Here is a 57,671-nt window from a genome sequence, read left to right as displayed (position 1 = left end):
GAGCGTGACCTTGCCGCCCAGCAGGCGGTAGTGGTCAAAGAAATCAGGATAGGACTTGTTGACGGCCTCGGCGCCGTGGATCACGACTTCGCCAGTGGCGCGGCTCGCAGCGATGGCGGCCATCATGGCGATGCGGTGGTCGTTGTGCGAATCGACCTCGCCGCCGGTAAGGGCATCGACGCCCTTGATGATGAGGTCGTCGCCGGCGATGCGCACCTGCGCGCCCAGCGCGGTGAGCTCGCGGGTGGTGGTGGCCAGACGGTCGGATTCCTTGATGCGCAGGCGTGCACAGTCACGGATGAACGTGCGGCCCTGAGCCAGCGATGCCACGGCCGAGATGACGGGCACCAGGTCCGGAATGTCGTGCGCGCTCATCTCAAAGCCGGCGAGCTTGTCGGACTGGACGGTGGCGGCGTTCGTGGAGCGTACGATGCGGGCGCCAAAGCGCGAAAGCGCAGCGAGCACGTTGCGATCACCCTGGGCCGAGCTGAGCGACACACCCTCGACAGTGATGGGGTCGGAGCCGATGGCGCCGGCGCACAGCCAAAAGGCGGCGTTGGACCAGTCGCCCTCAACAGCCACGTTGCCAGGCGTGCGGTACGAGCCGCTGCTCACGCGGAAGTTCGTGATCTCGGGCTGGCCGTCCTTGGCGGGGATGCGCTCGACGTTGACCTCGACGCCGAAGGCCTTCATAGCCTGGATGGTCAGGTTGATATAGGGGCGGCTCTCGATAAGGCCGGTCACCTGAACGCAGGAGGGCTGGGCCAGCAGCGGGGCTGCCAGCAGCAGGCCGGATATGTACTGCGAGCTCACGTTGCCCGGCAGGATAAAGGTGCCCGGGCGCATGCGGCCGCTTGTCTTGAGCGGAAAGCCGCCCAGACCCTGCAGGTCGCAGCCGGCGGCAATGATCTCGTCGGAGAGCGGGGAGAGGGGGCGTGCGCCCAGACGGCCCTGGCCCACAAAGGTTGCCTCTGCCCCCAGCGCGCAGGCGACGGGCAGCATAAAGCGGAGCGTGGAGCCGCTCTCGCCGCAGTCGAGCGTGCCGCCGGCAAGTGCCTTGAGCAGGCCAAACTCAATACTCTTCATAGTGGGATGGACCTGGAAGCCATCCTCGACGGTCTCGATGCGGGCGCCCAGCGCTGTGAGGCAGCGCATCGTGGCCTCGATATCGGCACAGGTCGTGTTGCAGGTCACGTGCGTCTCGCCGTTGGCAAGTGCGGCGCAGATGATGAGGCGGTGCGCCATCGACTTGGACGCAATGGCGGGAACGGTGCCCTTGAGCGGGGAGGGGGTGATGCGGGCTAGCATGCGGATGCGTCTCCCTTCTGGCCGAGGCCCTCGGCAATTAAATCATGGAAAGTGGAAAGCGGCGTGCGGTCGATGCTGCAGCGGCCGATGCCGTGCGGAATCACCAGGTCGATGGTGTCGCCCGCGCGCTTCTTGTCGTGGAGCGCCTCGGCAAAAACGGCATCGGCATCTAGGTCGCAGCGCGTCTTGAGGCCATGGCGGGCGCAGAGCTCCTCGATACGACCGGGCAGTGCAGCATCGCAAATGCCGTGCAGAGCCGCGGCGCGCGTGATGATGCCCATGCCGATCGACACACAGTTGCCGTGTCCGAGCTCAAAGTGCTCGCAGGCCTCGACGGCGTGTCCGGCGCTGTGTCCAAAGTTGAGGAGCTTGCGCTGGTTGATCTCGCGCTCGTCGGCAACGACCACGGCGCGCTTGATGTCGATATTGCGGGCGATGATGAGCGCTACGCGCGCCACATCGCGGTTGAGCAGCTCCAGCGTGAGCGGGGTCTTCTCCAGCTCGGCGAAAAGCTCCGGGTCGGCGATCACGGCGTGCTTGACGACCTCGCCGCAGCCGTCGGCGAACTGCTCGGGCGTGAGGGTGGCCAGGCACCCCACGTCGGCGATAACCACGCTCGGCTGCCAAAAGGCGCCGGCCAAGTTCTTGCCGGCAGCCAGGTCGATGGCGGTCTTGCCACCCACCGACGAATCCACCATGGCGAGCAGGCTCGTCGGGATCTGCACAAACTTGCAGCCGCGCATGTAGGTGGCGGCCACAAAGCCCGCCACGTCGCCCACGACGCCGCCACCGAGTGCCACGATCACGTCGGAGCGCGAAAGCTCGTGCTCTGCCACAAACTCCATAATGGCAACATAGGTTTCGGCGCGCTTATGGGCCTCTCCGGCCTCGAAGGTGCAGATGCTCACCTCGTAGCCTGACGCCTCCAGGCTCTGCTTAACGGGCATCTGGTAGAGCGGGCCCACGTTGGTGTCCGTCACGATGACGGCCTTGGTACCGCCGGCAGTGGCGCGCACGAGTGGTCCCGCCTGCTCCAGCAAAAACGTGCCAACATGCACCTGGTAGGGGCGTGCAGTGTCGATATCGATGGTAATCGCCATAAGCTTCGGTCCTTTCGACCTGGCGTGATAGGTGGTCTAGTGGGAGGTCTCGTCGTCGAGCGCGCGCTTAATGCGGTCGCCCTCGGCAAGGAGATTCTCCAGATAGCGCTGGTCGCGGTCCTTGAGCGCACGGCTGTAGGCGCCGAGCGATTCGATCAGATGGTCGATCTCGTAGGCGAGCGCGTCGGCGTCGTCGATCATGAGCTCGGACCACATTTGCGGGTTGAGGTGCGCCACGCGGGTGAGATCGCGGTAGCTACCGGCCGAAAAGCCGTGGTGGACCTGGGCGGTGGGGCTTTTGACGTAGGCGTTGGACACCACGTGCGCAAGCTGGCTCGTGAAGGCGATGACGCGGTCGTGCTCGGCGGCGCTGGTCACGCTGAACTTGCCAAAGCCCAAGGGGCGCACCATCTCGCGCACCTGGCCCAAAAGCTCCAGTTTGAGCGCATCGTCCACCGCGGGCGGCACGAGCACGAGTGGCGCGCCCTGGAACAGGTCGGCGCGGGAGTGTGCGTAGCCCGAGTACTGCGTGCCCGCCATGGGGTGTGCGCCCACAAAGTAAAAGCCGTGCTCACGGGCAAGCTCAAAGGCACGTTCGCACACGATGCCCTTGACGCCCACCGTATCGATCACCACGGGCCCCATGATGGCCTCGGTGTCGGTGGCGTCGGCGAGCGCCTGGGCATGCGCCTCGAGCCACTCGATGCAGGCCTCGGGGTAGCAAGCCAGGACGATGATGTCGCATTCGCCGAGTGTCTCGTCGTTGAGCTCTCCGGCGACAGTGCCCATGCTGGCGGCCGTCATGACATCGTCATCGGGGTCCCAGGCCAGCACGCGGACGCCCGCCTGGGCATAGCCGCGGGCAAAGCTACCGCCGATGAGGCCAAGGCCGACGATACCGGCGCACTTGGGGCCGCCCTGGTTAACGCGCGCGTTTCTCACCGTACCCATGGGCTACTCCATGGTCTCTTGGCAGACGACCTCGCGGATGGCGCGAATGCGGCGCATGGTGTCGTCGAACTGGTCGGGGGTGAGGGCCTGAGCGCCGTCGGACCATGCGCGGCTGGGCTCGTCGTGGACCTCGATCTCCAGGCCGTTGGCGCCGCAGGCGGTCGCGGCGAGCGCCATGGGCTCAACGTAGCGGGTGTAGCCGGTGGCGTGGCTGGGGTCGGCGACGACGGGCAGGTGCGACAGGTGGTGCAGAACCGGCACGGCGTTGAGGTCGAAGGTATTGCGGGTGCGGGTCTCGAAGGTGCGGATACCGCGCTCGCACAGGATGACGTTGTCGTTGCCCTCGCTCATGATGTACTCGGCTGCCATAAGCAGCTCGTCGATCGTGCCGGACATGCCGCGCTTGAGCAGAATCGGGGTTTGGGTCTTGCCGACCTCCTTGAGCAGGGGGAAGTTCTGGGCGTTGCGGGCGCCGATCTGCATGACGTCAATCTTCTTGTCCAAGAAGACCTGCACGTCGCGTGGATCCATGATCTCGGTGACGATCGGCATGTCGAGCTCGGCAGACGCCTCGCACAGCAGGTCGAGGCCGGCGGGGCCCATGCCCTGGTAGGCGTAGGGGGAGGTGCGGGGCTTGTAGGCACCGCCGCGCAGCATCGTGGCACCGGCGGCCTTCACGCGGCGGGCGATGCGGATGAGGTTCTCGCCCTCGACGGAGCACGGGCCGGCGATGACCTGGAACTGGTCGCCGCCGATCTTGACGCCGTGGCCGCAGTCGATGACGGAGTCCTCGGGGTGGAATTTACGGTTGGCGCGCTTGAACGGCTCGGAGACGCGCTGCACGCGCTCGACGACATCCATGGACTCGAGCAGGAACGGGTCGATCTTGGTCGTATCGCCCACCAGGCCGATGATCGTCTCGTTCTCGCCGCGCGAGACATCGGTCTTCAGACCCTTTTTCTCAATCCAGCTGACGATATGGCTTACGGCCTCGTCGCTGGCGCTCTGCTTTAAAATTGCAATCATGGTGTGCCTCTCACCTCGATGGATAACTTTTGCAAAAACGGCCCGCATCGCGAGCCGTGTATATATGGTGCATGAGAGTTTATACTATCTGACTCGCTTTTGCCTTCTAAAGTGGGCCGTTGCGGCTCGTCTTCCTCGGAATTGCAAAGCTTTTTCTTTTATTTTGATAGCCCGTGGTGCACTTGGGTATAATGCCAACCGTTGGCCCTATTAGCTCAGGGGATTAGAGCGTCTGCCTCCGGAGCAGAAGGCCGTTGGTTCGAATCCAACATGGGGCACCATCGAACGTAAGACCGTCCGAACCTCGCATGGTCCGGGCGGTTTTCTTATACCGACGCGACGTGATGGGACGTGGTATGGCAGCAACGGATATCGAGCGCGGACTCTCAACCGCCGAGGTCGAGGAGCGTATCGCCGCCGGTAAAATCAACCGCAACATGGAACTCAAGACCAAGTCGGTCAAAGAGCTCATCATCGAGAACCTCTGCACGCTGTTCAATTTGATCAACGTGATCTTGGCTTTCCTGGTCATTTTGACCGGTTCGTTTAAGAATCTGACGTTCCTGTTCGTGGTGTTCTTGAACACCGCTATTGGCGTCATTCAGTCCATGCGTTCCAAGAAGATGGTCGATAAGCTCACGCTGCTGACCTCCAAGAAGGCCATCGCGGTGCGCGATGGCGCCGAGGTGGAGCTCGACCTGGACCAGATCGTGCTCGACGACATCATCCGCCTGGGGCGCGGCGACCAGATTCCCGCTGACGCCGTGGTGGTTTCGGGCGAGGCGCTCGTGAACGAGAGCCTGCTGACGGGCGAGAGCGACCTTATTAAGAAACAGCCCGGTTCCGAGCTCATGAGCGGCAGCTTTATCGACTCGGGCCTGCTGCGCGCCCGCGTGATCCATGTCGGCGCCGACAACTACGTGGCCAAAATTAATAACGAGGCCAAGTACGTCAAAAAGGTCAATTCCGAGATCATGAACGCGCTTAACGCCATCGTGCGCTTTGCGAGCATCATCATGATTCCGCTTGGCCTGGCTCTGTTCGCCTCGAGTGTAAGTGGGCTGTGGGATGCCGCGGGAACCCCGGGCGATAGCGCGCTTTCGTGGTGCTTCTCCGAGCTGTTGGCTGGTCATGTGCCTTCGTCGGCGCTGCTGTCCACGGTGGGCGCCCTGCTGGGCATGATCCCGCAAGGCCTGGTGCTGCTGACCTCGTCGGTGCTCGCCATCGCCACGGTGCGCCTGGCCCGCCGCAAGGTGCTGGCGCAGCAGCTCTACTGCATCGAGACGCTCGCGCGCGTCGACGTGCTGTGCCTGGACAAGACGGGCACCATCACGTCGGGTCGTATGGAGGTCGAGGGCACCTACCCGCTGCCTGTTGAGGGTGTTGGCTTTGGCGTGGACTCGGAGGAGGCGGCTGTTCCCGTCGATACCACAGTGCTCGATTTTGCGCTGGCTAACGTCGCGCGTGCGACTTTGGCCGATGCCAACGAGACCTGCCAGGCGCTGCTCAACTATTACGCCGATCGCCCGGTCGAGGTGTCTGAGCCGCTGTCGGTCATTCCGTTCTCGTCGTCTAAAAAATGGAGTGGCGCTTCTTTTGCGCAGGGCTCCTATGTGATGGGTGCCGCGCAGTTTGTGCTCTCTGATCGTGTGTTTTCGCAGGTCGAGAACCGTGTCGCCGAGCTTGCCGATACCTGCCGCGTGCTCGTGGTGGCGCGCGTGGACGGCTTTACGCCCGATGGGGATATGGTGGGCGAGGCCGAGCCCGTGGGCTTTGTGACCATCCGCGATGAGATTCGTACCTCGGCGGCCGAGACCATCGGCTACTTTAACGAGCAGGGCGTGACCCTCAACGTGATCAGTGGCGACGACCCGCGTACGGTGTCGTCGATCGCGCGCGTGGTGGGCGTGCCGGGGGCGGACGCTTATGTGGACGCCACGACGCTCGATACGCCGGCCAAGCTCGATGCCGCAGTGGACCGCTACCATGTCTTTGGTCGTGTGACCCCGCAGCAGAAGCGCGAGCTCGTGCAGGCGCTCAAGCGCCGCGAGCACACCGTGGCCATGACGGGCGACGGCGTCAACGACGTGCTGGCGCTCAAGGAGGCCGACTGCTCCGTCGCCATGGCGGCCGGCTCCGATGCCGCGCGTAATGTGGCCGAAATCGTACTCGTCGACAACGATTTTGCCTCGATGCCCGCCGTGGTGGCCGAGGGCCGTCGCTCCATCAACAACCTGCAGCGTTCGGCCTCACTGTTCCTGACCAAGACGCTGTTCTCGATGGGCCTGGCGGCGCTGTGTATCGCGCTGCCGCCGTACCCCTTCGAGCCCATCCAGATGACGCTCATTAACTTCTTCTGCATCGGCGCGCCGGGCTTTGTGTTGGGCCTGGAGCCCAACAATGCTCGTGTGAAGGGTGCGTTTTTGAGCAACGTACTCAAGCGTGCACTGCCGGCGTCGATTGCGGTCATTTTGGCTGCGGCGCTCGACATCTTTGTGGCGCGCGTGTTTGGCTTTAGCCAGCTCACGCTGTCTACGATGTGCCTGCTTACGTCGTGCGCGGCGAGCGTCAGCCTAATCTGGCGCATCTCGCAGCCTCTCACGCCCTTACGTGTGGTGCTCTTTGTGTTTGTAGTCGCCGGCATCCTGGTGGGCGTTATCGGATTCCCGGAGCTGCTGTCTATTGCCAACCTGTCGATGGGCCAGATGGTTATCTTGGCTGTTATCGTGGTCTTTACCTGCTCGGTGTTCTTTAAGCTCGCCACGATGATGGATTCGCTCAAGCCGCGTCGTCGTCATGCCGCAACTGGTTTTGGCCGCGGTGTGCGCGTTCGCCTGGGTCGCGGTGGCGGCAAGGTGAGCTCGACGGGCTCGACGGCCGAACGTTTTGCCAAGCGCGTCGCCGCCGACATGGCGCAGCGCCGCGAAGATCGCACCGCTCGCGAGGCCGAGGCCCGCGCACTCGAGGGCGTGGCCCAGGCCCAGCCCAAGAAAAAGAAGAGTACCGGAGCTAAGCGCTCTCGTGTGACCAAGTCCGCCCAAGGCATCAAAGTCTCGATGCCAAGCAAAAAGAAGAAGTAACTACGCGCCCTGGCGATGTTGAATTGGTGCCTTGTTCCTGTGGGGCCGTGGCGATGTTATGCTCTAACCTCGATTGTTTGAATTGCTTCGAAAAGAGGATGCCGTGATCTGCCCGCATTGCCTTAAGACTATCGAGGACGGCGCCTCGTTCTGCCCCTACTGCAACGCCTATGTGGGTCCGGGCGATGGTCCCGAGCACACCGAGTTCGTGTTCTGTGAGGGCTGCGGTGCCCGTCTTTCTCCGCATGATCGCACGTGCCCAAAATGCGGACGCCCTGCTCCGGGTATCCTCTCCGAGGACGCGGCCGCATCCGACCTGGCAGCGGGCCGCACGGCGGGCTTTCCGCGCCTAACGCAAGAGCAGATCGATACCGAGGTGCCTCATGCGCCCGCCTCGGCTGCCGCGGTTCTTTCGGACGCCGCCGATCCTAACGAGACCTGCGTGCTGCCGGCTTTCGATAAGGATTTCGGTATCCCCAAGGTCGATATTCCCACGCCCGTTTCCCTGCATGACGATGCTCAAAAACCCAAGCGCAAGGTGCATCCCGACGAGGACGCCTATCACAAGCACAAGCGTCATATCCCCAAGCCGCTCATCGTCATCGCGGTCCTTGCCGTCGTTTGCGGCGGTGCCTATTGGTTCGTGACGGCCGATCCCATGGGTGTCATGCCTGCCTTCTACGACCAGTTTGGCCAGGCTGCGCAGACGACCTTCCCCACGCGCCAAAAGGGCGAGGCGACTGAGGACGATACCAAGCAGGACGATTCTGCCGAGGTGGTCCAGGAAGAAACCGTGCTCACCGATGATCAGCTCTATACCAGACTCGACGGTCTGTATCAGACCATCGTGTCCTACGGTGATGAGGACCAGATCGGCGAGGTCATCGATTCCTTTAACAACGGCTATCTCCGAACGCCGCTGTCCACCCGCCAGGAGCTGTCGCAGAGTGCCTACGCCCTGCGCGACCAGATCAAAAAGACGCAAGATGAGCTTAACAACCTTAAGTATCAGGACGATACGGTCTATGCGGACGACATCGCCCACTTAAAGCAGCTTGCCGAGTGGATGTACGAGCGTGTCGACGTGATCTGTCAGAGCTGGGACATCTCGCTGGCCATTCCCGATGGTGAGTCGATGAGTTCCCACCAAAGCGATATCCTGGCGCCCATCGCGCAGGGCGGCAACAGCGCACTGAACCAGTACGACGCCAATGTGGGTTCCTGGAAGCCGCAGCAGCGTTCCTAAAATTAGTTCGCCATAGTCGGCATAACCTACGTGCGCAATTGATGTAAGCGCATGCTTATTGCTACAATTCGTACAAATATGCTTTAAACGCACGAGGAAGGAACCACATGTTTGGTTTTAAGAAAGAGCTCTACACGCCCGAGTATCAGCTTGCCGGCGACGAGTGCGCCGTTATCGAGACGTCGAAGGGTACCATCAAGGTCAAGTTTGACGGCGAGGGCGCTCCCATTCATGTCGCGAACTTCTGCGAGCTTTCCACGATGGGCTTCTATGATGGCCTTAAGTTCCATCGCTATGTGCCCGGTTTTGTCATCCAGGGCGGCGACCCCAATACCCGCGATATGTCCGGCGCCGACGTCGCCGCTGGTCTTGAGGGCCCCGACGGCATGCCCGGTACCGGTGGCCCCGGCTACTGCATCAAGGGCGAGTTTGCCACCAATCCGCGCAACAGCCATGTCGATGGTGCCCTTGCCATGGCACGCTCCATGGACCCCGATTCCGCGGGTTCGCAGTTCTACTTCTGCCTGGGCGCCCAGCATAACCTCGATTCCGGTTACACCGTCTTTGGTACCACGGTCGAGGGTCTCGATGTGATTTCGCAGCTGCGTGCCGGCGACGAGATCGTCCATGTCGAGATCGTTCACGAGTAAAGGGGACTTCCTTGAATAGCCAGCTGATCCAACAGGGCCGCGCCGCTTACCGCGCGGGTGATTTTTCCGCTGCAGCCCAGATGCTTGGGGCGGCAAAGACTCCCGATGAGATTATGGGCGAGGCCGATCACCTTCGTGGCAACGCCTTGATGCACCTGGGCATGTATGCTGAGGCCGCCGAGGCTTATGCTGCCGCCCTCAACGACGGCACCTACGGCAAGCGCGGCGCGCTGCTCACCAACCGCGGCAAGGCGCTCGCCGCCGTGGGCGACTACACGACGGCCGCCCAGGCGTTCTCTGCTGCTACGCAGGATGCTTCCTATGCCACGCCGTTCAAGGCCTATCTGGGCCTGGGCAATGCGCTGTTCCAGTCGGGCGATTATGCCAACGCAGGTACTGCCTTCCGTCAGGCTGCCATCGACGGCGCCAATCCGGCTCCTGCCGCCGCACTCGGCGAGCTCGGTCGTTGCTTCATTAAGCTCGGCCGTCCGGCGGATGCCGTGGAGACCTACCGTACGGCTATCGACTTTGCCGGTCCCCGTGACGACACGCGCGCGCTCAACGCCGGCATGGGTCAGGCGCTTTCTGCCGCCGGCCGTCCCTCCGACGCACTCGACGCCTTTAACGCCGCTACTGCCGATGGCATCTACCAGCTTACCTCCGAGCAGGCCGATGAGCTTGCCCGCGTGCACGATTCGCTTGCCGCGCTGTCTGCCCAGACGGCTATGGCCACGGCTCCGGCGCCTGCGATGGACGCTCCTGCCGTCGATCCGCTCGATCCTACGGGCGCGACCGGTCAGTTTATGCCCGATCCCTCGGACACCGGCTTCTTTACACTGTCAGAGTCCGAGATGGTCCAGCAGGACCGTCAGGATCGTAAGCAGGCCAAGGTCCGTCGTCGCCATCGCCACACGGGTCTCAAAGTCTTCATCGTGCTGCTTCTGCTCATTTTGATTGCTGCGGGCGGTCTGGGCTTTGCCTACACGCGCGGCTTTGGCTTCCCCTCGCAGGAGTCGGTTATCACCGATCTGTTCCAGGCTGCCGGCGACGGTGACACCGCAAAGGCCGAGTCTTGCCTGGCCTCGAGCCTGTCCGAGGACGCCAAGTCGATGATCATCTCCTCGATTCCGCAGGGCGCCACCGTGTCCGTCGAGGGCATGGATCAGTCCATGACCGAGACGACTGCCAAGGTCAAGGCTTCGCTGTCCAAGGGCGGCGAGCAGGAGTACACCGTCAAATTCGTGCGCTCCGACAATCATATCGGCTGGGCCGTTTCCTCGCTCGATATGGATTTCTCGGCTGCTGACAACCAGTAGTGACCTTATGGGATTTAGCTTTGCCCGGCGCTTCACCGCAAGTGAGGTGCCGGGCTTGCGCTAGTATCATGAGCTAGTAGTTTTCCAGCAATCATCCAACACATCAGGAGTTGCGTTGTTTTCTTTGATGGATATGTTCTTCGGTAGCTATGCGGGCGATCTTGCCATCGACCTCGGCACCGCAAATACGCTTGTCTCCGTGCGCGGCAAGGGCATTGTCATTCGCGAGCCCTCTGTTGTCGCCATCGACAAGAACGACGAGCGCATCCTGGCGGTCGGTATCGAGGCAAAGCGCATGCTCGGCCGTACGCCCGGCAACATCGTGGCCGTTCGTCCCCTGAAGGACGGCGTCATCGCCGACTTCGATGTTACCGAGGCCATGCTTCGCTACTTTATCGACAAGGCTTCCGAGAAGCGCTATCCGTGGACCCCGCGTCCGCGCGTTGTCGTTTGCGTTCCCTCCGGCGTCACGTCGGTCGAGAAGCGTGCCGTCTTTGAGGCTACGATCCAGGCCGGCGCTCGCCAGGCCTACCTGATCGAGGAGCCCATGGCCGCCGCTATCGGCGCCGACCTGCCTGTCGAGGAGCCCACCGGCTCCATGGTCATCGACATCGGTGGCGGTACCACCGAGGTTGCCGTTATCGCTATGGGCGGCATCGTCGTCTCGCAGTCCATCCGTATTGCCGGCGACGAGTTCGATCAGGCCATCCTCACGCACGTTCGCGATGCCTACAACCTTGCCATCGGCGAGCGTACGGCAGAGGACATCAAGATCAAGGTCGGTTCCGCCGTGCCGCTCAAGGACGAGCTCGACGTCGAGGTCAACGGCCGCGACGTGATCACCGGTCTGCCCAAGACCGTGCGCATCGAGAGCGAGGAGATTCGTCGCGCGCTCAACAAGCCGCTCGACGAGATGGCCAAGGCCGTCAAGGACGCACTCGACGCTACGCCTCCCGATCTTGCCTCGGACCTTATGTACTACGGCATTTTGCTGACTGGTGGCGGCGCGCTGCTGCGCGGTCTCGACGTGCGCCTGCGCGATGAGACCGGTGTTTCGGTCAACGTCAGCCCCACGGCGCTCGATAACGTCGTTAACGGCTGTGCCCGCGTGCTCGAGGCCAATGCGTTTGATGGCGGCTTCGTCCAGACCAATGCTTAATTTCCAAAAGGTGGATTCCATTTGGCACGATCTTCGGGTTTCTCCACAAATCTGAATACCAAGCGACAATCAACGGGTATGCGCCCGTTGATTGTTTTCAGCCTGATTTCGGTGTTGCTGCTCACGTTTTACATCCGCGAGGGCGAGGCAGGGCCGATTCATGCCGTGCGTTCGGGCGTAACGACGATTACCTCTCCGGTGCGCTTTGTGGGCTCGGCTGTGGCGGCTCCCTTCAATGCGATTGGCAACGTGTTCTCTAACCTAACGGCGTCGCAGGACACGCTCGACGAGCTCAAGAAGCAAAATGAGGAGCTGACCTCTAAGGTCGCCGAGCTTTCTGAGGCTCAAAAGACTGCCGAGCGCCTGGAGGGCCTGGTCGGGCTGCAATCGACCTACAACCTCAAATCGACCGCAGCTCGTATCGTTGGTGCCTCCGGCGATGCCTGGACCTCGACCGTTACCATCGACAAGGGCTCTGCCGACGGCCTTACCATCAACATGCCCGTGACGAGTTCTGCCGGTGTTATCGGCCAGATTATCGAGGTATCGGCCAAGACCTCTACCGTGCGCCTGATTGGCGACGAGAACTCGGGCGTGTCCGCCATGGTACAGGACACGCGCGCCCAGGGTATGCTGCAGGGTCAGGCTGACGGCACGCTGCGTCTTGAGTACGTGAGCGTCGACTCCGATGTTAAGGTTGGCGATATCATCGTGACCTCTGGCATCGGTGGCGTGTTCCCCAAGGGCCTTCCGCTTGGCACCGTCTCGTCGGTTGAGAAATCGGCAAACGACGTGTACTACACCATTGTGGTGCGCGCTCAGACCACGGCCGAGAACAACGAGGAAGTGCTGGTCATCACCTCGCTGACCGACGAACAGTCGGCCTCGGATGAGGACGTGAGCACGGCCAACAGCACGCCGCAGGGAACGTCGCGCGATGCTGCAACCAAGATGAAGGACGAGAGCTCGGATGACAGTTCCGACACGTCCGAGACGACCGATTCCGGCTCGAGCGAATAGGGGGCATGTCCATGGATCTACACGAGCAGGGGATGAGCTCCCGCACGTTTGTGATCGCTGCCATTGTGTGCGTGCTGCTGCAGGCAGGCCTGGCACCGCAGATCTCCATTGCGGGCGGTCGCGTCAACTTCATGATTATCCTGGTGTGCCTAAGCGTGTTCTCGGGCGACCCGACCCGTGCCGTCGTGTGCGGTTTTTGCAGCGGCTTGTTCTATGACCTGTCCGCTGCCGTGCCGGTGGGCGTTATGTCGCTCCTGCTGACCGTGGGTTCTTTTGCCCTGGTGCACAGCGCCGTCGGTCAGACGGGCGGTACCCCGAGTGCGCGCGGCGTCACTGTGGGCGCCTTTGCGCTCGTCATTAATGTGATCTACAGCATCATCTTGCTGTTTATGGGTTTGGAGACGAGCTTTGTCGTGGCGATCTTCGGCCATGCGCTGCCGTCCTCGATCCTGACGGGTCTGGTTGCCATTCCGTTTTTGATGTCCGGCGTCGTGCCGCAGTCCGGCTATGGATTCTCCGCACGTGGCGGACGCCAGACGGGTATGCGCTTTAAGCCCAAGACCCGCAAGCTCAAATAGGGGAGGCCCGTAGATGTCTTCCCAGATGACGGTTATTATCGCCGGTATCGTGCTGGTTGTGGCCATCGTGGTCGCGCTGGTCATCATGCGTCGTGGCGATTCCCGTTTTACCTACGATACACAGCATGGAACGGCCCCGCGCGCCACCGAGGGCGAGGGCAATACCGCGGCGACCGCCTTTAAGGGCCGTTTTTCCATCCTCACCACGGGTGTGGGCGCGATGTTTGCGGCACTTGCCGTCAAGCTGTGGGGCATGCAGATGGTCTCGTCGGACTATTACGAGAAGCAGGCTAATAGTAATCAGACTCGCACCGTTACCACACCCGCTGTGCGCGGTCGCATTCTCGACCGCAATGGCGTGGCGCTTGTCCAGAACCGTCCCTCACTTGCTGTCGTGGCCTACCGCGACCTTGCCGAGGATGAGGTTCTGGTTCGCCATCTTGCCAACGTGCTTGGAATGCCTTACGTGGCGGTCCTTCGCAATATTCAGGACAATACAGAGGGCGCCCAGAGCCTGCATACCATCGCGACGGACGTCCGTCGCTCCACGGTTGCCTATATTCAGGAGCACACCGGCGAGTTCCCGGGCGTCAAGATTGCCGAGCGTACCGAGCGCCAGTATCCATATGGCGAGACGGCATGCCATATCTTGGGCTATACCGGCACCATTACCTCCGAGCAGCTCGAGGCTCAGAATAAGAAAACCTCTGGCGATGATGATGCTTCTGCTGGCAAGATTACGTACCAGTCGGGCGATATCGTGGGCCAGGCGGGCGTTGAGAGCTACTACGAAAACCTGCTGCAGGGTATTCGTGGCGAGCAGACCGTCAAGGTCGATGCCTCGGGCAATGTGACCGGTCAGGCCGGCGCCGTGCCCGCGAAGGCCGGCTCTGACATTAAGCTCACGCTCGACCTTAAGATCCAACAGGCCTGTGAGACGGCACTGGCGAGCGCTATCGAGCTTGCCAAGACCACTGGCTACAGCAATGCCGGCAACGGCGCTGTGGTGTGTCTCGATCCCAACAATGGCGAGATCCTGGGCATGGCGAGCGAGCCCAAGTTCGATCCGTCCGTCTTTATCGGCGGCGTATCAAATGACGTGTGGACCGAGCTCAATGATGACAAGGGTTCGCACCCGCTGCTCAACCGCGCCATTAGCGGACAGTACATGTCGGCCTCGACCATCAAACCGCTCTCGGCACTGGCCGGTCTTGAGTTTGGAACCTACACTTCAACGCAGACAACCAACTGCACGGGCTATTGGACGGGCCTGGGCAAGTCGTGGGGCAAGTACTGTTGGCTGCATTCCGGCCACGGCACCATGACGCTGCAGTCGGGTATCGCCAACTCATGCGACCCCGTCTTCTACGACATGGGCAAGGCGTTCTTTTATGACGAGCAACATCCCGAGGGCCTGCAGGAGGTCTTTCGTCGCTGGGGTCTAGGCAAGACCTGCGGTATCGATCTGCCGAGTGAGGGCGCGGGCCGTATTCCCGATGCCGAGTGGAAAGAGTCGTACTTCACCGACGCCTCTGCCGAGGACCGCAAGTGGAATGCCGGCGATATGACCAACATTGCCATCGGCCAGGGCGACATCCTGGTGACGCCCCTGCAGATGGCGTGCGCCTATATGGGTCTTGCCAACGGCGGAAAACAGTACGTGCCTCACGTGTTTTTGTCTGCCGTGTCGCGCGATGGCGACGGCGATGCCTATAAGTACAACGGCAAGGGCAAAAAGAAGCGCCTGGAGGCCCATATCAATAGCGATGCCGACCTGGCGCTGGTCCGTAACGGCATGCACGATGTGATTTACTCGGCGTCGACTTCGACCGCCGCGCACTTTAACTCCTTGACCCCCACGGTCTACGGCAAGTCCGGCACGGGCGAGAAGAGCGGCGAGGACGATTACGCGTGGTTTTGCGCCTACGCGCCGGCCGATGAGCCCAAGTACGTGATTGTCACTGTCTTGGAACAGGGCGGTGGTGGCTCCGATACCGCGCTGCACGTCGTGCGCGATGTCCTCGGTGCCATTTATGACGAGCCCGACACATCTTCTGCCACGGGCGATTCTTCGGTTCGATAGGAGGTTGCGATGGATTTTTCGCCGGCGGACCTGTTCCGCTCAACTAAAACCGGTTCCCGCAGCAGCCTGGACCGTGTCAACAAGCAGCTTTCGGCCTCGCGCGGCACGTTTCGCCAGAAGGTGCACATCGGCGTGCTGCTGGCAACCTTGGCACTCGTTGCCTATGGTGCCATCATCATTTGGTCGGCATCGCAGTTTAAGGCCGACGCCTCATTTTCGCGCCACCTGTTGGGCATCGGCATCGGTGCGGTGCTTGCGGTGCTCGTCTGGCGTACCGATCTGCGCGGCATCTCTAACTTCTCGACGGCGCTGCTCGTCATCGACCTCATTGTGATTTTCTCGCCCAAGATTCCGGGTCTGTCCTATACGGGCGGTCTGGGCATGACGGGCTGGATCAAGATTCCCGGTATCGGCCTTACCTTCCAACCGGTCGAGCTTGCCAAGCTCATCACGATCTTCTTTATCGCCACGCTTGGTTCGCAGTACAACGGCCGCATCGATACCGCCCGCGACTACATTAAGCTCTGCGGCATGCTCTCCGTTCCGTTTTTGGCCGTCGTCGCCATGGGCGACCTGGGTTCGGGCCTGGTCGTGTTGGTGTCGGGTGCCGTTGTGATCTGCATGAGCGGTGCGCGTCGCGAATGGGTGCTGTCGACCTTGGCGCTGCTTGTGGGCCTGGTGGCGCTCATCCTGGCGCTCGATTCGGTGCTCGATTCTCTTTTGGGCCATGACGTTTTGATCAAGCAGTACCAGATGAACCGACTGACCGTCTTTATCGACCCCGATAATGCCGATTCGGATGATGCCTACAACCTGCAGCAGTCGCTCATTGCCGTCGGCTCGGGTGGCTTTTTCGGTAAAGGGCTGGGCCATGCGACGCAGTCTGCCGGTGGCTTTCTGCCCGAGTTCCACACCGACTTCGTCTTCGCCTTCCTGTCCGAGACGTTCGGCTTCTGCGGCTCCTTTTTGCTCCTGTGCCTCTACGTGCTGCTGATTTTCTCGACGATCCGCGTTGCCTTTAAGTGCGAGTCGCTGTTCTTGCGCCTATCGTGCGTGGGCATCGTCGGCATGTGGGCGTTCCAGACCTTCGAGAACATCGGCATGTGCATTGGCATGATGCCGATTACCGGTATTCCGCTGCCATTTATTAGTTTTGGTTCGTCCTCGATGATGATTCAGTTGCTGACGGTGGGTATCGTACAATCCATATGGCGGCATCGTTCGGGCGCCGCGTAACCGCTGGAGGGGTTTGCTATGAAGATTCCCGTGGACAAGCTGACCCGCGTCTTTAAGATGGGCGCGACCACCAAGAAGGATTCCGACACGCCGGTTCGCGTGTCCGTCTACCTCGATTCGTCTGCCTCGCGTTTTTTGGTCGAGACGGTGCGCGATGCCTTCGTGCCGCAGACGACGTCGGGCATTGTGCGCGTTGAGCGCCTGGGTGAGGACCGTATCGTCCCCAAGACCGATACCGATGTGGTGCTGGTGCTTTCGTGCGGGTCTGACCGCCTTGAGAGCGCCGTGCAGGAACTCGTGATTGCCGGCGCCCCCGTGTGCGTGCTGGCCGAGTCCGCTGTCGAGGTGCCTTTTATCCAGGAGTCCACGCCCATGCTCGGCGCGGTGGCGGCTACCGATAAGACGTATCTGCTCGAGACGCTCGCTCGCTGGATTCTCGACCGCACGGACAAGGAGACAGCCTTTGCGGCGAACTTTGCCTTTATGCGTATCGCCGCCGCCAACCGCATCATCACCTCGTGCGCGCTTACCAATATGGCGACGGGTGCGCTGGTGTTTTTGCCGGGGGCCGATTATCCCGTTATGGCGCTGGCGCAGGTGGGCATGCTCTTTGAGCTCGCGGCCATCTTTGGACGCGGTATTAAGCCCGAGCGCGGCTACGAGGTCGCGGGCGTGCTTGCCGGCGGCTTGGTGCTCCGCGCCGTCACCCGCGCCCTGGTAAAGCAGACGCCGCATATTGGGTTTGTCGTCAAGGCGCTGACCGCCGCCGCGGGCACCTATGGTATGGGCCGTGCGCTCGTTTCGCTGTATGAGCGCGACATCGATTACAGCCGTGCCAACGAGGTGGCTGCCGCCACGTTCTCGCGCGTTCGCGACCTGGTGACCACGGTTGCCGGCGCTACTCGTCCCATGGGTCCCTTTGAGGACGCATCCGATCTCGCTGCTTAGGGGTTTCTTTTGCGCGCTGTGTACCAAGACTGTTTTCATTTGATTGAGCCCCTGCTCGCAAAGGTCGAGAAGCCGAGTCGCTATATCGACCATGAGTGGGGCACGCTCTCCAAGGCCGATGCCGACTATCGTTGCTGCATGATTTACCCGGATGTGTACGAGGTTGGCCTGCCCAACCAGGGTATTGCCATCCTGTACAACATCCTCAATCAGGCCGAGGGCATTTCCTGCGAGCGCGGCTATGTGCCGTGGCCCGATATGGGCGATGCCATGCGCGAGGCTGGTATCCCGCTGCTGTCGCTCGAGGGCGCAGCACCCGTGGCCTCGTTCGATATCGTCGGCATGCACGTGCCGCATGAGATGGCCGTGACAAACTTTCTCGAGGCCCTCGATCTAGCCGGCATTCCGCTGCTGGCGGCCGACCGCACCGAGGACGACCCCATCATCATTGCCGGTGGTCCCTCGGTCTATAACCCCGAGCCGTATGCAGCCTTCTTCGATGCCATCCTCATTGGCGAGGGCGAGGAGTCGCTGCTCGAGGTTTGCCAGCTGCATCGCCGCTTGCGCGACGAGGGCGTCTCGCGCGCTCAGATTGTCGAGCAGCTCGCGACGGTCGGTGGCACCTATGTGCCGTCGCTCTACGAGGTGCGCCATGACGAGCCCTGCTCGCCGCATGGCTACACCGTGCCGCGCGAAGGCAAGGACGTCCCACCGGTGGTCTACAAGCGCGTCGTTGAGGACTTTGGCGCTACCAATCCGTTGTCGCAGTCGTGCGTGCCCTACGCGCAGCTCGTTCACGATCGCCTGTCGATCGAGATTCTGCGCGGTTGTGCCCGCGGCTGCCGTTTTTGCCAGGCCGGCATGACCTATCGCCCGGTGCGCGAGCGCTCGGCCGACCAGATTGTGTCCTCGGTGATCCAGGGCCTGGAAAAGACCGGCTATGACGAGGTGTCGCTCACCTCGCTCTCGACCACCGACCACTCATGCATCCGCGATGTGCTCGGCAGGCTCAACCGCCGTCTGGAAGATACGGGTATTCGCGTGTCCATTCCCTCACAGCGCCTGGATTCGTTTGGCGTGGATATGGCCGAGTCGGTCGCTGGCGAAAAGAAGGGCGGCCTGACGTTTGCCCCCGAAGCCGGCAGTCAGCGCATGCGCGACATCATCAACAAGAATGTGACCGAGGAGGACTTGGACCGTGCGGCCAAGGCGGCCTTCGAGGCTGGTTGGAACCGCATGAAGCTCTACTTCATGATGGGCCTTCCCGGCGAGCGCGATGAGGATATCGTGGCCATCGCCAACCTGGCCGACCATGTGCTCGAGCTCGGCCGCTCCGTGGTTCCCAAGGCGCGCCGCGGCTCCATCTCGGTGTCCATCTCGGTGTCGGTGTTTATCCCCAAGGCCGCTACACCCTTCCAATGGTGCCCACAGCTCGATTACGACGATGTCAAGCGCCGCCAAAAGCTGCTCATCACGAGCGTGCGCAACCGCGCCGTACGCGTGCACTACCACGATGCCGAGACCTCGCTCGTTGAGGCCGCGCTGTCTCGCGCCGGCCGTGACATGACGCCGGTCATCATCGACGCCTGGCGTGCGGGCTCGCGTTTTGACGCCTGGGTGGAGCATTTTTCGCTCGATAACTGGAAAGAGGCGGCGGCCAAAAACGGCATCGACCTCAACGAGCTCGTGCACCTGCCCTACGAACTGGACTGGCGCCTGCCCTGGGAGCACGTGAGCCCCGGCTGCTCGCGCGGCTTTCTCGAGCGCGAGTACCGCCGCTCGCTGGAGGGTGTCACGACGCCCGACTGCACCCGCACGTCGTGCACCGGCTGTGGAATCTGCCCCACGCTCCATGCCAAGAACGTATTGGTGGGTGATCGCGCATGAGTGAGCGCTTGACCGACAACTCCACGCTCTTTAGGCTTCGCGTTCGCTATGGCAAGCGCGACCGTCTTAAGTACCTGGGCCATCTCGAAGTGATTCATACCATTGAGCGCATCGTGCGTCGCGCGGGGCTGCCCTACGCCGTGACGCAGGGTTTCTCCCCGCACATGCGCGTGGGCTTTTCGTCGGCGTTGCCGGTGGGAACGTCGTCGACCTGCGAGTGGTATGACCTGTTTATGACCGAGTTCGTTGCACTCGACGAGGCGTTTGGGCGCCTGGCTGCTGCCTCTCCGGCCGATCTGGCCCCCATCGAGGCCGCCTACATCGACGTGCGCACGCCGGCGCTGACGGCGCAACTCACGCGTCTGTCCTATCGTATCGATCTGCATCTCGATTCTGAGGCACCGGTGGATGCCGACGAGGTGCGTCGCGCTATCGATACGCTGCGCGCGGGGCACGGCATCGACTACGCACGCGGTAAGAAGAGCAAGCGCCAAGATCTTGACCACACTCTGGTGGGCTACGAGCTTACGGCAGGGGAGCGCCCGGACCATCTGGTGCTCATGCTCGACACCCATGCCGATAACGAGGGCTCCATGCGTCCGGAAATTTTGCTTTCCGCAGCTGATGTTTTGTTGCAGGGCTTGACCCCGGGCGTCGATGCACCTATTGTTTCCACCGGTATGCAAGACCTCGTGACCATCTGCTCCTACGATGTCGAGCGTCAGAATCAAGCATGCGAGGACGACGAGGGCCGACTCGTCAGCCCCATACCTGTGCGAACTTGTGGATTTGCTCCACATACTCGTTGACGGGGGTATTATCGCCTGCTACTATATTCGGCTGTTGCACTAACTGATGCATGAAGGGCAAGTAAACATGTACGCAATCGTTAACACGGGCGGCAAGCAGTACAAGGTCGCCACCGACGATGTCATCACCGTCGAGAAGATCGAGGGCAATGAGGGCGATAAGATCACCCTGCCGGTTATCTTCCTCAACGATGGTAAGAAGATCGTCACCGATCCCGACAAGCTGGCCAAGGCCAAGGTTACCGCTCAGATCGTTGAGCAGTTCAAGGGCGAGAAGCAGCTGGTCTTCAAGTTCCACAAGCGTAAGCGCTATCGTCGTCTGAAGGGTCACCGTCAGCAGCTCACCAAGCTGAAGATCGTGAAGGTTCAGGCTACCTCCCGCGCCAAGAAGGCTGTCAAGGCAGAGGCTGAGGCTGTTGCCGAGGCTCCCGTCGCCGAGTAGATTACACTCGTAACGAAAGAGTAGGTATACACAATGGCACACAAAAAAGGACTCGGTTCCTCCCGTAATGGCCGTGACTCCCGCGGTCAGCGCCTTGGCACGAAGCGCTATGCCGGCCAGACGGTAACCACGGGCACGATTCTCGTCCGTCAGCACGGCACGCACATCCACCCGGGTGAGAACGTTGGCCGTGGCAAGGACGACACGCTGTTCGCGCTGGTCGACGGTACCGTTGAGTTCCACAAGGGTATCAAGCACAGGGTCAGCGTACGCCCGCTCGCGAACGCGTAATTCACCCTTCATAGAGCACATATGTGGGAGGCACTTGAGTTTTAGGATTCAAGGGTCTCCCTCTTTTTTGTAGGAGGCGATTCTGTTGTCACAGTTCACCGATATCAGCCGAATTAACGTTTGCGGCGGCGACGGCGGAGCCGGATGCATGTCGTTTAGGCGCGAGGCATTTGTTCCCAAGGGCGGCCCCGATGGCGGCGACGGCGGTCGTGGCGGCAACGTCGTCATTCAGGCCGACGCTCAGCTGTCCTCGCTGATCGATTACCGCTTTAAGCATCACTTTCGTGCTGAGCGCGGAACGCATGGCCAGGGTGCCCGCCGCAACGGCAAAAGCGGTGAGGACCTGATTTTGAAAGTCCCCATGGGCACCGTAGTCCGCGAGCTCGATCCCGAGACGCAGACCCCGATGTTCGAGATTGCCGACCTGGTGCACGACGGCGAGCGCGTTGTCGTGGCGCCCGGTGGTGCTGGCGGTCTGGGTAACACTCATTTTGTGACGTCGGTGCGCCGCGCGCCCGCGTTTGCCCAGCTCGGCGAGCCGGCTGAGGAACACTGGATCGAGCTCGAGATGAAGCTTATGGCCGATGCCGCGCTCGTGGGCTTTCCCTCGGTGGGTAAGTCTTCGCTCATTGCACGCATGAGTGCCGCCCGCCCCAAGATCGCCGACTACCCGTTTACCACGCTCGTGCCCAATCTGGGCATGGTGCGTGCCGGCGAATATTCTTACGTCGTTGCCGACGTTCCCGGTCTCATCGAGGGCGCGAGCGAGGGTCGTGGCCTGGGCCATCAGTTCCTGCGCCACATTGAGCGCACGGCCTTGATCATGCATGTCGTTGACATGACGGGCGGGTTTGAGGATCGCGATCCGGTTGAGGACTATCGCATTATTAACCGTGAGCTTGAGCAGTATGGCGCTGAGCTTTCGGAGCGTCCGCAGATCGTCGTCGCCAACAAGTGCGATGCGCCGGGCACGGCCGACAAGATTGCCGACCTTAAGCGTGCGGCGCTCGACGACGGGCATATGTTCTTTGCCGTGTCCGCTGTGACGGGTGCCGGTCTCAACACGTTGATGCTTGCCGTGGGCGAGCAGGTGGCCAAGCTCCGCGCTGAGCTGGCGGTCTCTGATGAGCCGGTCGATTTGCGCGACGAGGAGTGGGAGCGTCGCCGCCTGCAGCGCGAGAAGCGGTTCCGTATTGTCCAAGAAGAGCCTCATGCCTTCCGCGTGGTCGGTCGCGCCATCGAGCGCTTGGTTATCCAGACCGACTGGGAAAATGAGGAGGCCGTCATCTATCTGCAGCATAAGTTTTCCCGCATGGGTGTTGACGATGCGCTCGAAAAGGCCGGTTGCCGCGCCGGCGACGAGGTTCGCATTTGTCAGCGCGCCTTTGACTTTGAGGGCGCCGAGGACTTCTCGGAGTTCGAGGACGAGCTTGAGGACGGTAGCGAGGACGTCGCCGTCGAGGTCGTTGATGTCGAGGATGTCGCGGACGATAGCTTGGAGGCTGTCGACGCGGTGGATGCCATTGACGGTACCGATGACGCTGTTGCTGCGGAAGACGTCGAGACCCCGGAGGGCGAGTAAGCCATGTCGCTGCGCGGTGGAATCGGTCTGCCCGAGCTTCCCATAGAGGACGGACAGGAGTTTAGGCTCGGCATTATGGGCGGCACCTTTGACCCGATTCATTACGGGCACTTGGTTACTGCCGAGCAGGCTCGCGAGTCACTCGACTTGGACGCTGTGCTTTTTATGCCGGCCGGCTCTCCTGCCTTTAAGCTCGACAAACCGGTGACGCCTGCTGAGGACCGTTATGCCATGACGGTCCTCGCGACCGCCGCGAACCCGGCCTTTTTGGCAAGCCGCTTCGAGATCGATCGTGCCGGTGTCACCTACACAGCCGATACGCTGCGTGCCCTTCGCGAGTTTTACCCGCCACAGGTGAAGCTTTACTTTATTACGGGTGCCGATGCGATTATCGATATTGTGACCTGGCACAATGCAGATGAGATTGCCGAACTGGCAACCTTTATTGCTGCGACGCGTCCCGGCTTTGACATCGATACGGCCCGGGCGCGGATTAAGGAATCGGGGCTGCCGTTCGACGTTCGCTATATTCAGATTCCGGCGCTGGCGATTAGCTCGACCAACATTCGCAAGCGGGTTGCTCGCGGCATGAGCGTGCGCTATCTTACGAGCGAGTCCGTGCTCGGCTATATCCGTAAACGCGGTCTGTATGCCGATCTTGGGCAAGACGATTTTGATTGATGGGGGAGAACGTTGTCGGTAGAAGATCAGTTTGAGGGCGACGAGCGCGCGCTCTTGACGCGTATCCACGAGTTGCTCGATGTGCGCATGAAGGATAAACGTAAGCGCTACGTGCATTCGCTCGGGGTTGCCGAGACTGCGTTGCACCTAGCCGAGGTATACGGTGTCGACCGCTTTGATGCTGCAGCCGCCGGCCTGATCCATGACTGGGACAAAGTGCTCTCCAACGACGAGCTGGTCACGCGCGCTCTGCATTATGGCATTAAGATTGCCGGCTCTCCGTCTGCCGCGACGCCGCTTTTGCATGGCCCGGTTGCTGCCTATGAGCTTCCGCAGCTTTTTCCCGAGCTGTCGCCGGCGGTCTTTCAGGCTGTCGACCGTCACACCGTGGGTGCTTGCGACATGACGCCGCTCGATATGGTGGTCTTTGTGGCCGATGCCATCGAACCTAACCGCCACGGCGATTATGCCCATGCGCTGCGCAAGATGGTGGGGAAGTCCTCACTCGATGAGTTGTTCTTCTCCTGTTTTGCGCAGGGTCTGGTCTATGTGATCCAGACCGGGCGTTATCTTTATCCCACGGCTATTACGATTTACAACCATTACGCCCAGCTGCGCTAGCTCGGGCTGTCTAGAAAGAGGTATTCCATGGCCGACGAGACCATGACCGACGAGCAGATTCTTGAACGTGTGGAGCACAAGAGCTTCGTTGCCACGTCCGACCGCACCGCTGCCTCGCTGTCCGCGAGCGGTGTTGCCGCCGAGGATGTCGCCCGCGCCGCCGCGCAGGCCGCCTACGACAAGAAGGGCGAGGACGTTCAGGTGCTCGACCTGACTGAGCTTTCCGATGTGTGCGACTACTTTGTCATCGCTACCGGCACCAACAACCGCCAGGTCGATTCCATCGTCGACGAGATCGAGGAGAAGGTCGCCGAGGCTTGCGGCGAGCATCCGTTCTCCATCGAGGGCCGCGAGCAGAAGACCTGGATGCTCATGGACTACGGTTCGGTTGTCGTCCACGTCTTCACTCCCGAGGCGCGCGAGTTCTACCGCCTCGAAAAGCTCTGGGGTGACGCCCCCCAGCTTCCACTCGACCTCCTCTAGGGCCTTATTTGGGCTGGGGCTTTTTTAGCCACCCTCTACCGTTCGCCGGTCAGTTGCGCCATTCGCAGCTGCCCGGCTTTCTTTTTGCCTAAGGGACTAATCGTTGAAGCGGGATTGACGGCCGAAGGAGAGAGCGGTGTCGCCGAACTTGTCTCGGACGGCGTCGATGGCGACCGAGAGGTCGCGACGGTCGCTGGATTGGGCTCCGCGGTCGTCGATTTCGCAGAACAGGTCGGTCTGGATACCGCCCTGATGGTTGAAGTCGCTCATGCCGATGCCCGCCAGGCGCACATGCATGCCTTCCTGCCAGATGTTGTCGAGCAGTTCGAGCGCCACTGCCACGAAGATGTTCTCATCGTCGGTCGGATGTGGCAGCCGGCGCTGTGCCGAGCGACCGCTTCCATACGAATACTTGAGCTTGAGCGTCACCGTGGCGCCCGTTAGTCCTTGGCGGCGTAGGCGGCGTCCCACTGACTCTCCCAATAGCGCAATCGCCGCTTCGATGTCCCCGCGCTCAGTTAAATCGTTCGCAAAGGTGCGTTCATTGCTGACCGACTTGACCTCGCGCTCTTCATCGAGACTCGTGACTTCGGAGATTTCAAGCCCCAGTGCACGTTGGCGCATGCGTTCGCCGTTGACGCCAAAAATAGAGGCCAAGGTGGATTCCGATGCGCGTGACAGCTCGCCGAGCGTGTAGATGCGCATGCGGCGCAGTCGTTCCTCGGCCGAGCGCCCGATGCCACTCATGGCAGATACCGGCAGCGCGGCCAAAAAGCGCTGTTCGGTTCCGGGGCGCACGATGGTCAGCCCAAACGGCTTGTCCCGCTCGCTTGCGATCTTTGCAACCGTCTTGTTGCAGCCCACGCCAATGGAGCAGGTCACTCCCAGCGCCGCCACGCGATCACTGATGCGCCGCGCAACCAGCAGCGGGTCTTCGGGCGCAAAACGACCCGGTGTGATATCGATAAAGGCTTCGTCGATGGATACGCGCTCAACGCGCGGGGTCTCGTCGGCGAGAATCGTCATGACCTGCGCGCTGACCTCGTGGTAGCGATCGAAATGCCCATGCGTCCAAATGGCCTGCGGACAGAGGCGCCGTGCCTCGGCCGAGGGCATGGCGGAGTGCACGCCAAAGCGACGCGCCTCGTATGAGCAGGTGGACACAACGCCGCGGGAATCGGCATCGCCACCCACGATGAGCGGCTTGCCGCGCCACTCGGGATGGTCGAGCATCTCCACGCTCGCAAAAAACGCATCGAGATCCATGAGGCCCACCGCCGGTCCCGTCCAGGGCGGCGGCGTGACGCCCGCAGCATCCTCATAACCGTATGTATGTTCGCGTCTTTTCATGGCATGAGTATACCGCGCAGCTCATGTGGGGTGCGTGGATGTGCTTGCAAATCGCGAATTCTTGTCTAAGATATGGATTTGCCTTCGACTACACCGAAGAAGTTGGTCTCACGGACTTCACCTGCCCGCGTCGATGGCGTATTATGTTCAACTGTTTGTTTGTAGTTGCAGCCTAAAGCTGCTTGGTTGGAGGAGTTTCCTTTGGCAGTCAAGATTCGCCTTGCTCGTCACGGCGCTAAGAAGCGTCCGTACTACCGTGTCGTCGTCGCCGATTCCCGCGCCCCGCGTGACGGTCGTATCATCGAGGAGGTTGGCCGCTACAACCCGATGACCGCCCCCAAGACCATCAACCTCGATCTTGAGAAGATCGCCGACTGGCAGTCCAAGGGCGCTCAGCTCACCGACGCTGTCGCTGCTCTGGTCAAGGCCGCCAACGAGGGTGAGAAGACCGAGACCGTCGTCAAGAAGTCCAAGAAGCAGCTCGCCAAAGAGGCCGAGGCCGCTAAGGCTGCCGCTGAGGCCGCTGAGGGCGCCGAGGAGTAAATCGTGCCTGAGGTTGACGCTGCACAGCTCGAGGGTGAGGCAATGCTCTCAGATCGCATCGCCGATCTCGTCGAATATCTCGTTGTTCAGATCGTCGACGACCCGGATTCCGTGAGCCTCGAGGTCATCGATGGTGACGACGCCTCCACGATTGAGGTTTCTGTTGCCGAGGATGACGTCGCTAAGGTCATCGGCCGTCGTGGCCGTACCATCAAGGCCATTCGCACGCTCGCCCGTGCACTGGCCGCTCGCCTCGACACTGCAGTCGAGGTAGAGGTTCTGGGCTAGGACCTTGAGGTCCCAGTACAAAAACATCGCCCGTGTGGTCAAGCCGCACGGAAGGAAGGGGGAGGTCCTCGCGCAGCCGCTGCGGGGGCTTCCTTCTGTATTGACGCCGGGTATGCGCGTCGCCTTGACGCCGCCGGCGCTCAAGCGCGACCGTTTTTGCACGGTCGTATCCGTCACCGATACGGGCGATGGCGATCTGGTCTCGTTTGAGGGCATTGACGACTTGACGGCCGCCGAGGGCATCACGGGATGCTACGTGCTGGCAAATCGTGACGATTTTGAGCTCGATTCGCTCGACGCTGCCTATACCGACCTGATGGGTCGCGAGGTGGTCGACGAGCGCTTCGGTTTGCTCGGTACGATCGTCGAGATCATGTCGACGCCCGCCAACGATGTTTGGGTTGTCGAGGGCAATCGGTACGGCGAGGTGCTGATTCCCGTGATCGAGCAGGTTGTGCTCGATCTTCCCGATCAGGGGACAATTTCCGTCCGCGTTATGGACGGTTTGATCGATATGGACAAGTAGGGAGGATAACATGCTGATCGAGACCCTTTCGGTCTTTCCCGAGATGTTTGAGCCCGTCATGTCCACATCGATCTTGGGCCGCGCCCGCAAGGCCGGCCTTTTTGATTTTAAGGCCTATAACCTGCGTGACTGGACGCACGACCGCCATCGTACCGTCGATGACGAGCCGTACGGCGGCGGGCAGGGCATGCTCATGAAGGTCGAGCCTATCGCAGAGGCCATCGAGGCTATTAGCTCCGAGGGTCCCAAGCCCACTGTGGTGTTCTTTACCCCCTGTGGCGAGCCTTTTACGCAGCATGTGGCCGAGCGCCTGCTCAAAAGTGAGCGCCTGCTGTTTGTGTGTAGTCGCTACGAGGGCGTCGACGAACGTGCATATGCGTATGCCGACGAGCGTCTGTCGATCGGCGACTATGTGCTTACGGGTGGCGAACTTCCCGCTATGGTCGTTGCCGATGCTGTCGTACGCCTGATTCCCGGCGCCCTGGGCGACGAGATGAGCAATGTGGACGAGTCGTTCTCGACCGCCGAGGACGGAGGCCTGCTCGAGTACGCGCAGTACACCCGCCCCGCCGAGTTCAACGGCGAGGGCGTGCCGCCGGTGCTCGTGAGCGGCGACCACGCCAAGGTTGACGCCTGGCGCCGTAAGAATGCCATCGAGCGCACCTGCCGCTGGCGTCCCGACCTGATCGAGACGGCGCGGCTTACGCCCGAGGAGCGCGCATACGCGCAAGAGATCCTGGACGCATCGTATTCGAAGAGCGAGGAGTGAGAATGGTTCCTTCGCAGCATTCCGTGCTAAAGGGTGCGTTTGAGTGGATCGCGGTCGTCGCCATCGCACTGGTCGCCACCTTCTTGATTCGCTCGTTTGTGGTCGAACCCTTTGTGGTGCCCACCGGCTCCATGGAGTCCACGATCGAGATCGGCGACCAGATCCTGGCGCAAAAGGTGAGCCTTGAGCTCGGCCGCCCCGTCAGCCAAGGCGATATTGTGGTGTTCCACAACCCAGATGGCACCTCCGAGCATGATGTTCTCGTCAAGCGTGTTATTGCCACGGCCGGCCAGACGGTCGACCTTCAGGACGGCAAGGTGGTCGTTGACGGCCAAGCGCTCGACGAGGGCTATACGACCGGCATGAGCTGGCCGCTTTCGGTCCAAGCTCCCGGCGCTCAGGTAAGCTATCCCTACACCGTTCCCGACGGGTGCGTGTGGGTGATGGGCGACAACCGCGAAAACTCTGCCGACTCGCGCTACTTTGGTCCCGTTGATCGCTCTGATTTGATCGCCGTGGCGCTTGTGCGCTACTGGCCGCTCAACCGCATCGGCACTATCGACTAAAAACCGCTATAGTACAGAACCTAACCGTGTAATCGTTTCGACGAGGGGATATTAGAGGCATGAACGCTTCATCGCTTTCCTTCCAAGACATCATCCTGCGCCTCCAGCAGTACTGGGGCGAGCAGGGCTGCGTCATTATGCAGCCCTATGACTCCGAGGTCGGTGCCGGTACCTTCCACACCGCGACCACGTTGCGCTCGCTCGGTCCTGCCGAGTGGCGCACCTGCTACGCTCAGCCCTGCCGCCGTCCCGCCGACGGCCGCTACGGCGAGAATCCCAACCGCATGCAGCACTACTATCAGTTCCAGGTGCTCATCAAGCCGTCGCCGGTCAACGCCCAGGAGCTCTACCTGGGGTCTCTTGCCGCTATCGGTCTGGACCCCAACGACCATGACGTTCGTTTTGTCGAGGACGACTGGGAGAGCCCGACGCTGGGCGCCTGGGGCCTTGGCTGGGAGGTCTGGCTCAACGGCATGGAGGTCACGCAGTTTACGTACTTCCAGCAGGTGGGCGGCATCGAGGTCGACCCTGTGCCCGTCGAGATTACCTATGGTCTGGAGCGCATCGCCATGTACGCTCAGGGCGTCAACTCCGTCTACGACCTGGTGTGGAGCTATCTGCCCGATGGCACGCCGATGACCTATGGCGACGTGTTCCTGGAGAACGAGCGCGAGTTTAGCGCCTACAACTTTGAGGTCGCCAACGTCGAGATGATGCGTCAGAAGTTTGACGACTACGAGGCCGAGTGCCACTCCTGCCTTGAGCGCAAGCTGCCGCTGCCCGCTTACGACTGCGTCATGAAGTGCAGCCATGCCTTCAACCTGCTCGATGCTCGCGGTGCGCTGTCCGCGGTCGAGCGTGCTAACTACATCCTGCGCGTCCGCGCCGTCGCCAAGGCGTGCTGCGAGGCCTATATGGCCGAGGTCGCTGGAGTCAACGAGAATGCCGACCAGGAAGGCGAGGTGGCGTAAGCCATGGCAGACGCTAAGGATTTCCTGTTTGAGATCGGTACGGAGGAAATGCCCTCTGCACCGCTGAACAATGCCGTCAAGCAGCTTGGCACCATGATTGCCAAGGGTCTCGACGAGGCCGGCCTGGCCCACGGCGAGGTCCGCGTGATCTCGAGCCCGCGTCGTCTGGCTGCGCTCGTGGCCGACGTCGCCACCGCGACCGATGAGGTTCACGAGGTCAAGCGTGGTCCCGCGGCAAACATTGCCTTTGATGCCGACGGCAACGCCACCAAGGCCGCCCAGGGCTTCGCTCGCAAGTGCGGTGTGGCTGCCGAGGACCTGGTCCGTCGCGAGGACACTGACGGTCGCGAGTATGTGTTCGCCGAGAAGAACATTCCCTCCGCACCGGCTACGCCGATTCTGACCGCTCTGTGCGAGAAGACCATCGCCGGCCTGCAGTGGCCCAACTACCGCAGCCAGCGTTGGGGTCACGAGCATGCGACCTTTGTTCGTCCGGTCCGCTGGATCTGCTGCCTTTTGGGCGAGGATGTTGTGCCCGTGTCGTTTGCCGACGTGACGAGTGGCAACACCACGCGTGGTCATCGCGTACTTGGCCCTGGTGACCATGTGGTCGCCAGCCCCGCCGTCTACGAGCAGGTGCTCGAGGACGCCGGCGTGCTTTCTGCCGAGCGTCGTCGTGAAGCCATCCTTGCCGGTATCGCCGAGGTCGAGGCTGCGCGCCCCGGTTGCCATGTCGACACGCCCAAGAAGGTCTTCGAGGAGGTCATCAACCTCTGCGAGTGGCCGACGGTGCTTGTCGGTACCTTCGATGAGGAGTTCCTCAAGGTCCCGCACGAGATCATCTGCGAGTCCATGCTCACCAACCAGCGCTACTTCCCGATCTATGACGGCGAGGGCAAGCTCACGCGTGAGTTCGTGGTCGTCTCCAACAGCAAGCCCGAGAACGCCGAGCGCGTGATCGACGGCAACGAGCGCGTCGTGCGTGCCCGTCTGGACGATGCCAAGTTCTTCTACGAGGAGGACCTGAAGATTTCCCTCGACGAGTTCCGTGAGCGTCTGGCCAAGGTCGCCTTCCAGGAGAAGCTCGGTAGCGTGCTCGCCAAGTCCGAGCGTATTGAGCAGCTCGCGCTCGCCATCGCCCGCGAGGCCCATCTGGGCGCCCACCTTGCCGCCGATGCCGCTCGCGCCGCTCACCTGTGCAAGGCCGACCTTGTATCCAACGCCGTCGTTGAGTTCACGAGCCAGCAGGGCGTTATGGGCGGTTATTACGCTTCCGCGATGGGGGAGAACGACGAGGTCGCCCACGCCATTCGCGATCACTATCGTCCCCGCTTTGCCGGCGATGAGCTGCCCGAGGGCACCGCTGGCTGCATCGTGGCCTGTGCCGACAAGCTCGATACCATTGCGGGTATCTTTGCCATCGGCGAGCCCCCGACCGGCTCGTCCGACCCGTACGCGCTGCGTCGCGCCGCCATCGGCATCATCAACATCCTGCGCGACCGTCTGCCGATCGACCCCACGTCGCTCATCGACTTTGCGCTCGAGCTCTATAGCGAGCAGGGCATTGAGTTCGACGCCGCCGAGGTCGCCCAGCAGGTTCGTGACTTCTTCCACGGCCGTCTGGTGAGCATGGCCCGCGACGAGAAGATTCCGGCCGACACCGTTGCCGCCGTCTCCGCGGTGCACATCATTGCCCCGTCGCTCTTCTTCGCCCGCTGCGCCGCCCTCGATGAGGCCCGCAAGAACGACGCCGAGACCTTCGACAACCTGGCAACCGCCTACGCCCGCGCGGCGCACATCTCCAAGCCCGAGCTGGGCGCGGAGTACGATCGCGCCCTGATGGGCGAGGTCGAGCTTGCGCTTGCCGATGCCTCCGAGGCCGCTCAGACCGCCGTCGACGCCGCTCTCGCTGCCGAGGATTATCCTGCCGCGTTTGCCGCTCTGGCCGCCCTGCGCGCGCCCATCGACCGTTTCTTCGATGAGGTCATGGTCATGGACAAGGACGAGCAGCTCCGCGATAATCGCCTTAAGCTGCTCAACCGCTTCGAGGCCGTTTTCTCCGGCATCGCCAACATCGGTGAGCTTGCCCGCAAAAAGTAAGCCAGCCTGCGCATAAGCGCAAAAGGAGCCCCGCATGGATTGCCCGGTCACCGCTCGTCCCACCGTTATCGTTATCTCCGACTCGCTCGGTGATACCGCTTGTGAGGTGGTGCTTGCGGCGTCCGGGCAATTTGATGAAGGGGCTTTTCGTCTCTTGCGCCTGCCCAAGGTGAACTCGGTGGAGCAGGTCAAGTCGTTTGTGGGTCCGCGCGTCGATGCGGACCATCGTGATATTGCCGTGTTCCACACTATCGTCGACCCAGCGCTTCGCGCCCGCGTGCTCGATTATCTGGGCATGCTGCACATTCGCTCGGTCGACCTGATCGGCCCGACGCTTGCCGTGCTGTCGTCGCTTATTGGCGTGCCTCTCAAGGGCGTTGCGGGTGTGATTCACAAGACCGACGATCGCTATTTCCATCGTATCGAGGCTATGGAGTATTTCGTTGAGCACGATGACGGGCGCGGCTGCGATGATCTGTCGGATGCCGATATCGTGCTGCTGGGTGTATCCCGCACGTCCAAGACGCCGCTGTCGATGTATTTGGCCTATCAGGGCTACAAGGTCGCCAACGTTCCGTTGGCCCAGGGCATAGAGCCGCCCAAGTCGATTTACGAGGTCGATCCGATGCGGTTGTTCGGTCTGATTTCGACCGTCGATGTGATTGCCGAGATTCGCGATAGCCGCCTGGGCGACGACTATGCCCGCGCCGTCGCCGGCTCTTATGCCGAGCCCGAGAGCGTGCGCGGCGAGCTCGAGGAGGCTCGTGCCCTCATGAAACGTCTGGGTTGCTTTGTGGTGCGCACCGACGGCAAGGCGATCGAGGAGAGTGCCTCCGAGATCATTGCCCACCTCGAAGAAATTCAAGAGGCAAGAGCCCGCCGTGCCGCCCGCCGCACCCAACAAAGCTAGCTTATTGGATTAGCTTAAAAAACCTGATACTGATAAAGCGATTTAGCAAATAACTTGCATTTGACCTGCGAGTTTCTTGTAGTGGTATCTCCATAAGGTAACCACCTTTACCTACCGTTTACCGCCGCATTTACCACGTTTACCAAACGGCGCATCCTCTTCTCATGTCGGCATAAAGCCCGCCGTATAGTTCCCTCACGGCCCGTAACCGGCGGGTCGATTCGTCACCACGGTCGTGCGCGAGAGCGTATGGAAGGGGAAGTATCGTGAGCGATTGCAAGAGGGTTTACCGTTTTGGGACCGACGCCCAGGGCGCCTGTGTCACTGAGGGCGACAAGTCCATGAACTTCGTGCTTGGCGGCAAGGGCGCAAACCTTGCCGAGATGAGCCGTATCGGCCTGCCGGTTCCCGGTGGCTTTACCATTACCTGCCAGACCTGTGTCGAGTACTCTGGTGCCGGCAACGTGTGGCCCGAAGGCGCACTCGATGAGATCGTTGCCGCCGAGGCCGACCTCGAGGCCCGCTGCGGCAAAAAGCTCGGTGACGCCTCCGATCCGCTGCTCGTGTCGGTTCGCTCGGGTGCTCCGTTCTCCATGCCCGGCATGATGGACACGGTCCTCAACCTGGGCCTCAACGACGACTCGGTTCAGGGCCTTATCGCCCAGACGCAAAATCCGCGTTTTGCCTGGGATAGCTACCGCCGCTTTATCCAGATGTTCTCCAACGTCGTTATGGGTGTTGACGCCGACCTGTTCGAGAACGCCCTGACCCAGGCACGCCTGGTCGCCGGCGTTCGCGTCGATTCCGAGCTTTCGGCTGAGGACCTGCAGGAACTCGTCGAGACCTTTAAGGGCATCTTCTCCGAGAACGTTGAGGCTGCCCTGTATCCCGAGCTCGAGGTCGTCGATGGCAAGCCCGTCTTCCCACATGATCCTGAGCTTCAGTTGCGCCTTGCCATTCAGGCCGTCTTTGGCAGCTGGATGAATGAGCGCGCCTGCATCTACCGCAAGCAGCACGGTATTTCTGACGAGCTCGGCACCGCCGTCAACGTTCAGACCATGGCCTTTGGCAACAAGGGCGAGACCTCGGCGACCGGCGTCGCCTTTACGCGCAACCCGGCCGACGGCACCAAGGAGTTCTACGGTGACTTTTTGGTTAATGCCCAGGGCGAGGACGTTGTCGCCGGCATCCGCAACACCGAGCCCATCGCTGACCTCAAGACCACCCCGGGCCTCGAGTCTGCAGGTGAGGAGCTCGAGCGCGTGTTCCTGACGCTCGAGGATCACTATCGCGATATGTGCGATATCGAGTTCACCATCGAGCAGGGCAAGCTCTGGATGCTCCAGACCCGCGTGGGCAAGCGCACCGCCACCGCCGCCCTGCGCATCGCCATCGAAATGGTCGAGGAGGGCCTGATCACCCGCGAGGAGTCCGTGAGCCGCATCGACCCTGCACAGCTCGACCAGCTCCTGCACCCGCAGTTCGATGCCTCCAAGAAGTACGAGGCTCTGGCCAGCGGTCTTAACGCCAGCCCCGGGGCCGCTGTGGGCGAAGTCGTGTTCTCGAGCGACGATGCCGTCGCGCGCGCCAACGAGGGCCACAAGGTCATTCTGGTTCGCTGGGAGACCAACCCCGATGACCTGAAGGGCATGGTCGCCGCCGAGGGCATCCTGACCAGCCACGGTGGCAAGACGAGCCATGCCGCCGTTATCGCTCGCGGTATGGGCACGCCTTGCGTCTGCGGCGTCGAGCGCTTCCACATCGACGCGGCTGAGAAGGTCGTGCGCATCGAAGGCAGCGATCGCGTGCTGCACGAGGGCGATGTCATCTCCATCGACGGCACCCAGGGTATCGTCGTCGATGGCGCTGTCGATTTGGTCTCCGCTGAGCTCACCGGTGACCTGGACACCATCCTGTCCTGGGCCGACGAGATCCGCCTGGACGAGACTTACGGTCACGCCAACCATGTGCGCGTCAACGCCGACAACCCCGAGGATGCCGAGCTCGCGCTTGAGTTTGGCGCCGAGGCCATCGGCCTGTGCCGCACCGAGCATATGTTCCTGGGCGATCGTAAGAATATTATCCAGAGCTTCATCCTGTCCGATGATGAGGCCGTGAAGCAGCAGGCCCTAGCCGACCTGCTCAAGGTTCAGACCGAAGACTTCCTGGCGATGTTCAAGACCATGTCCGGTCGCGATGTGGTCGTTCGCCTGCTCGATCCGCCGCTCCATGAGTTCCTGGATAATCCACGCGAGCTCGAGGTCGCCATCACCAAGAAGGAAGCCGCTGGCGCCAACGAGGAAGAGCTTGCCGCTCTGCGCACCCGCCTGCGTCGTATCGACGGCATGGTCGAGTCCAACCCGATGCTCGGCCTGCGCGGTGTGCGCCTGTCCGTCGTCTTCAGCGATCTGCCACTCATGCAGGTTCGCGCCGTGGCCATGGCTGCTGCCCGCCTTATCAAGGAGGGCGTCGACCCGCGCCCCGAGATCATGGTTCCGCTCGTTTCCATTACGGCCGAGCACGTCCAGACCCGCGAGGTCATCGAGCGCGTGATCGCCAAGGTTTCCGCCGAGGAGGGCGTCGAGCTCAATATTCCCGTGGGCACGATGCTCGAGCTGCCACGCGCCTGCATGGTCGCCGACGAGATCGCCCATCATGCCGACTTCTTCTGCTTTGGCACCAACGACCTCACCCAGACGACCTTCGGCTTCTCTCGTGACGATGCCGAGGCCAAGTTCATCCCCCTGTACATGCACAAGAAGATCTTGAAGGACAACCCCTTCGAGACCATCGACACGGCGGTACTCGAGCTGGTGCGCATGGCCGTCGAGAAGGGTCGCACCACCAACCCCGACATGCACTTTGGCGTGTGCGGCGAGCACGGCGGCGACCCCAAGTCCATCAAGGCCCTGTTTAACGTGGCCGATGTGGACTACGTGTCCTGCTCGCCCTATCGCGTGCCCCTCGCGCGTCTGGCTGCCGCTCAGGCCAAGCTCGAGGCGAAGCGTTCCGCCTAACGTTTTGGGTTTGGGCGCCTAGCGTAGCCCCCTTCCCGCCGCCCGTCTCATTCGTGAGGCGGGCGGTTATCATGTGCGGGTTTTGTCTTTTTGTCTGCGTAAAAAATTGTTCTTGCAGCAGAAACCCGCGCGTGTATACTCGAATACGTTTGTTCAACTACGTGCCGGCCAAGGTGGTACGGCACCTCTAGAAGAGTAAGGAATTGCACATGGATTACATCCGCGCAATCGAGCGTCAGCAGATCCGCGAGGACATTCCTCAGGTTCGCGTCGCCGACAACGTCAAGGTTCACTACCGCATTAAGGAAGGCGACCGCGAGCGCATCCAGGTCTTCCAGGGCGACGTCATCCGCATGGCCGGCGCCGGTGCCCGTGAGACCTTCACCGTCCGCAAGATTTCCTTCGGTGTCGGTGTTGAGCGTACCTTCCCGCTTCACAGCCCCAAGATCGCCAAGCTCGAGGTCGTCCGTCATGGTCGCGTCCGTCGCGCCAAGCTGTACTACCTCCGCGACAAGGTGGGCAAGGCTGCTCGCATCCCCGAGAAGCGCTAAGAAGATCGCAGCGTCTGTCCACTCGTTTGGACAAAAGGGTCACCTTCGGGTGGCCCTTCTTTTTATTTGATTTGCATACAAGGAGGCCCCGATATGGCCAACATGACGAGCTCGGTTTCGGCATCGCAGGTTGCCGGCGAGCTGGCGAGCGCCACGTTCGAGGAGATTCCCGCCCTCGTGGAGCATTATCGCGAGGATCCGCGCCAGCAGGTGATCAAGGCTTGCGAACGTGCCCTTAAGCGCCATGCCAAGGAACTTTCCGAACGCGAGCGCGTCAACGGCATGTACGAGCTTATGCATGAGCTCGGCGGTGATGGCGTGGTCGTGGGTGTCGACGAGGTGGGCCGTGGCTCGGTAGCGGGTCCCTTGACCGTGTGTGCCGTGTGTCTTCCGATGGAGCCGCGCATCTGGGGCATCAATGATTCCAAAAAGCTCACGCCGGCGCGCCGCGAGCTGCTCTCGGTGAAGATTGCCGAGGTGGCGACTGCTATCGGCTTTTGCCATATCGCTCCTGCGGATATCGATCAGATGGGCATGGCCCGCGCCATTCGAGCCGCTGTCGCGGGTGCGGTGTCCGATACGGGGCTTGAGCCCGATTGCGTGCTTATGGACGGCAACCCCCTGGGCGCCGTGCCCCATGAGCGCGACGTGGTCAAGGGCGATGCCAAGATCGCCTGTATCGCCGCGGCATCCATCATGGCAAAGGTCACGCGTGACGAGATGATGGTCGAGTACGATGCCGAGTATCCCGAGTACCATTTGGCCGAATCGAAAGGCTATGCGAGTCCTGAGCACATTGAGGCCATTCGCAAACATGGTCTTTCTCCGCTGCACCGTGTGAGCTTTTGCGGAAACTTTCTGCAGACTGAGCGCCTTTTTTAGGCCAATTGTGGAGACTGGGACCTTAAGGGTTCTATAAACCTGCTGGTAGGGGCCGTGTGCAACGCTATTGTTGCGCGCGGCCCCTCATTTGTCGGCATTTGGTTGGTTTTCGGTTTGCTTCCGGTACTTACCCGCATGAAACCTGCCCTCATTATCGAGGCAATGCAGGGAGTGGGAAAGGAGACCCCATGTGTGCCGCAGCCAAAATGAGCAAGACGCAGCAGCTCAAGGAGCGTTGGGAAGAGGGGGAGCTCGATTGCGGGTCGATCACCCCTGAGTTTATCAAGGGGCTCAGTCCTCGCGAGCTCGGTATGCTGGGCGAGCTTATCGCAATCGATTACTTTAACGAGCGCGGCTATGCATTGCTGGAACAAGGCTATCGATGCTCGGAGGGCGAGGCCGACCTGGTGCTGCTCGACGAGCTCGACGATGTGGTGGTGATGGCCGAGGTCAAGACCAGGCGTGTTGCGCTGGAGTGCGATACTCGGGTGTTTCCCGAGGAAGCGGTGAACGCCCAAAAGCAGCGGCGCTATCGTCGCATCGCGAGTTGCTATCTCATGGAGCACTATCCGCTCAAGGCGATCCGCTTCGATGCCGTGGGCGTCACCATTCGCGGCGGGCATATCGCCGAGATCGAGCACCAGTACAATGCGTTCGATTGGCAGGTGTCGTGATGGCGTTCGAAACCTTTGCCGTTCACGCTGCCTGTATCCGCGGCGTCGAGGCGATTCCCGTCACGGTCGAGGTATCGCTTGCGGGTGGCATCCCGGGCATCCAGATGCTCGGCATCCCGAGTATGGAGGTCATGGAGTCGCGCGGGCGCATTCGCTGCGCGATGCGCTCTGCGGGATTCGAGATCCCTCGCTCGGGCATTACGGTCAATCTGGCGCCGGGCGATATCCGAAAGACCGGTAGCGGCTTTGACCTGCCGATAGCCATTGCGGTGCTTGCGGCCGATGGGCAGATTCCACGCGACAATCTCGACCGCTGCCTCATTGCCGGCGAGCTCGGCTTGGATGGTACGGTGCTTCCCGTCAAGGGCGAGGTGGCGTTCCAGCTGCTGGCTCGCGACATGGGGCTGTCTTTTATCGCCGGCAGGTCCGACCAGCATGTTCCGCTTTCGGGGGTCGACTGCGGTTTTATCGACCATCTGTCGCAGCTTGCTCACGGTATGGGCGAGGCAGCTCGGCATTATCTGGATTCTGAAGTGCTCGAGGCCACCTTTGAGCTCGAGCTCGATTATGCCGATGTGTTGGGGCAGGAAGTCGCCAAACGCGGCATAGCGCTTGCGGCGGCAGGGGAGCTCGGCCTTCTCATGATCGGCTCGCCCGGTTCGGGCAAGACCATGCTTGCGCGTCGCATGACGGGTATCTTGCCCGAGCTTTCCGTCGAGGACCAGCAGGAGGCGCTGTGCATTCATTCGGTCTTGGGTGAGAACATCGATGGCCTGCTTGCGGGGCATCGGCCGTTTCGAAGCCCCCATCACAGCATATCGACAGCGGGCCTTATTGGCGGAGGGCGCCCGGTGCATCCGGGCGAGATCAGCCTTGCCCATGGCGGCGTGCTCTTTTTGGACGAGCTTGCCGAGTTTCCCACCGGTGTGCTGCAGACGCTCAGGCAGCCTATCGAGCGCGGTTATGTCAGGATCGTGCGCGTCGATGGCGCCTTCACGTTTCCCTCGCGCTTTCAGCTGCTTGCGGCGAGCAATCCCTGTCCCTGCGGCTTTTTGGGCGATCGCGAGGTTCCATGTCGCTGCTCGGCATCGATGGTCGAGCGCTACCGGTCCAAGCTACGCGGTCCCTTGGCCGACCGTATCGACCTGATGATCGACGTGACCCGCCCCGATCCGCAGGTGATTATTGAGGGCGCCGAGGGTATGTCGTCGGCCGAGCTGCGCGACTACGTTGTCCGCGGTAGGGCTTTTCGTGCCTGGCGCGAGACCCATATGGACGATGCGGATGCCGAGGCCGAGGACGACGAGTCCCGCTCTATCGATGGTGTTGTGTCGACCTTTGCGCTCGATCAGGCGGCGGAAACGTGCGTGCTCGGCCTGTCGAAGCGCACGCATCTCACGGGACGCGGCATCGTGCGCCTGGTGCGCATCGCGCGCACGATTGCCGATGTCGCCGAAAGTGAGCGGGTGACGCAAGATCATGTGCTCGAGGCCGCAATGTATCAGGGAAGGAGGGACCAGTGATGGATGAGGCTCGCTACGAACTGCATCCCGGGGATGGGCTGTTCCCCGCTACTGTTCTGGAGCTTTCCGATGTGCCACAGACGCTGTTCGTGCGTGGCGACCCTGAGGTTCTCTCGACACCGGCGCTCTCGATTATCGGTGCGCGCAAGGCCTCTCCCTACGGCCTTGCCGTCGCGGAGCTTGCGGCCAAGGTCGCGGTGGAAGCGGGGGTGACGGTGGTATCGGGCGGTGCGGTCGGTTGCGACCAGGCGTCGGGTTGGGCCGCAGTCAATGCCGGCGGCAAACATGTCGTGGTGTTGGGGACAGGCGCCGATGTAATCTACCCGCGCTCGAGCGCGGGACTCATCGCGCGCACGATCGATACGGGCGGCGCGGTCGTGTCCATCTCGCCTTGGGGTATGGGGCCGCGTAAGTTTGCCTTTCCGCGGCGTAACCGGGTGATTGCCGCGCTTTCGCAGGCGCTCTTCGTGTCGGAGGCTGGCATGCCTTCGGGCACGTTCTCGACGGCGGAGGCCGCCATGGACCTGGGGCGCGAGCTTCTTGCCGTGCCGGGTTCGATTTTGTCACCCGAGTCGCGCGGTACCAACTACCTCATTGCCAACGGGGCCTGCTGCATTATTGACGAGGAGTCCATCGAGGTGGCTATCTCTCGCATATACGGTACCCTGCGCTATTCGCGTCCTGATGCACCCGGTATCGCAGATCTGGACCCCACGCAGCAGGCCGTGATGCATGCGCTCATCGCCTCGCCGCTCAAGGTCGACGACATCGCGGCACTCGTCTCGCTCGATGCCGTCGGCGTGCTCAAACTTCTGGGTTCGCTCGAACTCGAGGGCCTCATCGAGCGCATGATGGATGGAAGGTATGCGCCCTCCAAGTTTGCCCTTCACGCCCAGACGCCCTTCGGTCACAATGGAAAACGTGTCAATTAGAAAGGTGTTTGCAGATGCTGTTTGATCAGGTGACGGTTATCGGTGGCGGTCTGGCGGGATCGGAATGCGCGATTCAGCTGGCAGATCGCGGGTTCGCCGTAAAGCTGTGCGAGATGCGCCCGCAGGTGAGCTCTCCTGCCCACCATACCGATCACTTGGCGGAGCTCGTCTGCTCCAATTCGTTTAAGTCGACCCGTCCCGATTCTGCCGCCGGTCTGCTGAAGGCCGAGCTCGAGCGCATGGGCTCGGTGCTGCTCGACTGCGCTCATCGTGCGGCCGTTCCTGCCGGCGGCGCCCTGGCGGTCGACCGCGTCAAGTTTTCCGAGCTCGTCGAGGCTGAGGTTGCCGCCCGCCCCAATATCGAGGTCGTCCACGGCGAGGTCACCCAGATTCCCGAGGGTCATGTGGTTATCGCCGCGGGCCCCCTATGCTCGCCGGCATTGAGCGAGGAGGTCATGAAGCTCGTCGGTGGTGACGCCCTGGCGTTCTTTGACGCGGCCGCCCCGATTGTCGATGCCTCTACGCTCGATATGGACGTGCTGTTCTCGCAGTCGCGCTATGAGGAGCAGGGGAGTGGCGACTATCTCAATGCCCCGCTCAACAAGGAAGAGTACGAGGCCTTTATCGAGGCGCTTACCACGGCCGATCGCGTGGTGCTCAAGGATTTTGAGGGCGGGGACCTGTTCCAGGCCTGCCAGCCTGCCGAGGAGGTTGCGCGCACGGGCAAGGATGCCATCCGCTTTGGCGCCATGAAGCCCGTCGGGCTCACCGACCCGCGCACCGGTCGCCGTCCCTGGGCGGCAATTCAGCTGCGCGCCGAGAACAAGGAGAAGACCGCCTATAACCTGGTTGGCTTCCAGACCAACCTGACCTTCGGCGAACAGAAGCGCGTCTTCCATATGGTTCCCGGCCTGGAGAACGCCGAGTTCTTCCGCTACGGCGTTATGCACCGCAACACCTTTGTCGATGCTCCGCACGTGCTCGACGACACCTTTGCCGTTCCCGGCACGAGCGTGCGTCTTGCCGGTCAGATTACTGGTACCGAGGGGTACATGGAGGCCGTGGCGACGGGTCTGCTCGCTGCGCTCAACACCTATGCCGAGGCCATCGGGGCCGCGGGCGTCGAGCTGCCGCGCGTGGGCGCCCTGGGCGCGCTTGTGGGGTATGCGACCGATCCGGCTACGGTGGGCTACCAGCCCATGCACGTCAACTTTGGTCTTGTGCCGCCGCTCGAGGACGGTAAGCGTCGCAGCAAGCGCGATCGTTACCAGGCTTACGCGGACCGCGCCCTCAAGGCCCTGGATGCCTATCTGGAATCGCGCTCCGATCTGTTTGGAGGCGAGAGGTCATAGCTTTTGACCTGTACGATGCCGTCGACTCGTTCATTGCCCACATTGCACGCGTCGAAGGACTCGCTCCCAATACGGTAACCGCCTACACCTCGCGGCTCGAGCGCTTCGCCGCGTGGTGCGACCGCGAGGGCATCGACGCTCGCGCCGCCGACGTGCGGACCGTTCGCTCCTATTTGGCCGAGCTGTCGCGTGGCCAGGTGGCGGCTCGGACCCTTGCGGCACACCTGTCTGCCATACGCTCGCTCTATCGGTGGATGGCTGCCGAGGGAATCGTCGAGGGCGATGCGGTCTCGGCGATATCCTCGCCCAAACTGCCGCGCGATCTTCCCGGCGTGCTGACGACCCGGCAAGTCGAGTCGTTGCTCAAGACCCCGGACACCTCGACGCCTGCGGGGCTGCGAGATGCGGCTATGCTCGAGCTGCTCTATGCCTCCGGCGCTCGAATCTCGGAGCTCGCGGCGCTCAACGTGGAGTCCATTGCTTGGTCAGAGCGAACGCTGCGACTTTGGGGCAAGGGGAGCAAGGAGCGTATCGTGCCCCTCTATCGGCGCGCTCTCGAGGCGACTCGCCGCTATATTGAGGAGGGGAGGCCACATCTCCTTGTGCAGGCAAAGCGTGTCGATAGTGCGAACGGCGTGCATCCGCTGTTTATCTCGGCGCGCGGAAACCGCATGAGTGCCGCCATGCTGAGGAGGCGTTTCCACATGCTTGCGGCACTTGCCGGCATTCCTGCCGACATCGCCCCGCATGCGATGCGCCACACCTTTGCGACCGACCTGCTCGAGGGCGGCGCGGATCTGCGCTCGGTTCAGGAGCTGCTGGGGCATGCGAGCTTGTCCACGACGCAGATCTATACGCACCTCACGCCCGACCGACTCAAGCGTGCCGTGAGTCTGGCACACCCCCGCGGCGAGTAGGAGAAGGGCCTCCCGCGCCGCACCGAGGTGTGTGGTTTTGATTGCGGGTTGGCAGGAAGAGGCAATCCTGCTATCATTCATCGGGTTGCTTCACGGCAACAGGTTTTTATCACGCACGCGCGGCTACTTCATACCGTGGTGCCCGGGCTTTGGTAGCACATGTCCGGGTTGGTTTTGGAGGATGACCCCGCGCGGAGGCAAACCACAGGAGGTTTAATATGGCTACCAAGATTAATATCCGCACCCTGCTCGAGGCCGGCTGCCACTTCGGTCACCAGACCCGTCGCTGGAACCCCAAGATGAAGCCGTTCATCTTCGGTGAGCGCAACGGCATCTACATCCTCGACCTCAAGCAGACCATCCTTGACGCCGATCAGGCCTACACCTTCGTCAAGAACGTCGCCAAGGGCGGCAACGTGCTGTTCGTCGGCACCAAGAAGCAGGCTCAGGAGGCCGTTAAGAACGCCGCTGAGCGCGCCAACATGCCTTACATCAACCAGCGTTGGCTCGGCGGCATGCTGACCAACTTCGTCACCATCCGCTCCCGCATCAACCGCATGGAGGAGCTCGAGGCCATGGTCGAGGATGGCCGCATGGCAGTGCTGCCCAAGAAGGAGCAGGCAGTGCTCGGCAAGGAGCTCGCTAAGCTCCAGACCAACCTCGGTGGCGCCCGCGACATGAAGGGTCTGCCCCAGGCTCTCTTCGTCATCGACACCAAGCGCGAGGAGAACGCCATCAAGGAGGCCCAGCGCCTGAACATTCCCGTCGTCGCCCTGATCGACACCAACTCCGATCCCGACGAGGTCGAGTACGGCATCCCCTGCAACGATGACGCCATCTCCGCTGTCACCCTTATGTGCGAGCTCATGGCCGACGCCTGCCTCGCTGGCTCCGGCAAGGAGCAGGTCTCCGAGGCCGAGATGGCCGCCGAGCCCAAGGCCGAGTAAATCAGTCCTATTTAAGTCTTTTTCATCTCTTTGAAAGGAACCACAATGGCCCAGATTACTGCCGCTATGGTCAAGCAGCTCCGCGAGATGACCGACTCCCCGATGATGGAGTGCAAGAAGGCTCTCGTCGAGGCTGACGGCGACATGGACGTCGCTGTTGACGTTCTGCGCAAGAACGGCCTCGCCAAGGCTGCCAAGAAGGCTGGCCGTGAGACCAACGAGGGCGCTGTCGCCGCGTTCGTCTCCGAGGACGGCAAGTCCGGCGCTCTGCTCGAGCTTTCCTGCGAGACCGACTTCGTCGGCTCCAACGCCAAGTTCACCGGCTTTGCTTCCAAGGTCGCCGAGGTTGTCGCTACCACCGAGCCGGCCGATGTCGATGCTCTTCTCGAGAAGCCGATGGGCGAGGAGACCGTTTCCTCCGAGCTCACCGAGATGATTCACATCATGGGCGAGAACATGAAGATCGCTCGTTTCTCCGCCCGCAAGGCCGAGAACGGCGCTCTCGCTTCTTACATCCACATGGGTGGTAAGATCGGCGTCCTCGTCGAGTTCGCTTTCGAGAAGGCCGAGACCGCTCAGGCCGAGTCCTTCAAGACCTTCGCTCACGACGTTGCCCTTCAGGTTGCCGCCGTCGCCCCGATTTGCGCTACCCGCGATCAGGTTCCGGCCGAGACCGTCGAGCACGAGAAGGAGATCTACATGGCTCAGGCTGCCGAGTCCGGCAAGCCCGAGGCTATCCAGGAGAAGATGGCTGTTGGCCGTCTGGAGAAGTTCTACAAGCAGTCCGTGCTCACCGAGCAGGAGTTCATCAAGGACAGCTCCCTCACCATCAAGAAGTATGCTGAGCAGGTCTCCAAGGAGCTCGGCGATAGCATTACCGTCGTTGCCTTCGACCGTCTGGTCCGTGGCGAGTAAATAAGCTCTTGTAGCTGGTAATGAGCAGGCTGTGGGTTTTACTCACAGCCTGCTTTTTCATGGCTCTTATCAGAGCCTTTGCTATCATATTGAGAGTCTAATTAAAGGAGGATCGCTTTGTCCGACATCCGATATAAACGCGTGCTTCTGAAGCTTTCCGGCGAAGCACTGATGGGCGACGGCCAATATGGTATCGACCCCAAGATTACCGACCATCTTGCCAAGCAGGTCAAGGAGCTGCTCGCCGTTGGCCATGAGGTCGGCGTTGTTGTCGGCGGCGGCAACATTTTCCGCGGCATGGCCGGCGCTGCTGGTGGCATGGAGCGCGCCCAGGCCGACTACATGGGCATGCTGGCAACCGTTATGAACGCGCTCGCCCTGCAGGATGCCTTTGAGCACAACGATGTTCCCTGCCGCGTGATGAGCGCTATCCAGATGAACGAGATCTGCGAGCCCTATATTCGCCGTCGCGCCATCAACCACCTTTCCAAGGGTAATGTCGTTATTTTTGCCGCCGGTTCGGGCAATCCGTACTTTACGACCGACACCGCCGCGGCTCTTCGTGCCTGCGAGATCGGTGCCGAGATTCTGATTAAGGCCACCAAGGTTGACGGCATCTACGACAAGGATCCTGTCAAGTGTTCCGATGCCGTCCGTTTTGACAAGATTACCTATCACGAGGTTCTCGTCCGCGGTCTGCAGGTTATGGATTCCACGGCCACGGCGCTGTGCCAGGATAACCGTATGCCGATTTTGGTCCTCAACATCGATGGCGAGGACACCGTCAAACGCGCGCTTTCGGGTGAGCCCGTCGGCACGCTCGTCTATCAGGAGGATTAAGCATGGCAGAGAACATCACCGCCCACATGGACAAGTCGCTCGAGTCCCTCAAGCACAACTTCTCCAAGGTTCGCACGGGCCGCGCCAACGCTAACATTCTGTCCGACATTTCGGTCGATTACTACGGTGTTCCCACGCCGGTTACTCAGGTTGCCGCCGTTAAGACCCCCGAGGCTCACATGCTGCTTATCGAGCCCTGGGACAAGGCGCTCGTCAACGCAATCGTGAAGGCTATCAGCGCTTCCGATCTGGGCATTACTCCCAACTCTGACGGTACCGTCGTGCGCCTGCCGTTCCCGGCTCCCACCGAGGAGCGTCGTCGCGAGCTCGTCAAGGAGTGCCGCGAGTATGCCGAGCAGGCCAAGGTCTCCATTCGCAACATCCGTCGCGACTTTAACAACAAGCTCGAGCGCGACGAAGAGCTCACCGAGGACGATGTCCGTCGCGAGCAGGCCAAGGTCCAGAAGTATACCGATGAGTATGTTGCCAAGGTTGAGGAGCTTCTGAAGGAAAAAGAAGCCGAGGTCATGGAGATCTAAGGTGCAATACGACGAGAACAAACTGGTCGAGTACTTTGCCGACGCCCCTGCGGGCGTCGGTTTTTCCGACCTTGACCTCAATAAGATCCCGCATCATATTTCGTGCATCATGGACGGTAACGGTCGCTGGGCCACGGCGCGCGGTCTTGCCCGCACCGAGGGACACAAGGCCGGTATCGTCTCCCTGCGCGAGATCATTACCGCATGCGTGCGTTTGGGCGTCGACGTCCTTTCGGCCTATGCGTTTTCCACCGAAAACTGGAATCGTCCGCAGCATGAGGTCAACGTTTTAATGCATCTGTTTGCTAAGACGTTTATCGATGAGCTGCCGCTGCTTAAGCGCGAAAACGTGCGCGTTGTCTTTTTGGGCGATATTTCCGCACTGCCCAAGAAGACCCGCGATGTCTTTGAGCGAGGTCTTGCCGAGTGTGCCGACCATACCGGCATGACGCTGGCACTTGCCGTCAACTACGGAGCCCGTGCCGAGATCACCCGTGCCGTCCGTCAGATTGCGCTCGACGCCGCTGCCGGCAAGATCGACCCTGCCGCCATCGACGATGATATGGTTGCCTCCCATCTCTACACCGCTGGGCTGCCCGATCCGGAGCTTGTGATTCGCACTTCCGGCGAGCTACGCCTTTCGAACTATCTGCTGTGGCAGGTTGCCTATTCCGAGTTTTATGTCACCGATACCTATTGGCCCGACTTTGATCGCTGGGGCCTTGTCGACGCCATTTTGGCCTACCAGGGCCGCGACCGTAGGTTTGGTGGACTGAGCAAGACCGAGGAGGCTTAATCGTGTCCGATCGTCCCAAGGCGTCTGCTCCCAAGACGTCAACTCCCAAGGCGCCTTCCGCCAAGAGCGGCGCGGCTACGACTTCGTGGTTGGCCGGCTTTATTACCCGCGCCGCCGCAGGTATCGTCTACGCCGTCGTGTTTATTCTCTGCTTGGTTTTGGGTATCGTTCCCACTGCCATCTTCGTCTCCGTCATGAGCGGCCTGTGCTGCTATGAGTTTTTCCGCATGACGAAGCTCGATGGCAAGGTGGCCAACGAGCGCCTGGGTATCGCTGCCGCCGTACTCTTTCCGCTGTCGGCGTTGGGCGATTCGATGTTGCTGAATGCCCTGCTTTTTGCCCTGATGCTCGCTGTGGGCATTTGGTATGTTTGGTCGCCGCGTACCCGCATCTCTGATGTGGCCGTGACGCTCATGGGTCCCATCTACACTGGCTTTATGCTGTCGGCTATCGTGCTGCTGCGCGATGCCGTGCCCGGTTTTGCCGGCGCCCTGCTTTCGGTGGGCGTTTGCGCGTCCCTTTGGGTCTCCGATTCGTTTGCCTACATCGTGGGTAGCCGTATCGGCAAGCACAAGATGGTCCCTAAGATTTCTCCCAAAAAGAGCTGGGAGGGCTTTGTCGGCGGCATCTTGGGCTCGGTTCTTATCTGGCTCATTTTGTGGGCGACGCATTTTTATAAGCTGAGCTTGCCCTACGCACTGCTGTGCGGCGTGGTTGTGTCCATCCTGGGCGTTATCGGCGACCTTATTGAGTCACGCATCAAGCGTGGCGTGGGCGTCAAGGATTCCGGCAACCTTATCCCGGGCCATGGCGGCATGCTCGACCGTAGCGACTCGCTTATCTTTGGCTGCATTACCGCGCAGCTGCTTTTGATGATCGGAGGCGTGCTGTAATGGCCTTTCAGACGACGTACGGCCCCGATGGGCGTCTTCGCGTTGCCATTCTGGGCTGTACGGGCTCTATCGGCACGCAGGCACTCGATGTATGCCGTCAGCATGCCGATCGACTGCAGGTGACGGCGTTGTCCGTTAACTCCAGCACTTCGGAGCTCGTTGCCGCCGCCCGCGAGTTTTCGGTCCCGGCCGTTGCCGTGGCCGACACCACCCACGGTGCGGACGCTGTACTGCAGGAGCTGCCCGAGGGCACCGAGCTCGGTGTTGGTGCGCAGGCGGTTTGTGAGCTCGCGCGTCGCGATGACGTCGACTGTGTCCTTGTTGCCATTGTGGGCGCTGCCGGGCTCGAAGCGAGCCATGCGGCCCTGACCTCGAACAAGCGTCTCGCACTTGCCAACAAGGAGTCTCTCGTTGTCGGCGGTGACCTGCTGATGCCGTTGGCGCAACCGGGTCAGCTAATTCCGGTCGACTCCGAGCACTCCGCCATCTACCAGTGCTATCTGGGGGAGAATCCGCGCGAGGCCCACTGCATCTGGCTTACTTGCTCGGGCGGTCCGTTCTTTGGCCGTACGCGCGACGAGCTCAATTGCGTGACGCGTGCCGATGCCCTCGCACATCCCACGTGGGCCATGGGTGCCAAGATCACCACCGACTCCGCCACCCTCATGAACAAGGGCCTAGAGCGCATTGAGGCCATGCATCTGTTTAACTGCGACCTCGATTTTATTAACGTGGTCGTGCAGCGTCAGTCCAAGATTCACTCTATGGTCGAGTTTGCCGACGGCTCCGTGATGGCGCATCTCGGTGCTTCCGACATGCGTATTCCCATCCAGTTCGCGTTCTCGTATCCCGAGCGTTGGGATACCCCGGCGCCTCGTATCGATTTCCGCGATCTGGGGCAGCTCACGTTTGATGCTGCCGACATGGATACCTTCCGCTGTCTGGCACTGGCCGAACGTGCCGGCAAGACAGGTGGCACCATGCCGTGCGTGCTCAATGCCGCCAACGAGGTCGCCGTCGATGCCTTCCTGCACGATGGCTGCAGCTTTACCGATATCGATTGCATTGTGGAATCCTGCATGGATGCCCACGATATGCAGGCGGTCGATTCGTTTGAGCAGCTTCGCGACATCGATGCGTGGGCGCGTGAAAAGGCTGCGCAGGTGCTCGCCGCAACCCGTTCCTAACCCATAAGGATTGCTTTTTCGTTTTATGGATACTGTTCTGAGCGTTCTCTCATCGGTCTTTTGGGGCCTGCTGATGCTTTCCGTCCTCGTGTTTTTGCACGAGGGCGGCCACTTTTTGGCGGCGCGTGCCTGCGGCGTCCGTGTGACCGAGTTCTTTTTGGGCCTGCCGTGCCGCTTTGACATCCATTACACGTCGCGTCGCATTGGAACCAAGTTTGGCGTGACCCCGCTGCTGCTGGGTGGCTACGCTGCCATTTGCGGTATGGATCCGACCGACGTCTCGTGTGCCGACCGCGTGCTCGCGGCTATCTATCGTCATGGTCGCGTGACCGTGGCCGACCTTGCTGTCGAGCTTGAGCTTTCCGAGGAGGATGTGCTCGAGGCATGCGCCCTGTTGCTGGGCTGGGGTTCCATCGCACCCTGGTATGAGGAAGGGGAGAAGCCCTCGCCGAGCTACTATCCCACCAAGTATCAGACGCTGCCGCGAGATGCGGCGGGTTACACCACCTTTGACGGCCGCCGTTTCGATCGAGAGCATGCGACTATCGAGGGCGATGTGTGGGAGCTGCCGTGCGGCGAAGCCGAGTTCCTTGCGCAAGAGCGTTCGCATACCTATTTGGGCCAGGGTTTTCTCAAGCGCGCCTTTATGCTGCTCGCGGGCATTCTCGTCAATATCCTGACGGGCTTTTTGCTGCTTATGAGTATCTATTCCATTGCGGGTGTCACCGTGCCGATGGATACCAACGTGATCGGTCAGGTTGACGAGGGGTCTATTGCCGCCAAGGCGGGTATCGAGGGCGGCGACGTGATCCTTTCGGTTGACGGAGTATCGTGCTCTTCCTGGATGGACGTTTACGATGCCATCGGCAAGGCTGCCGGTAAGGACGATATCGCCATCGAGTACGAGCGTGACGCCAAGCAGCATTCGACCGCGGTTGCGCTCAAAGAGGACGAGCGCCTAGGTGTGTATGCCTCTACACAGGTGGTCCGTTTAGACCCCATCACGTCGGCTCGCCTGTCGTTCTCCTATGTCGTGCAGACAGCGGAGGGCGTGATGCGCCTGCTCCAGCCGCAGCATACGATGGAGATTCTCGATCAGTCTTCTTCGATCGTGGGTATTAGCGTTATGTCCTCACAGGCTGCTGCTGCCGGCCCTGCCACGTTCCTTTCGTTTGCCGCCCTCATTTCGTTCTCGCTTGGCTTTATGAACCTGCTGCCCATCCCACCACTCGATGGCGGCAAGCTGGTCATTGAGATCATTCAAAAGATTGCTGGCCGCGAGCTTCCGCTCAAGGTCCAGACGATTGTGAGCTATGTGGGCATCGCGCTCTTTGCGCTGCTGTTTGTCTATATGCTTCGTTCCGACGTCCTTCGATTTATCCTGTAGGGGAGTGTTTGGATTGTCTTTATCCCATCCTTTGCCTCGCGAGTTGACGCGCCCCGTGCATGTGGGCGGTGTTCAGATCGGTGGCGGCGCGCCGGTGGTGGTCCAATCCATGACCTGCACCGATACCGCTGACGCCCAGGCAACGCTTGCGCAAGTGTGCGCGTTGGCGCAGGCTGGCTGCGATATCGTGCGTGTGAGCGTGCCCACCGAGGCCGCGATTGAGGGTTTCCGCACCATCTGTGCCGAGTCTCCGGTGCCGATTGTCGCCGATATCCACTTTAACCACAAGCTCGCCATTGGCGCCGTGGAGGCCGGTGCCGCTAAGCTCCGCATCAATCCCGGCAACATTGGCGATTGGGCCAAGGTCGATGCCGTGATCGATGCCGCGGGCGCCGCTGGGTGCGCGATTCGCATTGGCGTGAACGCCGGCTCGCTTGAGCAGGATATCGCCGAGCGCGATGACCTTACGCAGCCCGAAAAGCTTGTGATGTCGAGCGAGCGTTTCGTCAAACATTTTGAGGATCGCGGCTTTACCAATATCGTGCTTTCCGCCAAGGCTCATAGCGTGTCCACGACGCTTGACACCTATCGTGCCCTGTCGCGCGAAATCCCCCATGTTCCGCTTCATTTGGGCGTGACTGAGGCCGGAACCAAGCTCCAGGGCACCATTAAGAGCTCTGTGGGCCTGGGAATTTTGCTTTCCGAGGGCATTGGCGACACCATGCGCGTCTCGCTCACGGCCGATCCGGTCGAGGAGCCGCCGGTCGCCTGGGGTATCCTGCAGTCGCTGGGTCTTCGCCGCCGTGGCCCCGAGATCGTATCGTGCCCCACGTGCGCTCGCTGCCAGGTCAACCTCATTCCTATCGCCGAGGAGGTCACTGAGCGGCTTAAGAACTACTCCGCACCGCTTTCGATTGCCGTGATGGGCTGTGCGGTCAATGGCCCAGGCGAGGCTTCTGACGCCGACTTGGGCGTTGCCTGCGGACGAGGTCAGGGCCTGCTCTTTTCGCACGGCCAAATCATTGGTAAAGTAGCTGAGGACCAAATTGTCGACGCGCTTATGGCCGAGGTCGACAAGCTTATTGAGGAGAAATAAATGACTCGAGCAATGTATATGTCTAAGCTGTATGCTCCGACGCTCAAAGAGGATCCGGCCGACGCCGAGCTTGCGAGCCATCGCCTGCTGCTTCGTGCCGGCATGATTCGCAAGGAGGCCGCCGGTCTCTATTCCTATCTGCCGCTTGCTTGGCGCTCGATTCGCAAGATCGAGAACATCGTGCGCGACGAGATGGACGCTGCCGGCGCCCAGGAGGTCATGATGCCCATCATGGTCGATGCCGAGCTGTGGCGTGAGTCCGGCCGTATCGATGCCTATGGCAAGGAGCTCGTGCGCTTTGATGACCGCCACGGACGCGAGTTCGTGCTCGGTCCCACGCACGAGGAGACCGTGACTGCCCTGGTGCGCAACGAGCTGCGTTCCTACAAGCAGCTGCCGGTGAATCTCTATCACATCCAGGATAAATTTCGCGACGAGTTCCGTCCCCGCTTTGGCCTGATGCGCGGTCGCGAGTTCATCATGAAGGACGCCTACAGCTTCTCTGCCACGCAGGAGAGCCTGCAGGAGGAGTACGACAAGATGAAGCAGGCCTACGCCAACATCTGCGAGCGCTGCTACATCAAGGCCCTGCCCGTTGTCGCCGACTCCGGTGAGATCGGCGGCGATACCTCCGTCGAGTACATGGCGCTGGCCGACGCCGGCGAGGCTTCGCTGGTCTACTGCGACGATTGCGGCTTTGCTGCCGATGACGAGGCTGCAAGCACCAAGGTCGTTGTGACCGAGGGCCCCGGCGACGGCACACTCACCAAGGTCAAGACTCCGGGCATGGGCACCATCGAGGCTGTTGCCAAGTTCTTTGGGTTCCCCGAGAACGGCACGCGCAAGTCCCTGGCTCTCATTGACGCCGAGGGTAAGCCGGTTGTGGCTATCGTTCCGGGCGATCACGAGCTCAACGACTGCAAGGCTGAGCACGTCTTTGGCAAGGGCTATCGCATGATGACCGATGAGGAGCTCCAGACCTACGGTCTGCATAAGGGCTTTATCGGACCGGTTAACCTACCCGAGGGTATTCGCCTGGTCTGCGATGAGAGCCTGCGTGAGTCCAAGCAGTGGGCCTGCGGTGCCAACGAGGTCGATTATCACTTTACCGGCGCCTGCCCCGAGCGCGACTTTACCGTCGACGAGTGGGCCGACCTGGTGACCGTCGTTGCCGGCGATCCCTGCCCGCACTGCGGTAAGCCGCTCTCCGCTGCCCGCGGTATCGAGGTCTCTCAGGTCTTCCAGCTGGGCACTAAGTATTCCGAGGCCATGGGCGCCACCTTTATGGACGAGGATGGCAAGGAGAAGCCGCTCATCATGGGCTGCTACGGCGTTGGTGTGTCCCGCTCGCTTGCTGCGGTCGTGGAGCAGCACAACGACGAGCACGGTATCGTATGGCCGGTCTCCGTTGCCCCGTACGAGGTCGCGGTGATTCCGCTCGACCCCAAGAAGGAGGAGTGCGCTACCGTCTGCGACCAAATCGTCGAGGGTCTGTGCGCCGAGGGTATCGAGGTTGTCGTCGATGACCGTGACGAGCGTCCCGGCTTTAAGTTTGCCGACAACGACCTTATGGGCTTCCCGTATCAGGTCGTTCTGGGCAAGCGCGGCCTCAAGAATGGCACGGTGGAGCTCAAGGACCGTGCTACCGGCGAGCGTGAGGACGTGGCGATTGACGAGGTCGTCGCCAAGGTTGCCGAGCTGGTGAAGGCAGCACGCCGTTAATCTACGATTTCGCTTGTAGTTCGATATGCGGGACGGCCTCGCATTTCTCCAGATTGGGGAGATGCGAGGCCGCCCTTTTATCTTGCCGTCGTGCTCAATCGCTAAAAGAAAAACCCCACAGCCCATATGAGCTGCGGGGTTTTCTTTGTGCCTCCGATGCGAAATAAATCGCTCAGATATTACTGATAATCGACGACGTCGATCCAGTTCTTCAGGAACTCATCGTTCACGTTGCGCTTACGAGCGAGCTCGGAAGCGGCGACGATGCTCGTCCACTGACGCACGACCTGCATGGGCATGTCGGCGCGGTCGCAGTAGAGCTCCAGGTAGGCCTCGGCCTGGTCCTTGCTGTTGAGGGCAAAGAGCAGGTAGGTGGTGGCAACGTCGGCAGCAGGGGAGCCCTGGGTAGCGTGTGCCCAGTCGCACACATAGAGCTGGCCGTCGTCGCCGACGATGACGTTGGAGGGGTTGAAGTCGCCGTGGCAGACCTTGAACTCCTTGGTCATGCCGTCCAGACGCTCCTGAAGGTTGTAGCGCGTGGTGGCATTGAGCTGATCAAGGCTGTCGATCATGCGGGCGAACTTGTCGCGCTGACGGTTAAGCAGCGGGGAGGTGTAGCCGTGGATCTCGATCTGGAGGTCGACGAACATCTCGAGGTACTCACCAAAGCGCTGGGGCTCGGCAGTCATCTTCTCGGCAAGGGTGGTGCCCGGAACCTTCTCGGTCACGAGCGCCCAGCCGTTGGCGTTCTCGAGCTGGGAAACCTCGAGAGCCTTGGGGCTGCGGATGCCGCACTCATTGATGCGGGCAAGATTCAAAGCCTCGTTGAACACGTCGGAGACGGGCTTGGTCTCGTTAAAGACCTTGACGATCTTGTCGCCCAGGTCGTAAACGACCTTGTTGCCACGGCGGACGAGCTCGGTCTTGGAATCGGGTAGCAGCATGGTTGCATCCTTTCAACGATGCGATAGAAGCGACGGCGGGGGTGTGTGAAACACCCGTGCACCCCCGCCGTTAAAAACCGTGCTAGAACTAGCAGACGGCGTAATCCTGAGGCTCGCGGCCGTAGTAGGCGTCCAGGTAGAGCTCCTTGATCTCGCTCATGAGCGGGTAGCGCGGGTTAGCGCCGGTGCACTGGTCGTTGAATGCCTGCTCGGTCATCTCGTCGAGGGTGTCGAGGAAGTACTGCTCGTCAACACCGTACTCAGCGATGGTGTGCTTGACACCGATGAAGTCGCAGAGCTCGGTGAGCTTGGTGATGAAGTTCTCGAAGACCTCACGGTCGTCCTTGCCGTCGATGCCGCAGTAACGAGCCATCTCGGCGTAGTTGTGCAGCGCGTTGGGGTAAGGATACTGAGAGAAGGTTCCCATCTTGACAGGAGCCTCGGCGGCGTTGTAACGCATGACGCGGGTCAGGATGACTGCGTTTGCGAGGCCGTGGGGCAGATGGTGGAAAGCGCCGAGCTTGTGGGCCATGGAGTGGTTGAGGCCCAGGAAGGCGTTACCGAATGCCATACCGGCCATGCAGGATGCGTTGTGCATCTCCTCGCGAGCGTGCGGATCCTTGGCACCGTTGGTGAAGGAGCTCGGGAGGTTCTCGAAGACGAGCTTTGCGGCGCGCTCGGAGAGGCCCTTGGTGTAATCGGAAGCCATGATGGAGACGTAGGACTCGATGGCGTGGGTCATGACGTCAATACCGGAAGCTGCGGTGAGGCCCTTCGGGGCGGTCATGCAGTTGTCAGCGTCGACGATTGCCATGTTGGGGAGCAGCGCGTAGTCGGCGAGCGGCCACTTGATGCCGGTCTCCTTGTCGGTGATGATGGCGAACGGCGTGCACTCGGAGCCAGTGCCCGAAGAGGTCGGGACGGCGACGAAGTAAGCCTTCTTGCCCATCTCGGGGAAGGTGAAGATACGCTTGCGGATGTCCATGAAGTCCATGGCCATGTCCTCGAAGTTCGCCTCGGGGTGCTCGTACATCATCCACATAATCTTGCCGGCGTCCATTGCGGAACCGCCGCCAACGGCGATGATGACATCCGGCTCGAAGAGCGTCATCTGCTTGGCGCCGCGACGTGCGCACTGCAGGGAGGGATCGGGCTCAACGTCGTAGAAGCAGTCGTGAGCGATGCCCATCTCATCGAGCTTGGCCTCGATGGCACGCGTGTTGCCATTCTTGAAGAGGAACTGGTCGGTAACGATGAAGGCGCGCTTCTTGCCCATTACGGTGCCGAGCTCGTCGAGTGCGACGGGCGTGCAGCCCTTCTTGAAGTAGACCTTCTCGGGTGCGCGGAACCACAGCATGTTCTCGCGGCGCTCTTCCACGGTCTTGACGTTGATCAAGTGCTTCACCCCAACGTTCTCGGAGACGGAGTTGCCACCCCAGGAGCCGCAGCCCAGGGTTAGAGACGGCTTCATGCCGAAGTTGTAGAGGTCACCGATGCCGCCGTGCGAGGACGGGGTGTTGATGACGATGCGGCAGGCCTTCATGACGTGCTGGAACTTAGCGATCTTCTCGCTCTGTGCCGGGTGCACGTAGAGAGAGGCGGTGTGGCCCGGGCCACCTGCGAGGACGAGGTGCTCTGCCTTGTCAACGGCCTCCTGGAAGTCACTGGCGTGATACATAGCGAGGACCGGGGAGAGCTTCTCGTGGGAGAACTCTTCCTTCTCGGGATCGGTGGAGGTGACCTCGGCGATCAGGATCTTGGTCTTGGCGGGAACCTCGATGCCGGCGAGCTCGGCGATCTTGGCGGCAGCCATGCCGGGGATGCGGTGATCGAGAGCGCCGTTCTTGAACATGGCGGCACGCAGGGCCTCCATCTCGGCACCCTGCTTGACGAAGTAGCAGCCGCGCTTCTGGAACTCGGCCTTGACCTGGTCATAGATGGTGTCGATGACGGTCACGGACTGCTCGGAAGCGCAAATCATGCCGTTGTCGAAGGTCTTGGAGTGGATGATGGAGTTGACGGCGACCTTGATGTCCGCGGTATCGTCGATGATGACCGGGGTGTTGCCGGCGCCGACGCCGAGTGCGGGCTTACCGGAGGAGTAAGCAGCCTTGACCATGCCCGGGCCACCGGTTGCGAGAATGATGTCGACGTCGCGCATGACCATGTTGGTCAGCTCGATGGACGGCTTGTCGACCCAGCCGATGATGCCCTCAGGAGCACCGGCCTTGACAGCTGCGTCGAGAACGAGCTTGGCGGCGGCGATGGTGCACTTGGCGGCTGCCGGGTGCGGGGAGATGATGATGGCGTTACGGGTCTTCAGGCAGATGAGCGTCTTGAAGATGGCCGTGGAGGTCGGGTTGGTGGTCGGGATGACAGCGCCAACGATACCGATCGGCTCGGCGACCTTGGTGATGCCGTAAGCGTCGTCGCGCTCGATGACACCGCAGGTCTTGGTGTTCTTGTAAGCGTTGTAGATGTACTCAGCGGCGTAGTGGTTCTTGATGACCTTGTCCTCGAGAACGCCACGGCCGGTCTCCTCGATGGCGAGCTTGGCCAAAGGAATACGAGCCTTGTTGGCGGCCATAGCAGCCTCGTAGAAGATCTTGTCTACCTGCTCCTGAGTGTACTCAGCGAATTTAGCCTGGGCCTCACGCATAGATTTGAGTTTGGCCTCAAGCGCCTCCACGTTGTCCACGATGGCGGGAGTAGTGTTTTCCGGTGACTTTTTCACCATTTGTGTCTCCTTGCGATCGGAGATTTACCCTACAAGATGCATGATAGCAAGAAATAATTCGGTGAACGGGCAGATTCCCGTAAAAGACAAACTAAAACGCTTCAATCAAATGAACCGTTTCAACTAAATCTATCTGCCTGCTGCATCGCCCCACTCATTGGGGACAGACTTACATGAGTGCTTTCACTCATTGGGGACAGACATCGATTTGCTATTTTGCCGTTCTTAACCTATTTTTGCCGCTCATTGGATATAAATAGGTCACAGGCTCAGCATTTCGCGTTCCTTCTCTCCTTTTAGGTGTTGCCTGTTCAGTTTTTGAAAGGAGAGATTATGCCTCGATGTGCCCGCGCCGTTTCGCTCACCGGTTATTACCACGTGTTTGACCGTGGTAACTCTAAACAGATTATTTTTGAAGATGACTCTGACCGATATCGTTTCTTATCGGACATCTCGGACAGGTTCGCGCACCATAAAGTGGCGGTGTTGGCTTGGTGCCTTATGGACAATCACTTCCATTTGATGGTTGATGACCCATTTGACAATCTTTCAAAGGCAATGCAGTGTGCGCTGACGGCGTATGCCAAGTATTTCAATGGGAAAACGGGGAGAACAGGCCATCTGTTTGACAATCGCTATTCACGGGTCGCGGTCGAGTCGGACACGCAGGCGGTACAGCTGCTCGATTATATCCATCTCAATCCCGTGAAAGGTGCGCTCGACTCGCTCGAGGCGTACCGCTGGTCAAGCTACAAGGCATATCAGCTGGGCTATGATCCCTTTGACATCTGTGACGCGGCTCCTATGCTCGATATCGTCGGAGGCTCCCGTTGCTATTGCGAGCATCTCAAGGAAGTTGCCGGGCGCACTTGGTCAGTGGAGGTTCTTCCACGCCGGCGGATCCCCGATGAGGAGGCCCTTTCCATTGCGCACGAAGTCCTGCCGAGCATAGATCCTGCGCTGCTCAAGGCCCTGCCACGCCCCGATCGCGATGCCTGTCTGCTGAGGCTCAGGCGGGCACATCTCACGGTCAAGCAAATTGCCCGTATCACCGGCATCGGCGCTACAAGCGTAACCAAGGCCACCGCGGGCTGGAACGAGGCGGCGTGAGGTACGTACTGGTGACGATCGAAGCACCGTGAGTTCGTCGATGCACTGTGAGCTTTGGAAAGCACTCATCTAAGTCTGTCCCCAATGCGTGAAAACACTCATGTAAGTCTGTCCCCAATGCGTGAAAACACTCATGTAAGTCTGTCCCCAATGCGTGAAAGCACTCATGTAAGCCTGTCCCCAATGCGTG

Annotated in this window: 52 protein-coding genes and 1 tRNA gene (1 of these 53 only partly in view); 46 read left to right on the top strand and 7 right to left on the bottom strand. The window is 61.0% G+C overall.

Annotated elements, in window-relative coordinates:
• The 4 genes in view from aroA to aroF are tightly spaced (at most 36 nt apart) and all read right to left on the bottom strand, a layout consistent with a single transcriptional unit that may run on beyond the window.
• Positions 1–1,308 carry the 5' portion of a 3-phosphoshikimate 1-carboxyvinyltransferase gene (aroA, locus tag ABG996_RS02760; protein WP_347500964.1) on the bottom strand. The gene continues 12 nt to the left of window position 1, outside the view, so the window shows 1,308 of its 1,320 coding nt (coding positions 1–1,308); its start codon is at positions 1,306–1,308; the stop codon falls past the left edge of the window.
• Positions 1,302–2,408, bottom strand: a complete 1,107-nt coding sequence (gene aroB, locus ABG996_RS02755) for a 3-dehydroquinate synthase (protein ID WP_347478537.1) — start codon at positions 2,406–2,408, stop codon at positions 1,302–1,304. Before aroB ends, aroA begins: the two co-directional genes overlap by 7 nt.
• A gap of 36 nt (positions 2,409–2,444) precedes the next feature.
• Complete coding sequence (locus ABG996_RS02750; protein ID WP_238022461.1) at positions 2,445–3,359, bottom strand: prephenate dehydrogenase; 915 nt, start codon at positions 3,357–3,359, stop codon at positions 2,445–2,447.
• Positions 3,360–3,362: 3 nt separating this feature from the next.
• A complete protein-coding gene (aroF, locus tag ABG996_RS02745; RefSeq protein ID WP_022094767.1) occupies positions 3,363–4,385 on the bottom strand; it encodes a 3-deoxy-7-phosphoheptulonate synthase in 1,023 nt (340 codons plus the stop codon).
• Between the two features lie 204 nt (positions 4,386–4,589).
• Here aroF and ABG996_RS02740 point away from each other — a divergent pair.
• From ABG996_RS02740 to rsfS, 19 genes are all read left to right on the top strand, one after another.
• Positions 4,590–4,666, top strand: a tRNA-Arg gene (locus ABG996_RS02740).
• 75 nt (positions 4,667–4,741) lie between these two features.
• Positions 4,742–7,465 (top strand): HAD-IC family P-type ATPase, encoded by a 2,724-nt coding sequence (locus ABG996_RS02735; protein WP_347478535.1) that lies wholly within the window; start codon positions 4,742–4,744, stop codon positions 7,463–7,465.
• 103 nt (positions 7,466–7,568) lie between these two features.
• Complete coding sequence (locus ABG996_RS02730) at positions 7,569–8,711, top strand: zinc ribbon domain-containing protein (RefSeq protein ID WP_195919140.1); 1,143 nt, start codon at positions 7,569–7,571, stop codon at positions 8,709–8,711.
• A 107-nt stretch (positions 8,712–8,818) separates the two neighbouring features.
• A complete protein-coding gene (locus ABG996_RS02725; protein ID WP_006236059.1) occupies positions 8,819–9,361 on the top strand; it encodes a peptidylprolyl isomerase in 543 nt (180 codons plus the stop codon).
• An 11-nt stretch (positions 9,362–9,372) separates the two neighbouring features.
• On the top strand, positions 9,373–10,677 hold the full coding sequence (locus tag ABG996_RS02720) for a tetratricopeptide repeat protein (RefSeq protein ID WP_229065279.1): 1,305 nt from the start codon (positions 9,373–9,375) through the stop codon (positions 10,675–10,677).
• A gap of 127 nt (positions 10,678–10,804) precedes the next feature.
• Positions 10,805–11,836 (top strand): rod shape-determining protein, encoded by a 1,032-nt coding sequence (gene mreB, locus ABG996_RS02715; protein ID WP_006236061.1) that lies wholly within the window; start codon positions 10,805–10,807, stop codon positions 11,834–11,836.
• A gap of 78 nt (positions 11,837–11,914) precedes the next feature.
• A complete protein-coding gene (gene mreC, locus ABG996_RS02710) occupies positions 11,915–12,856 on the top strand; it encodes a rod shape-determining protein MreC (protein WP_271738812.1) in 942 nt (313 codons plus the stop codon).
• Positions 12,857–12,867: 11 nt separating this feature from the next.
• Complete coding sequence (locus tag ABG996_RS02705) at positions 12,868–13,434, top strand: rod shape-determining protein MreD (RefSeq protein WP_022094761.1); 567 nt, start codon at positions 12,868–12,870, stop codon at positions 13,432–13,434.
• Positions 13,435–13,447: 13 nt separating this feature from the next.
• Positions 13,448–15,517, top strand: a complete 2,070-nt coding sequence (gene mrdA / locus ABG996_RS02700; protein ID WP_347478533.1) for a penicillin-binding protein 2 — start codon at positions 13,448–13,450, stop codon at positions 15,515–15,517.
• 9 nt (positions 15,518–15,526) lie between these two features.
• Positions 15,527–16,753: an FtsW/RodA/SpoVE family cell cycle protein gene (locus tag ABG996_RS02695; protein WP_347478532.1), complete on the top strand. Its 1,227-nt coding sequence runs from the start codon at positions 15,527–15,529 to the stop codon at positions 16,751–16,753.
• An 18-nt stretch (positions 16,754–16,771) separates the two neighbouring features.
• Positions 16,772–17,701: a YcjF family protein gene (locus ABG996_RS02690; RefSeq protein WP_347478531.1), complete on the top strand. Its 930-nt coding sequence runs from the start codon at positions 16,772–16,774 to the stop codon at positions 17,699–17,701.
• Between the two features lie 9 nt (positions 17,702–17,710).
• Positions 17,711–19,588, top strand: a complete 1,878-nt coding sequence (locus ABG996_RS02685) for a TIGR03960 family B12-binding radical SAM protein (protein WP_347478530.1) — start codon at positions 17,711–17,713, stop codon at positions 19,586–19,588.
• The gene (locus ABG996_RS02680) at positions 19,585–20,397 is read left to right on the top strand and encodes a TIGR03936 family radical SAM-associated protein (protein WP_347478529.1); all 813 of its coding nucleotides are present in this window, start codon (positions 19,585–19,587) and stop codon (positions 20,395–20,397) included. The genes ABG996_RS02685 and ABG996_RS02680 overlap by 4 nt, the downstream gene beginning before the upstream one ends.
• A 67-nt stretch (positions 20,398–20,464) precedes the next feature.
• On the top strand, positions 20,465–20,839 hold the full coding sequence (gene rplU / locus ABG996_RS02675; RefSeq protein WP_117786063.1) for a 50S ribosomal protein L21: 375 nt from the start codon (positions 20,465–20,467) through the stop codon (positions 20,837–20,839).
• Positions 20,840–20,872: 33 nt separating this feature from the next.
• Entirely contained in the window at positions 20,873–21,130 is a 258-nt protein-coding gene (rpmA, locus tag ABG996_RS02670) for a 50S ribosomal protein L27 (RefSeq protein ID WP_006236075.1), read from the top strand.
• An 85-nt stretch (positions 21,131–21,215) separates the two neighbouring features.
• A complete protein-coding gene (gene obgE, locus ABG996_RS02665; protein ID WP_347478528.1) occupies positions 21,216–22,712 on the top strand; it encodes a GTPase ObgE in 1,497 nt (498 codons plus the stop codon).
• 3 nt (positions 22,713–22,715) lie between these two features.
• The gene (gene nadD, locus ABG996_RS02660) at positions 22,716–23,393 is read left to right on the top strand and encodes a nicotinate-nucleotide adenylyltransferase (RefSeq protein ID WP_347478527.1); all 678 of its coding nucleotides are present in this window, start codon (positions 22,716–22,718) and stop codon (positions 23,391–23,393) included.
• 87 nt (positions 23,394–23,480) lie between these two features.
• Entirely contained in the window at positions 23,481–24,014 is a 534-nt protein-coding gene (gene yqeK / locus ABG996_RS02655; protein WP_347478549.1) for a bis(5'-nucleosyl)-tetraphosphatase (symmetrical) YqeK, read from the top strand.
• 27 nt (positions 24,015–24,041) lie between these two features.
• Positions 24,042–24,497: a ribosome silencing factor gene (gene rsfS, locus ABG996_RS02650; RefSeq protein ID WP_347478526.1), complete on the top strand. Its 456-nt coding sequence runs from the start codon at positions 24,042–24,044 to the stop codon at positions 24,495–24,497.
• Positions 24,498–24,593: 96 nt separating this feature from the next.
• Here rsfS and dinB read toward each other — a convergent pair whose 3' ends face one another.
• Positions 24,594–25,847, bottom strand: a complete 1,254-nt coding sequence (dinB, locus tag ABG996_RS02645; RefSeq protein ID WP_347478525.1) for a DNA polymerase IV — start codon at positions 25,845–25,847, stop codon at positions 24,594–24,596.
• A gap of 201 nt (positions 25,848–26,048) precedes the next feature.
• On the opposite strand from dinB, the gene rpsP reads away from it, so the two are divergent.
• From rpsP to ABG996_RS02515, 26 genes are all read left to right on the top strand, one after another.
• A complete protein-coding gene (gene rpsP, locus ABG996_RS02640) occupies positions 26,049–26,390 on the top strand; it encodes a 30S ribosomal protein S16 (RefSeq protein WP_022094749.1) in 342 nt (113 codons plus the stop codon).
• A 42-nt stretch (positions 26,391–26,432) separates the two neighbouring features.
• Positions 26,433–26,678 carry a KH domain-containing protein gene (locus ABG996_RS02635; protein WP_171021534.1) on the top strand — a complete coding sequence of 82 codons (246 nt, stop codon included), beginning with the start codon at positions 26,433–26,435 and terminating at the stop codon, positions 26,676–26,678.
• 4 nt (positions 26,679–26,682) lie between these two features.
• Entirely contained in the window at positions 26,683–27,204 is a 522-nt protein-coding gene (gene rimM / locus ABG996_RS02630; protein WP_347478522.1) for a ribosome maturation factor RimM, read from the top strand.
• Between the two features lie 10 nt (positions 27,205–27,214).
• Positions 27,215–27,973 carry a tRNA (guanosine(37)-N1)-methyltransferase TrmD gene (gene trmD / locus ABG996_RS02625; RefSeq protein ID WP_217750721.1) on the top strand — a complete coding sequence of 253 codons (759 nt, stop codon included), beginning with the start codon at positions 27,215–27,217 and terminating at the stop codon, positions 27,971–27,973.
• A gap of 2 nt (positions 27,974–27,975) precedes the next feature.
• Positions 27,976–28,539: a signal peptidase I gene (gene lepB / locus ABG996_RS02620; protein WP_217750720.1), complete on the top strand. Its 564-nt coding sequence runs from the start codon at positions 27,976–27,978 to the stop codon at positions 28,537–28,539.
• Between the two features lie 59 nt (positions 28,540–28,598).
• On the top strand, positions 28,599–29,510 hold the full coding sequence (locus ABG996_RS02615) for a glycine--tRNA ligase subunit alpha (protein ID WP_006236091.1): 912 nt from the start codon (positions 28,599–28,601) through the stop codon (positions 29,508–29,510).
• A gap of 3 nt (positions 29,511–29,513) precedes the next feature.
• Positions 29,514–31,610 carry a glycine--tRNA ligase subunit beta gene (gene glyS / locus ABG996_RS02610; protein WP_347478521.1) on the top strand — a complete coding sequence of 699 codons (2,097 nt, stop codon included), beginning with the start codon at positions 29,514–29,516 and terminating at the stop codon, positions 31,608–31,610.
• A 34-nt stretch (positions 31,611–31,644) separates the two neighbouring features.
• Positions 31,645–32,520 carry a pyruvate, water dikinase regulatory protein gene (locus ABG996_RS02605; protein ID WP_347478520.1) on the top strand — a complete coding sequence of 292 codons (876 nt, stop codon included), beginning with the start codon at positions 31,645–31,647 and terminating at the stop codon, positions 32,518–32,520.
• Between the two features lie 266 nt (positions 32,521–32,786).
• Complete coding sequence (ppdK, locus tag ABG996_RS02600) at positions 32,787–35,537, top strand: pyruvate, phosphate dikinase (protein ID WP_347478519.1); 2,751 nt, start codon at positions 32,787–32,789, stop codon at positions 35,535–35,537.
• A gap of 209 nt (positions 35,538–35,746) precedes the next feature.
• The gene (gene rplS, locus ABG996_RS02595) at positions 35,747–36,088 is read left to right on the top strand and encodes a 50S ribosomal protein L19 (protein WP_117583231.1); all 342 of its coding nucleotides are present in this window, start codon (positions 35,747–35,749) and stop codon (positions 36,086–36,088) included.
• Between the two features lie 93 nt (positions 36,089–36,181).
• The gene (gene rnhB, locus ABG996_RS02590; RefSeq protein WP_329738179.1) at positions 36,182–36,970 is read left to right on the top strand and encodes a ribonuclease HII; all 789 of its coding nucleotides are present in this window, start codon (positions 36,182–36,184) and stop codon (positions 36,968–36,970) included.
• Between the two features lie 188 nt (positions 36,971–37,158).
• Positions 37,159–37,644, top strand: a complete 486-nt coding sequence (locus tag ABG996_RS02585; protein WP_329738178.1) for a YraN family protein — start codon at positions 37,159–37,161, stop codon at positions 37,642–37,644.
• A complete protein-coding gene (locus ABG996_RS02580) occupies positions 37,644–39,167 on the top strand; it encodes a YifB family Mg chelatase-like AAA ATPase (RefSeq protein WP_347478517.1) in 1,524 nt (507 codons plus the stop codon). Before ABG996_RS02585 ends, ABG996_RS02580 begins: the two co-directional genes overlap by 1 nt.
• Positions 39,167–40,099 carry a DNA-processing protein DprA gene (locus tag ABG996_RS02575; protein ID WP_329738176.1) on the top strand — a complete coding sequence of 311 codons (933 nt, stop codon included), beginning with the start codon at positions 39,167–39,169 and terminating at the stop codon, positions 40,097–40,099. The genes ABG996_RS02580 and ABG996_RS02575 overlap by 1 nt, the downstream gene beginning before the upstream one ends.
• A 14-nt stretch (positions 40,100–40,113) precedes the next feature.
• Positions 40,114–41,451, top strand: a complete 1,338-nt coding sequence (gene trmFO / locus ABG996_RS02570; RefSeq protein ID WP_329738175.1) for a methylenetetrahydrofolate--tRNA-(uracil(54)-C(5))-methyltransferase (FADH(2)-oxidizing) TrmFO — start codon at positions 40,114–40,116, stop codon at positions 41,449–41,451.
• Complete coding sequence (locus ABG996_RS02565) at positions 41,415–42,368, top strand: tyrosine recombinase (protein ID WP_347478548.1); 954 nt, start codon at positions 41,415–41,417, stop codon at positions 42,366–42,368. Before trmFO ends, ABG996_RS02565 begins: the two co-directional genes overlap by 37 nt.
• A 218-nt stretch (positions 42,369–42,586) precedes the next feature.
• On the top strand, positions 42,587–43,315 hold the full coding sequence (gene rpsB / locus ABG996_RS02560; protein ID WP_055285135.1) for a 30S ribosomal protein S2: 729 nt from the start codon (positions 42,587–42,589) through the stop codon (positions 43,313–43,315).
• Positions 43,316–43,360: 45 nt separating this feature from the next.
• Complete coding sequence (tsf, locus tag ABG996_RS02555; RefSeq protein ID WP_347478515.1) at positions 43,361–44,230, top strand: translation elongation factor Ts; 870 nt, start codon at positions 43,361–43,363, stop codon at positions 44,228–44,230.
• Between the two features lie 117 nt (positions 44,231–44,347).
• A complete protein-coding gene (pyrH, locus tag ABG996_RS02550; protein WP_347478514.1) occupies positions 44,348–45,070 on the top strand; it encodes a UMP kinase in 723 nt (240 codons plus the stop codon).
• A 2-nt stretch (positions 45,071–45,072) separates the two neighbouring features.
• Entirely contained in the window at positions 45,073–45,609 is a 537-nt protein-coding gene (frr, locus tag ABG996_RS02545; protein ID WP_347478512.1) for a ribosome recycling factor, read from the top strand.
• Position 45,610: 1 nt separating this feature from the next.
• Positions 45,611–46,405, top strand: coding sequence for an undecaprenyl pyrophosphate synthase (uppS, locus tag ABG996_RS02540; RefSeq protein ID WP_329738172.1), 795 nt, complete (start codon positions 45,611–45,613; stop codon positions 46,403–46,405).
• A 2-nt stretch (positions 46,406–46,407) separates the two neighbouring features.
• Entirely contained in the window at positions 46,408–47,298 is an 891-nt protein-coding gene (locus ABG996_RS02535) for a phosphatidate cytidylyltransferase (RefSeq protein WP_347478511.1), read from the top strand.
• The gene (gene dxr, locus ABG996_RS02530) at positions 47,298–48,485 is read left to right on the top strand and encodes a 1-deoxy-D-xylulose-5-phosphate reductoisomerase (protein ID WP_347478510.1); all 1,188 of its coding nucleotides are present in this window, start codon (positions 47,298–47,300) and stop codon (positions 48,483–48,485) included. The genes ABG996_RS02535 and dxr overlap by 1 nt, the downstream gene beginning before the upstream one ends.
• Before the next feature lie 25 nt (positions 48,486–48,510).
• The gene (locus ABG996_RS02525; RefSeq protein ID WP_347478509.1) at positions 48,511–49,872 is read left to right on the top strand and encodes a M50 family metallopeptidase; all 1,362 of its coding nucleotides are present in this window, start codon (positions 48,511–48,513) and stop codon (positions 49,870–49,872) included.
• 13 nt (positions 49,873–49,885) lie between these two features.
• Positions 49,886–50,968 (top strand): flavodoxin-dependent (E)-4-hydroxy-3-methylbut-2-enyl-diphosphate synthase, encoded by a 1,083-nt coding sequence (gene ispG, locus ABG996_RS02520; protein ID WP_347478508.1) that lies wholly within the window; start codon positions 49,886–49,888, stop codon positions 50,966–50,968.
• On the top strand, positions 50,969–52,690 hold the full coding sequence (locus ABG996_RS02515; protein WP_347478507.1) for a proline--tRNA ligase: 1,722 nt from the start codon (positions 50,969–50,971) through the stop codon (positions 52,688–52,690). It abuts the gene before it with no gap.
• A gap of 179 nt (positions 52,691–52,869) precedes the next feature.
• Here the strand turns inward: ABG996_RS02515 and ABG996_RS02510 are convergent, their stop codons facing one another.
• Positions 52,870–53,634 (bottom strand): aminoglycoside phosphotransferase family protein, encoded by a 765-nt coding sequence (locus ABG996_RS02510; protein ID WP_006236119.1) that lies wholly within the window; start codon positions 53,632–53,634, stop codon positions 52,870–52,872.
• Between the two features lie 88 nt (positions 53,635–53,722).
• Entirely contained in the window at positions 53,723–56,371 is a 2,649-nt protein-coding gene (adhE, locus tag ABG996_RS02505; RefSeq protein ID WP_347478505.1) for a bifunctional acetaldehyde-CoA/alcohol dehydrogenase, read from the bottom strand.
• A gap of 333 nt (positions 56,372–56,704) precedes the next feature.
• Here adhE and ABG996_RS02500 point away from each other — a divergent pair, with 333 nt between their 5' ends.
• Entirely contained in the window at positions 56,705–57,481 is a 777-nt protein-coding gene (locus ABG996_RS02500) for a transposase (RefSeq protein ID WP_347478503.1), read from the top strand.
• The last annotated feature ends 190 nt before the right edge of the window (positions 57,482–57,671 follow it).

This window comes from Collinsella aerofaciens (genome assembly GCF_039836695.1).
Classification (GTDB): Bacteria; Actinomycetota; Coriobacteriia; order Coriobacteriales; family Coriobacteriaceae; genus Collinsella; species Collinsella aerofaciens_BD.
This window is presented reverse-complemented; position numbering and strand designations above follow the sequence as displayed.

Coding starts and splice junctions, on each gene's coding strand:
- ABG996_RS02525 (WP_347478509.1), top strand. CDS start 48,511: ATGGATACTGTTCTGAGCGTTCTCTCATCGGTCTTTTGGGGCCTGCTG.
- trmD (WP_217750721.1), top strand. CDS start 27,215: ATGCTGATCGAGACCCTTTCGGTCTTTCCCGAGATGTTTGAGCCCGTC.
- yqeK (WP_347478549.1), top strand. CDS start 23,481: ATGAAGGATAAACGTAAGCGCTACGTGCATTCGCTCGGGGTTGCCGAG.
- dinB (WP_347478525.1), bottom strand. CDS start 25,847: ATGAAAAGACGCGAACATACATACGGTTATGAGGATGCTGCGGGCGTC.
- ABG996_RS02635 (WP_171021534.1), top strand. CDS start 26,433: ATGCTCTCAGATCGCATCGCCGATCTCGTCGAATATCTCGTTGTTCAG.
- tsf (WP_347478515.1), top strand. CDS start 43,361: ATGGCCCAGATTACTGCCGCTATGGTCAAGCAGCTCCGCGAGATGACC.
- ABG996_RS02735 (WP_347478535.1), top strand. CDS start 4,742: ATGGCAGCAACGGATATCGAGCGCGGACTCTCAACCGCCGAGGTCGAG.
- adhE (WP_347478505.1), bottom strand. CDS start 56,371: ATGGTGAAAAAGTCACCGGAAAACACTACTCCCGCCATCGTGGACAAC.
- rpsB (WP_055285135.1), top strand. CDS start 42,587: ATGGCTACCAAGATTAATATCCGCACCCTGCTCGAGGCCGGCTGCCAC.
- rsfS (WP_347478526.1), top strand. CDS start 24,042: ATGGCCGACGAGACCATGACCGACGAGCAGATTCTTGAACGTGTGGAG.
- dxr (WP_347478510.1), top strand. CDS start 47,298: ATGGCCTTTCAGACGACGTACGGCCCCGATGGGCGTCTTCGCGTTGCC.
- rpmA (WP_006236075.1), top strand. CDS start 20,873: ATGGCACACAAAAAAGGACTCGGTTCCTCCCGTAATGGCCGTGACTCC.
- ABG996_RS02580 (WP_347478517.1), top strand. CDS start 37,644: ATGGCGTTCGAAACCTTTGCCGTTCACGCTGCCTGTATCCGCGGCGTC.
- mreB (WP_006236061.1), top strand. CDS start 10,805: ATGGATATGTTCTTCGGTAGCTATGCGGGCGATCTTGCCATCGACCTC.
- nadD (WP_347478527.1), top strand. CDS start 22,716: ATGTCGCTGCGCGGTGGAATCGGTCTGCCCGAGCTTCCCATAGAGGAC.
- ABG996_RS02605 (WP_347478520.1), top strand. CDS start 31,645: ATGGATTGCCCGGTCACCGCTCGTCCCACCGTTATCGTTATCTCCGAC.
- ABG996_RS02750 (WP_238022461.1), bottom strand. CDS start 3,359: ATGGGTACGGTGAGAAACGCGCGCGTTAACCAGGGCGGCCCCAAGTGC.
- mreC (WP_271738812.1), top strand. CDS start 11,915: ATGCGCCCGTTGATTGTTTTCAGCCTGATTTCGGTGTTGCTGCTCACG.
- ABG996_RS02695 (WP_347478532.1), top strand. CDS start 15,527: ATGGATTTTTCGCCGGCGGACCTGTTCCGCTCAACTAAAACCGGTTCC.
- trmFO (WP_329738175.1), top strand. CDS start 40,114: ATGCTGTTTGATCAGGTGACGGTTATCGGTGGCGGTCTGGCGGGATCG.
- ABG996_RS02615 (WP_006236091.1), top strand. CDS start 28,599: ATGAACGCTTCATCGCTTTCCTTCCAAGACATCATCCTGCGCCTCCAG.
- lepB (WP_217750720.1), top strand. CDS start 27,976: ATGGTTCCTTCGCAGCATTCCGTGCTAAAGGGTGCGTTTGAGTGGATC.
- ABG996_RS02515 (WP_347478507.1), top strand. CDS start 50,969: ATGACTCGAGCAATGTATATGTCTAAGCTGTATGCTCCGACGCTCAAA.
- glyS (WP_347478521.1), top strand. CDS start 29,514: ATGGCAGACGCTAAGGATTTCCTGTTTGAGATCGGTACGGAGGAAATG.
- aroF (WP_022094767.1), bottom strand. CDS start 4,385: ATGATTGCAATTTTAAAGCAGAGCGCCAGCGACGAGGCCGTAAGCCAT.
- ABG996_RS02500 (WP_347478503.1), top strand. CDS start 56,705: ATGCCTCGATGTGCCCGCGCCGTTTCGCTCACCGGTTATTACCACGTG.
- rplU (WP_117786063.1), top strand. CDS start 20,465: ATGTACGCAATCGTTAACACGGGCGGCAAGCAGTACAAGGTCGCCACC.
- ABG996_RS02585 (WP_329738178.1), top strand. CDS start 37,159: ATGTGTGCCGCAGCCAAAATGAGCAAGACGCAGCAGCTCAAGGAGCGT.
- ABG996_RS02725 (WP_006236059.1), top strand. CDS start 8,819: ATGTTTGGTTTTAAGAAAGAGCTCTACACGCCCGAGTATCAGCTTGCC.
- ABG996_RS02690 (WP_347478531.1), top strand. CDS start 16,772: ATGAAGATTCCCGTGGACAAGCTGACCCGCGTCTTTAAGATGGGCGCG.
- rplS (WP_117583231.1), top strand. CDS start 35,747: ATGGATTACATCCGCGCAATCGAGCGTCAGCAGATCCGCGAGGACATT.
- frr (WP_347478512.1), top strand. CDS start 45,073: ATGGCAGAGAACATCACCGCCCACATGGACAAGTCGCTCGAGTCCCTC.
- mrdA (WP_347478533.1), top strand. CDS start 13,448: ATGTCTTCCCAGATGACGGTTATTATCGCCGGTATCGTGCTGGTTGTG.
- ABG996_RS02705 (WP_022094761.1), top strand. CDS start 12,868: ATGGATCTACACGAGCAGGGGATGAGCTCCCGCACGTTTGTGATCGCT.
- ABG996_RS02680 (WP_347478529.1), top strand. CDS start 19,585: ATGAGTGAGCGCTTGACCGACAACTCCACGCTCTTTAGGCTTCGCGTT.
- ABG996_RS02575 (WP_329738176.1), top strand. CDS start 39,167: ATGGATGAGGCTCGCTACGAACTGCATCCCGGGGATGGGCTGTTCCCC.
- ABG996_RS02510 (WP_006236119.1), bottom strand. CDS start 53,634: ATGCTGCTACCCGATTCCAAGACCGAGCTCGTCCGCCGTGGCAACAAG.
- rnhB (WP_329738179.1), top strand. CDS start 36,182: ATGGCCAACATGACGAGCTCGGTTTCGGCATCGCAGGTTGCCGGCGAG.
- aroB (WP_347478537.1), bottom strand. CDS start 2,408: ATGGCGATTACCATCGATATCGACACTGCACGCCCCTACCAGGTGCAT.